The organism is Streptomyces sp. BRA346, assembly GCF_052851135.1.
In genome coordinates this window covers 1-56,502 of record NZ_JAIWIH010000003.1, presented here as the reverse complement: position 1 = coordinate 56,502, position 56,502 = coordinate 1, and the positions used below count along the sequence as shown (strand labels likewise).

49 protein-coding genes and 6 pseudogenes (1 of these 55 only partly in view) are annotated in these 56,502 nt (G+C 71.7%); 28 read left to right on the top strand and 27 right to left on the bottom strand.

Annotated features, from left to right (window positions below; translation table 11 throughout):
* From LCH29_RS04270 to LCH29_RS04260, 3 genes and pseudogenes are all read right to left on the bottom strand, one after another.
* Positions 1–472 carry the 5' portion of a DUF429 domain-containing protein gene (locus LCH29_RS04270; protein WP_446460333.1) on the bottom strand. 218 nt of this gene lie to the left of the window's left edge, so only the first 472 of its 690 coding nucleotides appear in the window; its start codon is at positions 470–472; its stop codon lies off the left edge, out of view.
* Positions 472–1,652 (bottom strand): annotated as a pseudogene (locus LCH29_RS04265) (epoxide hydrolase family protein). The gene LCH29_RS04270 and the pseudogene LCH29_RS04265 overlap by 1 nt, the downstream one beginning before the upstream one ends.
* Before the next feature lie 115 nt (positions 1,653–1,767).
* A complete protein-coding gene (locus LCH29_RS04260; RefSeq protein ID WP_446460332.1) occupies positions 1,768–2,526 on the bottom strand; it encodes an SDR family NAD(P)-dependent oxidoreductase in 759 nt (252 codons plus the stop codon).
* Between the two features lie 149 nt (positions 2,527–2,675).
* Between LCH29_RS04260 and LCH29_RS04255 the strand changes: the two genes are divergently transcribed.
* From LCH29_RS04255 to LCH29_RS04240, 4 genes and pseudogenes are all read left to right on the top strand, one after another.
* Positions 2,676–3,272 carry a DUF4291 domain-containing protein gene (locus tag LCH29_RS04255; protein WP_446460331.1) on the top strand — a complete coding sequence of 199 codons (597 nt, stop codon included), beginning with the start codon at positions 2,676–2,678 and terminating at the stop codon, positions 3,270–3,272.
* Between the two features lie 290 nt (positions 3,273–3,562).
* Positions 3,563–3,886: pseudogene (locus LCH29_RS04250) on the top strand (4Fe-4S dicluster domain-containing protein); the annotation flags it as partial.
* Positions 3,886–4,886, top strand: a pseudogene (gene nrfD, locus LCH29_RS04245) (NrfD/PsrC family molybdoenzyme membrane anchor subunit). The pseudogenes LCH29_RS04250 and nrfD, both read left to right, overlap by 1 nt.
* Positions 4,887–4,972: 86 nt before the next feature.
* On the top strand, positions 4,973–7,534 hold the full coding sequence (locus LCH29_RS04240; RefSeq protein ID WP_446460330.1) for an alpha-L-arabinofuranosidase C-terminal domain-containing protein: 2,562 nt from the start codon (positions 4,973–4,975) through the stop codon (positions 7,532–7,534).
* 51 nt (positions 7,535–7,585) lie between these two features.
* Here the strand turns inward: LCH29_RS04240 and LCH29_RS04235 are convergent, their stop codons facing one another.
* Positions 7,586–8,341 (bottom strand): GntR family transcriptional regulator, encoded by a 756-nt coding sequence (locus tag LCH29_RS04235; RefSeq protein WP_446460329.1) that lies wholly within the window; start codon positions 8,339–8,341, stop codon positions 7,586–7,588.
* A 106-nt stretch (positions 8,342–8,447) separates the two neighbouring features.
* Here LCH29_RS04235 and manD point away from each other — a divergent pair, with 106 nt between their 5' ends.
* The 6 genes from manD to LCH29_RS04205 all read left to right on the top strand — a co-directional run bounded on the left by manD (position 8,448) and on the right by LCH29_RS04205 (position 17,193).
* Positions 8,448–9,665: a D-mannonate dehydratase ManD gene (manD, locus tag LCH29_RS04230; protein ID WP_446460328.1), complete on the top strand. Its 1,218-nt coding sequence runs from the start codon at positions 8,448–8,450 to the stop codon at positions 9,663–9,665.
* Positions 9,662–11,089, top strand: coding sequence for a mannitol dehydrogenase family protein (locus LCH29_RS04225; protein WP_446460327.1), 1,428 nt, complete (start codon positions 9,662–9,664; stop codon positions 11,087–11,089). The genes manD and LCH29_RS04225 overlap by 4 nt, the downstream gene beginning before the upstream one ends.
* A gap of 45 nt (positions 11,090–11,134) precedes the next feature.
* A complete protein-coding gene (locus LCH29_RS04220) occupies positions 11,135–12,520 on the top strand; it encodes an MFS transporter (RefSeq protein WP_446460326.1) in 1,386 nt (461 codons plus the stop codon).
* Between the two features lie 38 nt (positions 12,521–12,558).
* Entirely contained in the window at positions 12,559–12,846 is a 288-nt protein-coding gene (locus LCH29_RS04215) for an alcohol dehydrogenase catalytic domain-containing protein (RefSeq protein WP_446460325.1), read from the top strand.
* 276 nt (positions 12,847–13,122) lie between these two features.
* Positions 13,123–13,530: a YchJ family protein gene (locus LCH29_RS04210; RefSeq protein ID WP_446460324.1), complete on the top strand. Its 408-nt coding sequence runs from the start codon at positions 13,123–13,125 to the stop codon at positions 13,528–13,530.
* A gap of 150 nt (positions 13,531–13,680) precedes the next feature.
* Complete coding sequence (locus tag LCH29_RS04205) at positions 13,681–17,193, top strand: phosphodiester glycosidase family protein (protein WP_446460323.1); 3,513 nt, start codon at positions 13,681–13,683, stop codon at positions 17,191–17,193.
* An 87-nt stretch (positions 17,194–17,280) separates the two neighbouring features.
* On the opposite strand, the gene LCH29_RS04200 is transcribed toward LCH29_RS04205, so the two are convergent.
* Complete coding sequence (locus LCH29_RS04200) at positions 17,281–17,823, bottom strand: tyrosine-type recombinase/integrase (protein ID WP_446460322.1); 543 nt, start codon at positions 17,821–17,823, stop codon at positions 17,281–17,283.
* A 43-nt stretch (positions 17,824–17,866) separates the two neighbouring features.
* On the bottom strand, positions 17,867–18,334 hold the full coding sequence (locus LCH29_RS04195; RefSeq protein WP_446460321.1) for a nuclear transport factor 2 family protein: 468 nt from the start codon (positions 18,332–18,334) through the stop codon (positions 17,867–17,869).
* Between the two features lie 65 nt (positions 18,335–18,399).
* Here LCH29_RS04195 and LCH29_RS04190 point away from each other — a divergent pair, with 65 nt between their 5' ends.
* The 5 genes and pseudogenes from LCH29_RS04190 (at position 18,400) to LCH29_RS04170 (ending at position 21,678) form a co-directional block, all read left to right on the top strand.
* On the top strand, positions 18,400–18,906 hold the full coding sequence (locus LCH29_RS04190; RefSeq protein WP_446460320.1) for a metallophosphoesterase family protein: 507 nt from the start codon (positions 18,400–18,402) through the stop codon (positions 18,904–18,906).
* A 133-nt stretch (positions 18,907–19,039) separates the two neighbouring features.
* Positions 19,040–19,342, top strand: a pseudogene (locus tag LCH29_RS04185) (MFS transporter); the annotation flags it as partial.
* Positions 19,251–20,357, top strand: a complete 1,107-nt coding sequence (locus LCH29_RS04180) for an MFS transporter (protein ID WP_446460319.1) — start codon at positions 19,251–19,253, stop codon at positions 20,355–20,357. The pseudogene LCH29_RS04185 and the gene LCH29_RS04180, both read left to right, overlap by 92 nt.
* A 90-nt stretch (positions 20,358–20,447) precedes the next feature.
* A complete protein-coding gene (locus LCH29_RS04175; protein WP_446460318.1) occupies positions 20,448–21,005 on the top strand; it encodes a DoxX family protein in 558 nt (185 codons plus the stop codon).
* Between the two features lie 118 nt (positions 21,006–21,123).
* Positions 21,124–21,678 carry a hypothetical protein gene (locus LCH29_RS04170; protein ID WP_446460317.1) on the top strand — a complete coding sequence of 185 codons (555 nt, stop codon included), beginning with the start codon at positions 21,124–21,126 and terminating at the stop codon, positions 21,676–21,678.
* An 84-nt stretch (positions 21,679–21,762) separates the two neighbouring features.
* Here LCH29_RS04170 and LCH29_RS04165 read toward each other — a convergent pair whose 3' ends face one another.
* The 4 genes from LCH29_RS04165 to LCH29_RS04150 all read right to left on the bottom strand — a co-directional run bounded on the left by LCH29_RS04165 (position 21,763) and on the right by LCH29_RS04150 (position 25,541).
* Complete coding sequence (locus tag LCH29_RS04165) at positions 21,763–23,073, bottom strand: dihydrolipoamide acetyltransferase family protein (protein WP_446460316.1); 1,311 nt, start codon at positions 23,071–23,073, stop codon at positions 21,763–21,765.
* Between the two features lie 31 nt (positions 23,074–23,104).
* Positions 23,105–24,055 carry an alpha-ketoacid dehydrogenase subunit beta gene (locus tag LCH29_RS04160; protein WP_446460566.1) on the bottom strand — a complete coding sequence of 317 codons (951 nt, stop codon included), beginning with the start codon at positions 24,053–24,055 and terminating at the stop codon, positions 23,105–23,107.
* Between the two features lie 86 nt (positions 24,056–24,141).
* Complete coding sequence (locus LCH29_RS04155) at positions 24,142–25,239, bottom strand: thiamine pyrophosphate-dependent enzyme (RefSeq protein ID WP_446460315.1); 1,098 nt, start codon at positions 25,237–25,239, stop codon at positions 24,142–24,144.
* Entirely contained in the window at positions 25,236–25,541 is a 306-nt protein-coding gene (locus tag LCH29_RS04150; protein WP_446460314.1) for an ACT domain-containing protein, read from the bottom strand. The genes LCH29_RS04155 and LCH29_RS04150 overlap by 4 nt, the downstream gene beginning before the upstream one ends.
* 129 nt (positions 25,542–25,670) lie before the next feature.
* Here LCH29_RS04150 and LCH29_RS04145 point away from each other — a divergent pair, with 129 nt between their 5' ends.
* Complete coding sequence (locus LCH29_RS04145; RefSeq protein ID WP_123100770.1) at positions 25,671–26,132, top strand: Lrp/AsnC family transcriptional regulator; 462 nt, start codon at positions 25,671–25,673, stop codon at positions 26,130–26,132.
* Between the two features lie 42 nt (positions 26,133–26,174).
* Here the strand turns inward: LCH29_RS04145 and LCH29_RS04140 are convergent, their stop codons facing one another.
* Together LCH29_RS04140 and LCH29_RS04135 are read right to left on the bottom strand one after the other, a co-directional pair.
* Positions 26,175–26,942: a FadR/GntR family transcriptional regulator gene (locus tag LCH29_RS04140; RefSeq protein ID WP_446460313.1), complete on the bottom strand. Its 768-nt coding sequence runs from the start codon at positions 26,940–26,942 to the stop codon at positions 26,175–26,177.
* A complete protein-coding gene (locus LCH29_RS04135; RefSeq protein WP_446460312.1) occupies positions 26,939–28,402 on the bottom strand; it encodes an amidase in 1,464 nt (487 codons plus the stop codon). Before LCH29_RS04135 ends, LCH29_RS04140 begins: the two co-directional genes overlap by 4 nt.
* Before the next feature lie 147 nt (positions 28,403–28,549).
* Between LCH29_RS04135 and LCH29_RS04130 the strand changes: the two genes are divergently transcribed.
* Genes LCH29_RS04130 through LCH29_RS04095 form a run of 8 tightly spaced genes read left to right on the top strand, consistent with a single transcriptional unit; the run spans position 28,550 to position 37,223 of the window.
* Entirely contained in the window at positions 28,550–29,623 is a 1,074-nt protein-coding gene (locus LCH29_RS04130) for an isocitrate/isopropylmalate dehydrogenase family protein (protein WP_446460311.1), read from the top strand.
* 5 nt (positions 29,624–29,628) lie between these two features.
* Positions 29,629–31,149 (top strand): ABC transporter substrate-binding protein, encoded by a 1,521-nt coding sequence (locus tag LCH29_RS04125; RefSeq protein ID WP_446460310.1) that lies wholly within the window; start codon positions 29,629–29,631, stop codon positions 31,147–31,149.
* Between the two features lie 16 nt (positions 31,150–31,165).
* Entirely contained in the window at positions 31,166–32,116 is a 951-nt protein-coding gene (locus tag LCH29_RS04120; protein ID WP_446460309.1) for an ABC transporter permease, read from the top strand.
* On the top strand, positions 32,113–32,991 hold the full coding sequence (locus LCH29_RS04115) for an ABC transporter permease (RefSeq protein ID WP_446460308.1): 879 nt from the start codon (positions 32,113–32,115) through the stop codon (positions 32,989–32,991). The genes LCH29_RS04120 and LCH29_RS04115 overlap by 4 nt, the downstream gene beginning before the upstream one ends.
* The gene (locus tag LCH29_RS04110) at positions 32,988–34,055 is read left to right on the top strand and encodes an ABC transporter ATP-binding protein (protein WP_446460307.1); all 1,068 of its coding nucleotides are present in this window, start codon (positions 32,988–32,990) and stop codon (positions 34,053–34,055) included. The genes LCH29_RS04115 and LCH29_RS04110 overlap by 4 nt, the downstream gene beginning before the upstream one ends.
* On the top strand, positions 34,048–34,929 hold the full coding sequence (locus LCH29_RS04105) for an ATP-binding cassette domain-containing protein (protein WP_446460306.1): 882 nt from the start codon (positions 34,048–34,050) through the stop codon (positions 34,927–34,929). Before LCH29_RS04110 ends, LCH29_RS04105 begins: the two co-directional genes overlap by 8 nt.
* The gene (locus tag LCH29_RS04100; RefSeq protein ID WP_446460305.1) at positions 34,926–36,419 is read left to right on the top strand and encodes an aldehyde dehydrogenase family protein; all 1,494 of its coding nucleotides are present in this window, start codon (positions 34,926–34,928) and stop codon (positions 36,417–36,419) included. Before LCH29_RS04105 ends, LCH29_RS04100 begins: the two co-directional genes overlap by 4 nt.
* Positions 36,420–36,425: 6 nt before the next feature.
* Positions 36,426–37,223 (top strand): SDR family NAD(P)-dependent oxidoreductase, encoded by a 798-nt coding sequence (locus LCH29_RS04095; protein WP_446460304.1) that lies wholly within the window; start codon positions 36,426–36,428, stop codon positions 37,221–37,223.
* Between the two features lie 472 nt (positions 37,224–37,695).
* On the opposite strand, the gene LCH29_RS04090 is transcribed toward LCH29_RS04095, so the two are convergent.
* The 4 genes from LCH29_RS04090 to LCH29_RS04075 form a co-directional block, all read right to left on the bottom strand.
* Positions 37,696–39,273 carry an amidase gene (locus LCH29_RS04090; protein ID WP_446460303.1) on the bottom strand — a complete coding sequence of 526 codons (1,578 nt, stop codon included), beginning with the start codon at positions 39,271–39,273 and terminating at the stop codon, positions 37,696–37,698.
* Between the two features lie 48 nt (positions 39,274–39,321).
* Complete coding sequence (locus LCH29_RS04085; RefSeq protein WP_446460302.1) at positions 39,322–41,589, bottom strand: arylsulfatase; 2,268 nt, start codon at positions 41,587–41,589, stop codon at positions 39,322–39,324.
* 161 nt (positions 41,590–41,750) lie between these two features.
* Positions 41,751–42,737 carry a formylglycine-generating enzyme family protein gene (locus tag LCH29_RS04080; protein ID WP_446460301.1) on the bottom strand — a complete coding sequence of 329 codons (987 nt, stop codon included), beginning with the start codon at positions 42,735–42,737 and terminating at the stop codon, positions 41,751–41,753.
* Positions 42,738–42,818: 81 nt separating this feature from the next.
* Positions 42,819–43,748 (bottom strand): LysR family transcriptional regulator, encoded by a 930-nt coding sequence (locus LCH29_RS04075; RefSeq protein ID WP_446460300.1) that lies wholly within the window; start codon positions 43,746–43,748, stop codon positions 42,819–42,821.
* Positions 43,749–44,080: 332 nt separating this feature from the next.
* On the opposite strand from LCH29_RS04075, the gene LCH29_RS04070 reads away from it, so the two are divergent.
* Positions 44,081–45,334: an MFS transporter gene (locus LCH29_RS04070; RefSeq protein WP_446460299.1), complete on the top strand. Its 1,254-nt coding sequence runs from the start codon at positions 44,081–44,083 to the stop codon at positions 45,332–45,334.
* A gap of 28 nt (positions 45,335–45,362) precedes the next feature.
* On the opposite strand, the gene LCH29_RS04065 is transcribed toward LCH29_RS04070, so the two are convergent.
* Positions 45,363–46,043: a TetR/AcrR family transcriptional regulator gene (locus tag LCH29_RS04065; protein WP_446460298.1), complete on the bottom strand. Its 681-nt coding sequence runs from the start codon at positions 46,041–46,043 to the stop codon at positions 45,363–45,365.
* 95 nt (positions 46,044–46,138) lie between these two features.
* On the opposite strand from LCH29_RS04065, the gene LCH29_RS04060 reads away from it, so the two are divergent.
* Positions 46,139–46,696 (top strand): NAD(P)H-dependent oxidoreductase, encoded by a 558-nt coding sequence (locus LCH29_RS04060; protein WP_446460297.1) that lies wholly within the window; start codon positions 46,139–46,141, stop codon positions 46,694–46,696.
* Positions 46,697–46,735: 39 nt separating this feature from the next.
* Here LCH29_RS04060 and LCH29_RS04055 read toward each other — a convergent pair whose 3' ends face one another.
* From LCH29_RS04055 to LCH29_RS04035, 5 genes and pseudogenes are all read right to left on the bottom strand, one after another.
* Positions 46,736–51,085 carry an nSTAND1 domain-containing NTPase gene (locus LCH29_RS04055; RefSeq protein ID WP_446460296.1) on the bottom strand — a complete coding sequence of 1,450 codons (4,350 nt, stop codon included), beginning with the start codon at positions 51,083–51,085 and terminating at the stop codon, positions 46,736–46,738.
* Positions 51,075–51,443 carry a CU044_2847 family protein gene (locus tag LCH29_RS04050; RefSeq protein ID WP_446460295.1) on the bottom strand — a complete coding sequence of 123 codons (369 nt, stop codon included), beginning with the start codon at positions 51,441–51,443 and terminating at the stop codon, positions 51,075–51,077. The genes LCH29_RS04055 and LCH29_RS04050 overlap by 11 nt, the downstream gene beginning before the upstream one ends.
* A 104-nt stretch (positions 51,444–51,547) precedes the next feature.
* Positions 51,548–51,805: a hypothetical protein gene (locus LCH29_RS04045; RefSeq protein WP_446460582.1), complete on the bottom strand. Its 258-nt coding sequence runs from the start codon at positions 51,803–51,805 to the stop codon at positions 51,548–51,550.
* Positions 51,806–51,839: 34 nt separating this feature from the next.
* Positions 51,840–51,887, bottom strand: a pseudogene (locus LCH29_RS04040) (hypothetical protein); the annotation flags it as partial.
* A gap of 35 nt (positions 51,888–51,922) precedes the next feature.
* On the bottom strand, positions 51,923–53,077 hold the full coding sequence (locus LCH29_RS04035) for a Gfo/Idh/MocA family protein (protein WP_446460294.1): 1,155 nt from the start codon (positions 53,075–53,077) through the stop codon (positions 51,923–51,925).
* Positions 53,078–53,187: 110 nt separating this feature from the next.
* Here LCH29_RS04035 and LCH29_RS04030 point away from each other — a divergent pair, with 110 nt between their 5' ends.
* Positions 53,188–54,198, top strand: coding sequence for a LacI family DNA-binding transcriptional regulator (locus LCH29_RS04030; RefSeq protein WP_446460293.1), 1,011 nt, complete (start codon positions 53,188–53,190; stop codon positions 54,196–54,198).
* Between the two features lie 38 nt (positions 54,199–54,236).
* Here the strand turns inward: LCH29_RS04030 and LCH29_RS04025 are convergent, their stop codons facing one another.
* From LCH29_RS04025 to LCH29_RS04015, 3 genes and pseudogenes are all read right to left on the bottom strand, one after another.
* A complete protein-coding gene (locus LCH29_RS04025; protein WP_446460581.1) occupies positions 54,237–54,371 on the bottom strand; it encodes a hypothetical protein in 135 nt (44 codons plus the stop codon).
* An 80-nt stretch (positions 54,372–54,451) separates the two neighbouring features.
* Positions 54,452–54,541: pseudogene (locus tag LCH29_RS04020) on the bottom strand (3-oxoacyl-ACP reductase); the annotation flags it as partial.
* Positions 54,542–54,601: 60 nt separating this feature from the next.
* Positions 54,602–55,033, bottom strand: a complete 432-nt coding sequence (locus tag LCH29_RS04015; RefSeq protein WP_446460292.1) for a nuclear transport factor 2 family protein — start codon at positions 55,031–55,033, stop codon at positions 54,602–54,604.
* Between the two features lie 91 nt (positions 55,034–55,124).
* Here LCH29_RS04015 and LCH29_RS04010 point away from each other — a divergent pair, with 91 nt between their 5' ends.
* On the top strand, positions 55,125–55,697 hold the full coding sequence (locus LCH29_RS04010) for a PadR family transcriptional regulator (protein WP_446460291.1): 573 nt from the start codon (positions 55,125–55,127) through the stop codon (positions 55,695–55,697).
* Positions 55,698–55,717: 20 nt separating this feature from the next.
* On the opposite strand, the gene LCH29_RS04005 is transcribed toward LCH29_RS04010, so the two are convergent.
* Both LCH29_RS04005 and LCH29_RS04000 read right to left on the bottom strand, forming a co-directional pair.
* Positions 55,718–56,269, bottom strand: coding sequence for a DUF6328 family protein (locus LCH29_RS04005; RefSeq protein ID WP_446460565.1), 552 nt, complete (start codon positions 56,267–56,269; stop codon positions 55,718–55,720).
* Between the two features lie 121 nt (positions 56,270–56,390).
* Positions 56,391–56,502: sigma factor-like helix-turn-helix DNA-binding protein (locus LCH29_RS04000; RefSeq protein WP_446460564.1), on the bottom strand; the 112-nt coding region annotated here is incomplete at its 5' end.

The window sequence follows — 56,502 nt, the reverse complement described above, 5'->3', positions numbered from 1 at the left end:
CCTTCTTGCTCCAGGCGACCGGCGCGCCGTCGCCCATGGCCGCGAAGGAGACCTCGGGGTGGACCTCGTGGAACCGGTGGTCGCCGCCGTCCCGCAGAGCGTTGGCCTCGCGCAGCTTCGCGGCCAGCCCCCACGACTGGCGGGAGAGCCCGGCGCCGGTCAACCGACGGCAGCAGGCGTTCGCCGCGTCGTAGTCGGGCTGCTCCCAGACCTGCCGCGGCGGCACCGGGAAGACCCGTGACCGTTGCGCTCCCAGCAGCCCGGCGGCCAGCACCTCCGCACGGCGGCTCCCGGACTCCAGCAACCCCAGCGGCATGTCGACCGCGACCACGGCCACGTCCCCCACCCGGGCCAGCAGATCGCTCAGCCCCCCGGCCGTCTCCGCACCGGCGAACGCCCCACCGCGCAGCGTCACCGCCACCCAGCCGGAGGGGCACGCGTCCACCCCCACGACATCGCCGCGGGAAGCCATCAGCCCGTCACCGCCGCCCGGTAGGGGCGGAAGAATGCGCGCAGCTCCTCCGCGTACAGCTCGGGCTCCTCGAACGGCGCGAAGTGGCCGCCGCGCGGGGGCCCGGTCACGCGCACCAGGTTCGTCGTGCGGTCGAGCCACGCCCGCACCGGGCGGACGACGTCACCGCGGACGAGCGAGAACCCGGACGGCACGTCGACCCGGCGGGCGAGCTGCTCGCGCGGGATGGCGGCGTTCGCGTGGTACGCGCGCATCGAGGAGCCGATCGTCCCGGTGAGCCAGTAGAGCGTGACGTTCGTCAGGATCTCGTCCTTGGTGAAGCTCCGCTCGATGTCGCCGTCGCAGTCGCTCCACGACCGCAGCTTCTCGACGATCCACGCGGCGAGCCCGGCGGGCGAGTCGGTGAGCCCGAAGGCGGCGCTCTGGGGCTTCGTACGGTGCATGGCGCCGCCCTCGGCCGCGAGCCAGGCCGTCACGTCGTCGAACCAGGCGCGCTCCTCGGGCGTGAGGTCCGCCGGGTCGCCGGTGAACACGGGCACGCCCGCGTCCGTGCGGTGGACGGCCACGACCCGGTCGGGACGGTCGAGCGCGAGGTAACGGCTCACATGGCTGCCCATGTCCCCGCCCGGGGTGCCGAACCGCTCGTACCCGAGGACGCGCATCAGCTCGGCCCACAGACCGGCGACGGCGACGGTGTCGAGCGGCGGACCGCTGGGGCGGTCGGAGTATCCGTAGCCCGGCATGTCGGGTACGACGACGTCGAACGCGTCGGCGCCGTGGGCACCGGGGTCGGTGAGGAGCGGGATGACCTTCGAGTAGCGCCAGAACGAGTCCGGCCGGCCGTGGGCGGGACCAGCGGCATCGCGGACCCGGCCGGGGCGGCGGCCGCCCGCGCGTGGATGAAGGGGGCACCTCCCAGCGGTAGCTGGGGGAGGATGCCGAGCCCGACGCGGAAGCGAGGAAGCCGGGCGAGCGCCGCCTCCTGCGCGGGCCAGTCGAACTCGTCCGCCCAGTAGGCGACGAGTTCGCGGAGATAGTCCAGGTCGGTCCCGAGCGACCACCCGGCGTCCTCGGGCGCGTCCGGCCACCGCGTACCGCGCAGCCGCGCGCGGAGGTCCTCGATCGCCGCCGGGTCGGTCCGCTGGAGGAATGGCTCGGGGCGGGGCGGAACGTCAGACATGGCGATCACCGTACACGCGGCGCCGCGCGCTACGGGCGTGCCCGCAGGCGCCGGCGGAGCCGCGGGGGACGCCCGAACTGCCGCGCCCCTACTGCTGAGCGCGGCCCGGAGGGGGTCAGTGGGCGGTGAGGCCGCCGTCGACCACGAGCTCGGAGCCGGTCACGAACGAGGACTCGTCGCTGGCGAGGAACAGCACGGCCGAGGCGACCTCGTCGGCGCGGCCCGCGCGGCGCATGGGGGTGCGCACGATGTCCGGCTGCTCGTCGCCCTCCTCGTCCAGGATGTCCTGGATCATCGGGGTGGCGATGACACCGGGGTGGACGGAGTTGACCCGCACCCCCCGGCGGGCGTATTCGACGGCGGCGGTCTTGCTCAGCAGCCGTACCGCCCCCTTGGACGCGGTATAGGCGGCGGCCGCTCCGCTGCCCACGATCCCGAGAACCGACGAGGTGTTGATCACCGACGCGTTGCCGGTGGCGCGGAGCAGCGGCATGGCGGCCTTCATCCCGAGCCAGCTGCCCTTCTGGTTGACGTCGATGACGCGGTCCCACGCCTCTTCGTCGGTGTCCTCGATACCCGGCCAGTCCACGATGCCCGCCAGGTTGACGAGCACGTCCAGCCTGCCGAACCGCTCGCGCACGGTGGTGATCGCCGCGTCCCATTCCCGGGCGGAGGAGACGTCCAGCGTCGCGGTGGCCACCTCCGCCCCGGCCTCCTCGATGCGCTGGGCCAGCGCGCGGAGAGGTTCGCGGGCCACGTCGGTGAGGACCAGGCGCGCGCCTTCGCGGGCGAACAGTTGGGCGGTCGCCGCGCCGATGCCGCCCGTCGCGCCGCTGATCAGTGCGACCTTTCCGTCAAGTCGCCGTCCGCTCATGGTGGGTGCCCTTCTTTCCGTGCGTTGTTCGCCACCGAGTCTGGAGGCTCCGCCAGGGCCGTAACCAGGACGTCTTCTTCCTGGGTGGGGCACACCCAGGAAGAAATTCCGGTGGCCGGGCGCCGCCCGCCACGCCACGCTGGCTGACCATGGAAAACCAGTCCCACCAGATCCGCGCACGGCACACCGCGGCCACGGTCACCGTCTACCAGGCGTACGCCCCGCACATCGGCCTGCCCGCGGCCCGCGACGGCCGGTTCCCCTCCGCCTGGAAGCGGGACCGGATGACCTGGATCAAACCGTCGTTCCTCTGGATGATGTACCGCTGCGGTTGGGGTCTGAAGGAGGGCCAGGAAACGGTCCTGGCCGTCGAGATCACCCACGAGGGCTTCGCCTGGGCGCTGCGCAACGCCTGCCTCTCGCATTACGTACGCGGCCTCCACCCCGACCAGGCCGCCTGGAAGAGTCAGTTGCACCGCTCCCCCACCCGGGTCCAGTGGGACCCGGAGCGCGACCTCCATCTGCGGCCGCTCCCGTACCGCTCCCTCCAGCTCGGCCTGGCGGGCGAGGCGGCCCGCCGGTACGCGGACGAGTGGACGGTGTCCATCACCGATGTCACGCCGCTGGCCCGCGAGGTCCACGCCCTCGTCCGGGCGGGCGACCTCGACGGGGCGGCCGAGCGCCTCCCCGAGGAGCGCCCCTACCCGGCGGCCGACGACCTCCTCTCCCACCTACGGGTCGCGTAGCCCGAGCATCCGGCGGCAGGCGGGGTGTGAATCCCGTCGCGACGGGAACCCATGCGCCGAACCCCGCCATGCGGGTGGCCCGAGCGGCGGGAAGGACAGACGATGGGCGTGCGTACCTGGGTCCAGGATTGGCCCGTCTACCGGCAGCTGACCGGAACCGACCCGCTGGGCCGCGGAGCCGCCGCCATCCAGGCGCTGCGCGGCCACGCCTCCATCCAGGGGTCACCGACCCGATGGACCGGGCGATCCTCGATCTGGCCTGGGACTATCCCACCGAGGGGCCGCTGGAGGAGGCGTGTCCCACCGAGTCCATCCAGTTCGGCCCGCTGGACGAGCTGCGCGAGCGCGCCGCCGCGCGGGTGGAGGATCTGCATCAGGCGGGCGTGTCCGACGCCCGGCTGTACGGCCACGACCCCGAGGACGGGGTGGGCGGCGACGGCGCGTTCTTCCTGCTGCTGGACGAGCCGGAGGTGTACGGGCTGCCGCCGGACCCGGTCGTCACCACGCGCGATCTGCCGTCGATGTGGCGGCACGCCGGGGCCGCGGCGCTGACGCTGCTCGGCGGAGTGGCCGCCGTGTTCGCGGCGCACGGGCGGAACGGAGGGAAGCGCTGATGGGCGACGGCAAGGTGCGTAGGGGGCGCAAGGGGAAGAAGGGGCGGCGGGGCGAGCAACCGATGGTGCCGGAGGCCGAGTTCACCTCGTACTACGGCAAGCCGATCCTCAACCCGCCCACCTGGCAGGCCCGGGACATCGCCGGGTACTTCTTCCTCGGCGGCCTGGCGGGCGCCGGTTCGGTGCTCGCGGCGGGCGCCGGGCTGACCGGCCGCCCCGCATGGCCCGGGCGCTGAAGATCTCGTCGCTGGTGTCCGTCACGGGTTCCGCCGCCGCCCTGGTCCATGACCTCGGGCGCCCCGAGCGCTTCGCCAACATGCTGCGGGTGTTCAAGCCGACGTCGCCGATGAGCGTCGGTTCCTGGCTGCTGGCCGCGTACGGCCCGGCGGCGGGGGCCGCGGCGGTCCTGGACGTCGGCGGCAGGATGCCGCGTACCGGCCGGGCGGCCACGGCGGTGGCCGCCGCGCTGGGCCCGGCGGTCGCGTCGTACACGGCGGTGCTGGCGTCCGACACCGCGGTCCCCGGCTGGCACGAGGGCTATCGCGAACTGCCGTTCCTCTTCGTCGGTTCGGCCGCGGCGGCGGCCGGTGGCATGGCGCTGATCGCCGCGCCGGTGGCGGAGAACGCCCCGGCGCGCAGTGCCGCACTGTTCGGTACGGCGCTGGAGGTCGCGGCCGTGCGGGCGCTGGAACGGCGGCTCGGGATCGTCGCCGAGACATACCGCGAGGGGACAGCGGGGCGGCTGATGCGCGCCGCCGAGGCACTCGGCGCGGCGGGGGCGCTGGGCGGGGCGCTGCCGGCCCGCCGCAGCCGTACCGCCGCGGCACTCAGCGGCACGGCCCTGCTGGCGGCGTCGGTGTGCACCCGGTTCGGAGTGTTCCACGCCGGAATGCGGTCGGCCGAGGACCCGAAGTACACCGTGGTCCCGCAGCGCGAGCGGCTCGCGGCGCGGGAGACGCAGGAGGCGCCGCAGAACTGCAAGGGCTGTCCGTGGCGTTGACGCGCCCTGCCCTCCCCCTTATCTTTCGTTCGAAGTTCTGAGCGACGTACGGGATTTCGAACGACACGATTCGGAACGGGAGACGCATGCCCCGCACACGCTGGAGACTCGGCCTCACCATCGGCGCCCTGCTCGCCGGTACCGTCACCGCCGTCCCCACGGCCGCCACCGGCGCTCCCGCGCACGCGGCGGCCGACGCCACCGACTACACGCTCTCCGTCGATCCCTCCGCCAAGGGCCCGGCGATCGACGACACGATGTACGGGGTGTTCTACGAGGACATCAACCGCGCGGCCGACGGCGGACTGTACGCCGAGCTGGTCCAGAACCGGTCCTTCGAGTACGACCCAGCCGACCACTCCTCGTACACCCCCCTGACCGCGTGGACCGAGGCCGCGACCGGCGGCGGAACCGGCGAGGCCAAGGTCGTGGACGACGACGGGCGGCTGGGCGAGCGCAACCGGCGCTATCTGCGGCTGACGCTCGACGGCACCGGCGGATCGGCGGCCCGGTACGGGGTGACCAACTCCGGCTACACCACCGGGATGGCCATCGAAGCGGGCGAGGCTTACGACTTCTCGGTGTGGGCGCGCACCGACCAGGCGTCCGGAACACCGCTGACCATCGGTCTCGGCGACGGCTCCGGCAGCGCCACGCTCGCGCGTCCGCTGCGCGCCACCGTGCGCGGCGACCGCTGGACCAAGTACACCGGCACCCTCACCGCCACCACCTCCAGCACCGCCGGACGGCTCACGGTCGCCGCGGGCGGCAGCGGCACCCTCCGGCTCGACATGGTCTCGCTCTTCCCCCGCGACACCTACAAGCACCGCCCGAACGGCCTGCGCAAGGACCTGGCGCAGAAGATCGCCGCGCTGAAGCCGGGCTTCCTGCGCTTCCCCGGCGGCTGCCTGGTCAACACCGGCAGCCATGAGGCGTACGAGGCGCCCGACTGGCCGCGCAAGCGGTCCTACCAGTGGAAGGACACCGTCGGCCCGGTCGAGCAGCGTGCCGTCAACGCCAACGTCTGGGGCTACAACCAGTCCTACGGCATCGGCTACTACGAGTACTTCCAGTTCGCCGAGGACATCGGCGCGATGGCGCTGCCGGTGGTGCCCGCGCTCGTCACCGGCTGCGGCCAGAACAAGGCCACCGACGACCCCGCGCTGCTCAAGCGCCACATCCAGGACACCCTGGACCTCATCGAGTTCGCCAACGGACCGGTGACCTCGACGTGGGGCAAGAAGCGGGCGCGGATGGGCCATCCGAAGCCGTTCGGCCTGACCCATCTGGAGGTGGGGAACGAGGAGAACCTGCCGGACGAGTTCTTCACGCGGTTCACCGAGTTCCGCAAGGCCATCGAGGCCAAATACCCCGACATCACGGTGATCAGCAACTCCGGTCCCGACGACAGCGGGCAGACCTTCGACCGCGCCTGGGCGCTGAACCGGGCCGCGGGCGTGGGCATGGTCGACGAGCACTACTACAACAGCCCGCAGTGGTTCCTGGAGAACAACCAGCGCTACGACACCTACGACCGCTCCGGCCCGAAGGTGTTCCTGGGCGAGTACGCCTCGCAGGACAACAAGTGGCACAACGCGCTCACCGAGGCCGCGTTCATGACGGGCCTGGAGCGCAACGCGGACGTCGTCAAGCTGGCCTCGTACGCCCCGCTGCTCGCCCACGAGAAGGCGACGCAGTGGCGGCCCGACATGATCTGGTTCAACAACTCCGCCTCCTGGGGCTCGACCAGCTACGAGACGCAGAAGCTGTTCATGAACAACGTCGGGGACCGGGTGGTGCCGAGCAAGGCGTCCGCCACCCCCGCCCCCAGCGAGCCGATCAGCGGCGCCGTCGGGCTGTCGACCTGGGCCACGAGCGCGGCGTACGACGACGTCGAGGTGACCGCCGCGGACGGTTCGACGCTGCTGAGCGACGACTTCTCGGGCGATGACGCGAAGTGGACCAAGGCCGCGGACACCGGGTCGTGGTCGGTTCAGGACGGTGCGTACGTCCAGTCCGACGCCGCCGCCGAGAACACCATGGTCACGGCGGGCGACGCGGCGTGGCGCGACTACGACCTGAAGGTGAAGGCGACGAAGAAGTCCGGCAAGGAGGGCTTCCTCATCGCGTTCGGGGTCAAGGACACGGGCAACTACTACTGGTGGAACCTCGGCGGCTGGGGCAACACCCGCTCCGCCGTGGAGAAGGCGGTGGGCGGCGCCAAGCAGACGATGGCCGAGGACGCCACGAAGATCGAGACGGGGCGTACCTACGACGCCCGCGTCGAGGTGCGCGGCCGTCAGGTGACGCTGTACCTGGACGGCAAGAAGTGGGGCAGCTTCACCGACGACAAGGTGGCCGAGCCGTTCCGCCAGGTGGTGACGCGGGACAAGGCCACCGGTGAGCTGATCGTCAAGGTCGTCAACGCGCAGAGCACGGCCGCCCGCACCCGGATCGACCTGGGCGGCGGCAAGGTGGCGCGGACGGCGCGGCTGACCACGCTCCAGGGCGCGCCGGAGGCGGTCAACACCGCTTCCGAGCAGCCGATCAAGCCGGTCCGGTCGAGGCTCGACGGGGTGGCGAACACCTTCACGTACACCTTCCCGGCGGACTCGGTCACGTTCATGCGGATCAAGACCAAGGGCTGATACGGGCAAGGTCGCGGGGCGGGTCCACACCGGGCCCGCCCCGCGTCCGTGTCAGTCCTCGCGGGCGCCGACGCGCCGGGGGCTCTCGCGGCGCGGCCGGAGCGGGGCGTCCTGGTCGCTGAACAGCTCCGGGTGCTTGGCCCGGATCTTCTCCACATCGCTGAAGACCAGCCGCAGGTGCGAGCGCAGCGCCCCGTCGGCCCGGTCCAGATCGCCTTCCTCCAGCAGGTCGACCACCTCGCGGTGCTGGCCGATCAGCAGCGACATCTGCTGGGTCATGGGCAGCGAGAGCCGCCGGGCCCGGTCCAGCTGGGCCTTGGCCTGGCTGACCACGGGCCACGCCGAGCCGTGTCCGCTCACCGCCATCAGCCGCTGGTGGAACTGCTCGTCCAGTTGGAAGAAGCCCGCCATGTCGGACTGCGCTTCGGCTTCCTCCTGCGCGGTGAGCAGCACCCGCAGCTCCGCCACGTCGCGCGCGGTGGCCTTGCCGACGGCGTCGCGCAGCGCCGCGCACTCCAGCGCCTCCCGGATGAACTGGGCGGAGGCCACGTCGCGCTCGCGGATGCGCGAGATGAACGTGCCCATCTGCGGATAGATGTCCACCAGGCCCTCGTCGGCGAGGAGGATCAGGCTCTCCCGGACGGGGGTGCGGCTGACGCCCAGCTCGGCCGCCAGGTCGTTCTCCGACACGGCCGAGCCGGGGGCCAGCTCCAGGCCGACGATGCGCGAGCGCAGCACCTCGTGGACGAGCTGCCGGGTGTTGCGCCCCCGGGAGCGTGCCGCGTGCAGTCCTTCCGCCGATGCCATCCGACCCCTTCCGAACCCTTGACCCGCCTTGCTGACGTACTTGTATGGTAGCCGACCAACAGCCCGGGCTCCACCCCGGAGCCGGCGCAGTGAGGAGCAGACGCGCATGGCCACGATCACGGAGGCGACGGTCATCGTCACCTCTCCCGGTCGCAACTTCGTGACCCTTAAGGTGACCACGTCCGACGGCGTGACCGGTCTCGGCGACGCGACGCTGAACGGACGCGAGCTGGCGGTCGTCTCCTATCTGGAGGACCACCTCATACCGCTGCTGATCGGCCGCGACCCCGCCCGTATCGAGGACATGTGGCAGTACCTCTACAAGGGGGCGTACTGGCGCCGCGGCCCGGTGACCATGACCGCGATCGCGGCGGTCGACACCGCGCTGTGGGACATCAAGGGCAAGGTCGCCGGGATGCCGGTGTACGACCTGCTGGGCGGCAAGGCCCGCGACGGGGCCATGGTCTACGGCCACGCCAGCGGCGGCGACATCCCCGAGCTGCTCGACGACGTGGCCCACTTCCAGGAGATGGGCTACCGCGCGATCCGCGCCCAGGCCGCCGTCCCCGGCTCGCCCGGGACCTACGGCATCCGCCACGGCACGGTCACCACGGTCTACGAGCCCGCCACCGGCGCCCTCCCCGAGGAGCAGCCGTGGTCGACCGAGGCGTATCTCGACTTCGCCCCGCGCTATCTGGAAGCGGTCCGCGAGCGGTTCGGCTTCGACTTCCACCTGCTGCACGACGTGCACCACCGGCTCAGCCCCACCGAGGCGGGGCGGCTCGGCCGCAGCGTGGAAGACCTGCGGCTGTTCTGGATGGAGGACCCCACCCCGGCCGAACTCCAGGAGTCCTTCCGGCAGATCCGCCAGTCCACCACCACCCCGATCGCGGTCGGCGAGGTCTTCAACTCCATCTGGGACTGCCAGCAGCTCATCACCGAGCGGCTCATCGACTACATCCGCGCCTCGGTCGTGCACGCGGGCGGCATCACCCATCTGCGGCGGATCTTCCACCTCGCCGAGCTGTACCAGGTGCGCACCGGTTCGCACGGCGCCACCGATCTGTCGCCGGTGAGCATGTCCGCCGCCGTCCATCTGGACGTCACCGTGCCCAACTTCGGCGTGCAGGAGTACATGGCGCACGACCCGCTCACCCACGAGGTGTTCCGGCCGACGTACGAGCTGCGCGACGGCGCGCTGCACCCCTCCGAGGCGCCCGGCCTCGGCATCGAGCTGGACGAGGAGGCGGCCGCCCGCTTCCCGTACGACCCGAAGTACCTGCCGGTGAGCCGCCGTACCGACGGGTCGGTGCACGACTGGTGAGCACCGCACAGCGGCTGTCCCTGGCCACCCTGCCCGCCGTCCCGGCGGCCTCGCGCCCGCCGGTCGATCCGCGCGCGCTGCGCCCGCGGATCGTGCACCTGGGGATCGGCGCCTTCCACCGCGCCCACCAGGCCCTCGCCACCCAGACGGCCGAGGCGGCGCACGGCGGCGCATGGGGCATCGCCGGGGTCACCCAGCGCAGCCGGGCGGTGGTGGACGCGCTGCGCCCGCAGGACGGGCTGTACTCGTTCACCGAGCGGCGGCCCGAGGGCCCGGCCACCCAGGTGGTCGGCGCGGTGACCGAGGTGCTGCACGCCACCGACGACGGCGCCCGGCTGAGGGAACTGCTGGCCTCGGCGGACGTCACCGTGGTGACCCTCACCGTGACCGAGAAGGGCTACCGGCGCGACCCGTCCGGCGGCGGCCTGGCGCTGGAGGATCCCCTGATCCGCGCCGACCTCGCGGGCGCCGCCGCCCCCGCGACCGTCGTCGGGCAGCTCGCCGCGGGGCTGCGCGCCCGGCTGCGGGCGAGCGGTGCGCCGCTGTCGGTGGTGTCCTGCGACAACATGGCGGCCAACGGCGCGGTCCTGCGCCGTCTGGTACGGGACTTCGTGGCGGCGAGCGCGTGGGACGAGCGCGACCGCCTCCTCGACTGGCTGACCGGCTCGGTGGCCTTCCCCGCCACCGTCGTCGACCGCATCGTGCCCGCCACCACCGACGCCGACCGCGAGACCGCGGCCCGCGCGCTCGGCGTACGGGACGAGGGCGCGGTGACCGGCGAACCGTTCACCCAGTGGGTGCTCCAGGACATCTTCGCCGCCGACCGCCCGCGCTGGGAGGAGGCCGGCGCCCGGTTCGTCGCCGATGTGGCCCCGTACCAGTCCGCCAAGCTCCGGCTGCTCAACGGCGCGCACTCGCTGATCGCCTACCGCGGTCTCGCCGAGGGCTGCGAGACCGTGGCCGACGTCCTCGCCACGCCCTGGGGCGAGGCGGCCGTGCGCGCCTACTGCGCGGAGGCGGCGCAGAGCCTGCCGCCCGCCGAGGGCCTGGACCTGGCCGGGTACATCGACAGCCTCGTCGTCCGCTTCGCCAACCCCGCCATGCACCACCGGATCCGGCAGATCGCCATGGACGGATCGCTGAAGATCCCCGAACGGTGGCTGGCCCCGCTGCGCGAGCTGCGCGCCGCCGGGCGGGACACCCCGGAACTGGTGTCGGCCCTCGCCGCCTGGGCCCGCGTCACCCGCGACCACCCCCTGGACGACCCCGAGGCCGAAGCGCTGCGCCGGGCCTGGGACGCCCGGCCCGCGCGCGACGCCCTGCGCCGCCTGCTCGGCCTGCTGGGCGCCGACGACCTCGCGGACGACACCTCCCTGGTCACCGCCGTGGCAGCGGAGCTGCGCTCCGGCGCCCTGCCGCGCTGACCTCACGCACCACCCCTCAGCACCCCCCTTCAGAGGAGAGCCGCCGTGAAGACCCCCGGAGTCGTCCCCGCCACCGGCACACCACCCCAGGACGAGACCGCCTCCGCCTCCGCGCCACCGCGCCCGCGCGGCCTGCGGCACAACACCCGCTGGCTGATGGTCTTCCTCTGCTTCCTCGGCATGACCGTCAACTACGTCGACCGCGCCACCATCTCCATCTCCCTGCCCTACATGACCGATGACCTGCACATCGGTCCGGAGTGGCAAGGCGTCATCCTCAGCATGTTCTTCGTGACCTACGCGCTGGGCCAGCTGCCCGCCGGGGCGATGATCGACCGGTACGGCGAGAAGAAGATGTTCGCGATCGGCGGGCTGATCTGGTCGCTGGTCACCGTCGCCACCGGCTTCGTCCGCGGCATCGGCAGCCTGCTCGTCGCGCGGCTGGCGCTCGGCGCGGGCGAGGCACCGGCGTACCCCTCCTGTGCCAAGTCCGTCTCCCGCTGGTTCCCGGTCCGCGAACGGGCGCTGGCCAACAGCGTCTGGGACAACGGCGCGCGGGCCGGTACCGCCGTCGCAGCCCCGGTGGTGACCGCGCTGATCGCGTGGCAGGGCTGGCGGATGGCGTTCTGGGTCACCGGCGGGGTCGCCCTGCTGTGGGTCGCGCTGTGGCTGAAGGCGTACCGCGAGCCCTCGGCGGCCGGTGGGATCAGCGCCGAGGAGCGCGCCTACGTCGCGGCGGGCGGCGCCCGGCTGGAGGATACCCCCGCCGAGGACTCCCAGGACACGGCGGCGGAAGAGCCCGCGGTGCGGTGGCACGACCTGTTCCGGTACCGCACGGTCTGGGGCATGATGATCGGCTTCTTCTGCCTCAACTACGTCATCTACTTCTTCATCACCTGGTTCCCCAGCTACCTCGTCGACGCCCGCGGCTTCGACCTGCTGAAGCTCGGCTTCTACGGCGCCCTGCCCGGCCTCGTCGCCATCGGCGGCAGCCTGCTCGGCGGCTGGACCAGCGACACCCTGCTGCGCCGCGGCTGGTCGGTGACCCGGGCCCGCAAGACCTGCCTGGTGTGCGGGATGCTCTTCTCGTCGGTCATCGCCTTCGCCGTGCTCGTCCCGAGCGCCATGTGGGCCCTGACGCTGCTGTCCGTCAGCTACGCGAGCCTGGCCTTCTCCGCCGCCTCGGTGGCCAGCCTGCCCGCCGACGTGGCACCCACCCCGCGCCATGTGGCCTCGCTCGGCGGCATCCAGAACTTCGCGTCCAACCTGGCCGGTGTGCTCGGCTCGACCACCACCGGACTGCTGCTGGGTTTCTTCCACCACTCGTTCGTCGCACCGCTGATGCTGTCCGGCGCGCTGTGCGTGGTCGGCGCCCTCACCTACGGCCTGGTCATCAAGCGTGTCGAACCTCTGCGGATCTCCGCCGCCTGAGGCCCCTTCACCACCGTACGCACCAGGAGAACCACCCGATGAGCGACGCCACCGCCGCCGTCCTGCACGGCCCGAAGGACGTGCGCATCGAGCGGCGCGGCACCCACCCCGTCGGCACCCGGGTCGCGATCGAACCCGCCATCCCCTGCGGACGCTGCCGCGCCTGCCGCGGCGGGCGCTACAACCAGTGTCCCGACGGCCGCTGCTTCGGCTCCCCGCCCACCGACGGTGCGTTCACGGGACGTCTGGCAGTGCCGTCGGAGTTCGCCCATCCGCTCCCCGCCGACTTCCCGCTCGCCGCCGGAGCCCTGATCGAGCGCGGATGACGTACGGGACACCGCGCACGAACCGCTGCCGCGGGAGCAGGTCTTCGACGTCGCCCTCGACTGCTCCGGCGTCGAGACCGCCCTCGTCGGCGCCGTCCGGGCGCTAGGCCCGGGTGGTACGGCCGTCGCCGTCGGCAACCCGGTGCGGCCGGTCACCGCACCGCCGCCGGCGTGGTCCGCTGGAGCGGGCGGCCGAGGCGCTGCACACGGCGCTCACCGACGACCGGCAGCTGAAGGTCGTCATCGAGCCCTGAGCGCGGACGGCACAATGGGCGCATGTCCCGACGCACGCGCCGTACCACCCCTGTGACCTGCCCCTGCGGACTGCCCGCGCCGTACGCCGACTGCTGCGGCCGTCTCCACCGGGGGGAGGCACAGGCGGCCACGGCCGAGCAGCTGATGCGCTCCCGCTACAGCGCCTTCGCAGTGGGCGACGAGGCGTATCTGCTCCGCAGCTGGCACTCGACGACACGGCCGCCCCGGCTCGAACTCGACCCGGGGCCGCGGTGGGTGCGGCTGGAGATCCTCGGTACGACGGACGGCAGCGCGTTCCACTCGGCGGGCACGGTGGAGTTCCGCGCGCATTATGTGGATGGCGGGCGCGCGGGAGAGCAGCACGAGAACAGCCGCTTCACGCGCGAAGGGGGCGCATGGGTGTACGTGGACGGCGTGTCCCTGCCCTGACGCGCCCCCATCGGGCCCCTCGGCGGCCGCCCAGTGGCGTTTGTTCTCCAGGATGTCGTCCACGCCTTCTGGCGCACCGTCACCTCCATGGCGATGCTGGGGGCGCTGTGCGTGGGAACCACGCGCGTCCCATGGCCCCATGGAGTTGCCATGTCTCCTGTCGCGTTCACCAGACCCGTGGCGGCACTGGCCGCCGCCTGTGCCCTCGTCGTGGGTGCGGCCGGCCAGTCCGCCGCCGACAGCACCCCCGCGCCCGAACCGCTGCCCCGCTCCTCGTCGGAGATGCTGCGGCCGATCGCCCCGCCGCCCGCCGTCAACCCCCCGCCCGGCGCGCGGTCCATCGCCGACGGCGACGGCATCCGGACCGCCCGCTCGGAGCGGCCGGTCGCCCCGGGGGTGAAGCTGACCTCGTACGACTGGCTGGAGTCGGACAAGTGGCTGCGGGCCGACGCGCTTTCGGTGGACCTCACCGGCTCCGCGAAGGTCGACTATCTGCGCCCGGACAAGGTCGCCCGGCGCGAGACCGTCTCCCGGCTCGCGGGGGCGCACGACGCCGGACCGGGCCGCCGCACGGTCGCCGCGATCAACGGTGACTTCTTCGACATCAACCAGACCGGCGCGCCCGAGGGCACCGGCATCGGCGACGGCCGGATCGTCAACTCCGCCGCCTCCGGCTCGGGCAGGGCGGTCGGCATCGGTCCGGCCGCCGCGGGGCGCGTCCTCCAGCTGTACTTCGACGGGACGCTGACCCTCCCGGACGGCCCACGTCCGCTCGCGGCGCTCAACGCCGCCAATGTCCCGGCAAACGGCATCGGCGCGTACAACGCCCAGTGGGGCGAGGCGGACCGGGCGCAGACCGTGGACGGGGCGCGACGCACCGCCGAGGTCACGGTCGTCGACGGCAAGGTCACCACGACGGCCGGAGCGCCCGGCAAGGGGGCCATCCCTGAAGGCGCCACCGTGCTGGTCGGCCGCGACACCGGGGCCGATGCCCTCGCCCGGCTGACGGTCGGCGACCCGGTGTCGTGGGAGTACCGGCCCCGCACCGACAGCGGCGACACACCGCGCACCGCGGTCAGCGGCCGTGAACTCCTCGTCGTGGACGGCGAACCCGTCGGGCACGAGGGCGAGGGCAACAACACCGCGGCGCCGCGCACGGCCGTCGGCTTCTCCCGAAACGGCCGGACGATGCAGATCCTCACCGTGGACGGGCGGCAGGCGGACAGCGGCGGGGTCACCCTCACCGAACTGGGCCTGATGATGAAGGACGCGGGCTCCTACGGCGCGCTCAACCTCGACGGTGGCGGCTCGTCCACGCTCCTGGCCCGCGAACCCGGCAGCGACACGGGCCGGGTGGAGAACAGCCCCTCCGACGGCAGCGAGCGCCCCGTGCCCAACGGGCTCGCCTTCACCGCCCCCGACGGCAGCGGCCGGCTGCGGGGCTTCTGGGTGGAGACGGCGACCGACGCGGCCGGGGCGCCCACCGTCGATCCGGTCCGGGGCGGCCACCCGGAGCGGGTGTTCCCGGGGCTGACCCGCCGTCTCACCGCCGCGGGCTACGACGAGACGTACGGCCCGGCCGAGGGCTCGCCGCACTGGCAGTCGTCCGACCCCGGGGTCGGACGGGTCGGCGCCGACGGGACGTTCACCGCGCGCCGCGGCGGCGACACGACGGTCGCCGCACGGCGCGGCGCCGCCCGCGGCTCGATCCGGCTGAGCGTGCTGGACGAACTGGACCGGATCCGGCCCACCACCCGGCTGATCGGGCTCGCCGACGCCGACGCCACCGGCCGGTTCGGGGTCGTCGGTTTGGACGCGCACGGCACCAGCGCGCCCATCGAGCCGTCCGACGTCCGGCTGACCTACGACCACGCGCTGTTCGACATCGCCCCGGACCCGGCGACGGGGAACTTCACCGTCAAGGCCCGCGGCGACCGGACCGCGGGCCGGGTCACGGTCGAGGTCGGCGACGCGGTCACCGTACTCGCCGTCACCGCCGGCCTGACCGACCAGCCGGAGGCGGCCTTCGACGACGCCGGGCAGTGGACGTTCAGCCAGGCCCGCGCCTCCGGTTCGGCGAAGGCCACGCCCGACGGGCACAGCGGCACCGGGCTGGAGCTGACCTACGACTTCAGCCAGTCCACCGCCACCCGCGCCGCCTACGTCACCCCGCCGGAGCCGATCGCGGTGGACGGCCAGCCGCAGTCGTTCGGCCTGTGGATCAAGGGCGACGGCAAGGGGGCGTGGCCGACCCTCCACCTCAAGGACGCGGCGGGCTCGGACCAGTTGCTGCGCGGCCCGTACATCACCTGGACCGGCTGGCGACATGTCGACTTCGCGGTTCCGGCCGGGATCGCGTATCCGCTGAAGGTGAGCCGCTTCTACCTCGCCGAGACGGGCGCCACCCGCCAGTACACGGGCGGTGTCACCCTCGATGACCTCACCGCGCAGGTCCCGCCCGATGCCGAGCTGCCGACGGAGGACGTACGCCCCGATCCGCTCATCGCCACAGCCGCGCGCACCGGGGGCCGGGACTGGCGGTTCGCGGTGATGTCGGACGCCCAGTTCGTGGCTCGTGCACCGGACAGCCCGATCGTGGCCCAGGCCCGCCGCACCCTGCGGGAGATCAAGGCGGCGAAGCCCGACTTCCTGGTCATCAACGGCGACTTGGTGGACGAGGGGTCCCCCGCCGATCTCGCCTTCGCCCGCCGCGTCCTCACCGAGGAGCTGGGCGACGACCTGCCCTGGACGTACGTGCCGGGCAACCACGAGGTGATGGGCGGCTCGATCGACACCTTCACCGCCGAATTCGGGCCCGCGCAGCGCACGTTCGACCACCGGGGCACCCGGTTCCTCACGCTCGACACCTCGAGCCTGAGGCTCCGGGGCGGCGGCTTCCAGCAGATCAAGGCGTTGCGCGCACAGCTGGACGCCGCCGCCGGGGATCCGGCCATCGGCTCGGTGATGGTGATCGAACACGTTCCGCCGCGCGACCCCACGCCGCAGCGGGGCAGTCAGCTGAGCGACCGCAAGGAGGCCGCGCTGCTGGAGAACTGGCTGGCCGACTTCCGCCGTACGACGGGCAAGGGCGCGGCGTTCATCGGCAGCCATGTGGGCACCTTCCACGCCTCGCGGGTGGACGGCGTCCCGTATCTGATCAACGGCAACGCGGGCAAGAACCCGGCCACCCCGCCCGGCCGGGGCGGCTTCACCGGCTGGTCGATGGTGGGCGTCGACCACGTCTCGCCGCGGCAGCGGGCGGCGGCGCGCCACGCGCCGTGGAGGGGCGGGCCCGACTGGGTGTCGGTGCAGACCCGCGCCCATGTGGACGGGCTGACGGTCACCGCCCCGGCCGAGCTGCGCGCCGGGCAGGACGCGGACGTCACGGCGGCGGTGCTCCAGGGCGAGGGGGCCGGTGCCCGCACGGTGCCGGTCGGCGGACCGCTCAGCGCGGACTGGACCGGCTCGCGACACGTCTTCATCGGCACGGTGTCCCGCGCCCGGCACCCGGCCCGCTATGTCGCCGCGTTCGACCCGGCGACCGGGAAGCTCACCGCGCTGCGCCCGGGTACGGCGACCCTCGCGGTGACCGTGAACGGTGCGACGGCGCTGGCGCGCTTCTCGGTCACGGCGGCGGCCCGGGCCGGGGCTCCCGCGGCGTGAACCGGTCGGTGGGGGGCGGGGCGCCCGCCCGGGGCCCCGCCCGGGGCCCCGCCCGGGGTTTCCGCCCGGGCCCCGCCCCCACCGGCCTCAGGCGTCCCAGACGCGGCGGACCTGTTCGAAGCGGGTCGGCAGCGGAGGGCGGCGCGCGGCGTACCGGGCGTTCGTACGGTGGACGAAGCGGCGCCACGAGAGCACCAGCCCCTGCCGGGTGATGGGCAGCCCGGCGGCGACGGTCACGCCGTTGTCGTGGGTGTGGTGCACGGTGAGCAGCAGCGCGTCCGGGACGGAGCCCTCCAGTTCGGCGCACAGCTCCTTGCGCACCAGCAGCCAGCGGCGCAGGACCAGGATCGTGCCGGCGTCCAGACCGTGGCGGCGCGGGATCCGGTGCTTGCCGTGTTCGATGGTCACCCATCCCGCGTCCAGGTCGAGCGACGCCATGGTGCAGCGCAGCAGACCGCCGTAGCGGGCGCCGCTGGCCCGGGCCAGCCCCACGATCACCGCGAGCCGTACCGTCTCCGGCTTCGCGCCGTTCTCCAGGGCCTGCACGGACAGCAGCCGCCAGATCCACTCCGCCTCCGCGGCCGACACCACCGGACGCGGATACCGGTCCTCGGCAGTTTCCGTCGTCACACCGTCACCTCCCGCTTGGCACATTATTTATGCGCCGGAGGGTTCACAACCCCAGATCGCTCAGGCCCGGGTGGTCGTCCGGGCGGCGGCCGAGCGGCCAGTGGAATTTACGGTCCGCCTCCGTGATGGGCAGATCGTTGATGGACGCGTGGCGCTGCGTCATCAGGCCGTGGGCGTCGAACTGCCAGTTCTCGTTGCCGAACGAGCGGAACCAGTTTCCCGACGCGTCGTGGCATTCGTAGGCGAAGCGCACCGCGATGCGATTGCGCTCGTACGCCCACAGCTCCTTGACGAGCCGGTATTCCCGCTCCTTCGCCCACTTCCGGGTCAGAAAGTCGACGATTTCCGGGCGGCCGTGCGGGAATTCCGTGCGATTGCGCCAGCGGGAGTCGACGGAGTAGGCGAGGGCGACCTTTTCGGGGTCGCGGGAATTCCAGGCGTCCTCCGCCTGACGGACCTTCTGGAGTGCGGTCTCCCGGGTGAACGGCGGAAGCGGCGGTCGCTCGGTCACATTCTCTCCCTCGATGAGGCGTGCGGGTGATCCATGGATGACGGTTCACACGGTACGGTCGGCGCGTGCGTCTCGTGCTGATGTCGGACACCCACCTCCCGCGACGGGCCAAGGAGCTGCCGCGGGAGCTGCTGGACCATGTGGCGCGCGCCGATGTGGTCGTCCACGCGGGCGACTGGGTCGACACCGCCACCCTCGATCTGCTGGAGGCGCGCTCGCGGCGGCTGATCGGCGTGTACGGCAACAACGACGGGCCCGAGCTGCGGTCGCGGCTGCCGGAGGTGGCGTACGCGGAGCTGGGCGGGCTGCGGTTCGGAGTGGTGCACGAGACGGGCACGGCGCAGGGGCGTGAGCGGCGCTGCGCGCAGCGGTTCCCGGAGCTGGACGTGCTGGTCTTCGGCCACAGCCACATCCCGTGGGACTCCACATCGGCCGACGGACGGCTCCGGCTGCTCAACCCCGGCTCCCCCACCGACCGTCGGCGGCAGCCGTACTGTACGTTCATGACGGCCGTGATCGAGGCCGGGCGGCTGGGCGCCGTGGAGCTGCACCGGCTGCCGCCCCGCCGCTGAAGGCGTCGTTTCCTCGCGGCGTTTCCCCCGGGTGTGACCGGTCCGCCCGTTCCTCTCGCCTCGCGTCGAGTTCTGTTCTTCCCTCTTCAGCCCCTGTCCCGTCCCCCTCCGTGGTGCTGATGAGGAGTGACTGATGACGGTACGGAGCGCTGCTTCCGTACGGCGTCCGGCGCTGGCCGCCGTGTCGCGGGGAATGTTCTGCGTCCAGCTGGACGCCTTCGCGCTGAATCCGGCGCTGCCCCGGATCGGCCGCGATCTCGGGGCCGGCGGCGGGCTGCCGTGGGTGGTCGGCGGCTATCTGCTGGCGGCGGCCTCGCTGATGCTGGGCGCCGGGCGGCTGGGCGATGTGCTGGGGCGGCGCGCGCTGCTCACGACGGGCCTCGCCGTGTTCGGGGGCGCGTCGCTGGTGTGCGCGCTCAGCCCCTCGCTCCCGGTGCTGGTGGGCACCCGGGTCGTCCAGGGAGCGGGCGCCGCGCTGGCCATGCCGGTGGGGGCTGGCCCTGCTGACGCGCCTCTATCCGCCCGCGCTGCGCGGGCGGGCCCTGGGACGGGCGATCGGCGTCGCGGGCGTCGCGACGGCGTGCGGGCCGTTCGTCGGCGGGGCGCTGACCGAGACCGTGTCGTGGCGTGCGGTGTTCTGGCTCAATGTGCCGGTCACCGCGCTCGCGGCGGGGTGCGCGGCGCGGGCGGCGGAACCCGGGGACGATGGCGCGCCGCGTTCGGTCGGCGGGAAGGGCCTGATCGCGGCGACCGCGGCGGTGGCCGCGCTCGCGGTGTGCGCCGACCGCGGGCCGGTGTGGGGCTGGGCGTCGGGACGTACGGCCGTCGCCCTGGTCGCGCTCTTCGTGCGGTGCGAACGGTCGGCGCCGAACCCCCTGGTGAGCCCGGCGCTGCTGCGCAACCGGGCCTTCGTGGCACTCACCGCGGCCGGTGCGGTGGCAGCCGCGACCGTGGTCTTCCTCTTCGTGGTGCCGATGTCGCTCCAGGAGTCGTGGCGGCTGTCGGCGGCGGCCGCCGGGGCGTCCTTTCTCGCCCCCGCCGCGGCCATGTCCGTGGCCGGACCGCTGGCCGGGCGGATCGCCCCGGCGCGGGCGGCCGGGGCGATGGCGGGGTGCCTGGGCCTGGGCGGGGCGGGGCTGTGTGCGGCGCCGATGGCGACGTCGCTGCCGGGCTACGTGCTGGCGGCCACGGGCTGCGGGGCGGCGCTCGGGATGGCGGGTGCGCTGACCCTCATCGCCACCCAGGCGGCCGCGAGCCCCGAGCGGGCGGGCGAGGCGTCCGGCGTGACCAAGACCGTCATCACGACCGCCGGCGGCCTCGGCGTGGCCCTGGGCGCCCCCGCCGCCGGGACGTCCCTGACCACGGCCGGTGTGGCGTGCCTGGCCGCCGCCCTGCCGCTGGCCGCCGGGGCCCGGCGGGGTCTGCACCCCTCCGCCGAGCGCACGGATTGAACCCGCGGCCCGGTTGCGACAAAGTGAACATAAGACATATATCACCCGTCTCGGTGACCGCACACCGAACCTCGACCCGACGAGGCCGCCATGTCGTACTACGGCGATGAGAACACTCCCCCGATGGGCACGCCCGCCCATGCCTCGCCCAGGAGCGCGTCGGGCGTGCTGCGCGCCCATGACGTGGGCCTGCTGGTGGTGCGGCTCGGGGTCGGGCTGATCGTCGCCGCCCACGGGGCGCAGCACCTGTTCGGCTGGTGGGGCGGGCCCGGGATCTCCCGGACCGCCGTGGATTTCGCCCGCCTCGGCTATCCGGCGCCCCGGGCGATGGCCGTCATCGCGGGGCTCACCGAGACCCTGGGCGGGCTGGGGCTCGCCGTGGGGCTGCTCACCCCGCTCGCCGGGGCCGCCGTGGCGGGCACCATGGCCAACGCGGTCGCCGCCACCTGGAACCTCGGCCTGTTCGGCGGCTTCGAGCTTCCGCTGCTCATCGGCGTCGTCGCGGCGGGCCTCGCGCTGAGCGGGGCGGGGCGGATCTCCGTCGACGCGCTGATTCCGGGGCTGCGGTCGCAGCGGATCGGCTACGGTGTGGCAGCGCTCGTCCTCGCGGCGATCCTGGCGACGGTCACGATCCTGCTGCGCTCATGACGCGGCGCCCGAAACCGTGCCGACTCACGGTGAACGGGGCGCGGCGCTTCTCCGTATGGCTCTGTATGCGCCCTGGCATTCGGGGTGCGGACCGAAGAACCCAACGGAGGACCAGCTCATGAGTGAACGGTTCACTCCTCCCATCCAAGCCCTCCCGGACGGGGATGCCGAAGTCCGTCTGGTGCTCCATCTGCCGTGGGACGTGGTCTCCACGCTGGGTCAGGAGGCCGGGCGGCTGGCCGCCCAGATGCACCGGCCGGTGAGCCTGGACGAGGCGGTCAGCCACCGGCTGCGTACCCAGGCCATGAGCGGCGCCACCCACGCCAAGCCGCCCCAGCTGGAGCGGAACCAGCCCGCGCCGACGCCGTCCCCCTCGGCGCAGTCCACGACCCGCTCGCCCGGCGAACAGGCCCGGCAGGCGATCGACAAGATCAACGGTTCCGCCGCTTCCGCCAACGGCAGCCACAACGGGACCGCACCCAGCGGCACCGGCCAGGGCGCCTCCAACAGCACCGCCGACGCCTCCGGCCCGCCGCCCGGCGCCACCGCCGCGGACACGCCGCCCTCCGACCGCGGGATCCTGGAACGTCCCGCCCGGGCCACCGGCCCGGTGAACGGGACCGCGCACGGCCCGGGGTCGCTGAACGGCACGGCCACCGAGATGCCGAGATGAGCACCACGGCGTAGTCGCCGTACGGGTGAGGGTGCCGTCCGCGCCGGACGGCACCCTCACCCGTACGGCAACCGCCCGGCAAGGTCAGCGGTGGAGCACCATCAGGTCCGGCCGTTCGAGGAACCGGGCGATGTCGCGCAGGACGAGTGAACCCAGCTCGCCGTCGACGAGGCGGTGGTCGAACGACATGGTGAGGGTCGTGATGTCGCGCAGCCGTATCCGTCCCTCATGTTCCCACGGCATGCGCCGCACCTGGCCGAAGCAGAGGATCCCCGCTTCGCCGGGGTTGAGGATCGGCGTTCCGCCATCGATGCCGAACACGCCGATGTTGGTGATCGTGAAGGTCCCGTTCCTCATCCGCTCGGGTGGCGTCCTGCCCGCGCGGGCCTGCTCGACGAGGTCGGTGAGCGCCAGGGCGATCTCCCGCAGGGAGAGCCGCTGGGCCGCGGCGATGTTGGGGACGATGAGCCCTCTCGGTGTCGCCGCGGCGATGCCGAGATTGACGTCGGAGTACTGGACGATCTCCCCGGCAGCGGCGTCCCACTTCGCGTTGATGCCGGGATGCCGTGCGATGGCGGTCAGCACTGCCTTGATGACCAGACACAGCGGTGTCAGGCGCACATCCCCGAACGCCCTGTCGGCGCGCGCCCTCTCCAGCAGTTCGAGGGACCGCGTCACGTCGACGGTGACCCACTCCGTGACGTGCGGGGCGGTGAAGGCGCTCTCGACCATGGCCTGCGCGGTGTGCTTGCGCACTCCGCGAATCGGGGTGCGCACCACGTCGTCACGGGCAGGGCCCGGGGCGTTCGGCGTGGTTGCCCGCTGCTCGGCGAGGCGGTGCACGTCCTCGCGGGTGATCCGTCCCGTCGGGCCCGTGGCGGACACCAGGCTCAGGTCGACCCCGAGGTCGCGGGCGAGCTTGCGCACCGGCGGGGTGGCGAGGGCTTTCCGGGCGGACGGTGTGACGGCCGGTGGCCCGGGCTTCCGCTTCCGCGGGCGCCGCGCCGTCCGCGCGTGCGCCGGGCCGTAGCCGACCAGGACGGGCTCGCGGGCGGGGGCGGACGGCTGCTCGCCCGGGGCGCCGTCCTGGGCGGGAGGATCCACGAGGTCCCTGGCGTCGCGTCCGGGCCCCTCCTGCGGGGCACTGTCGTCCTCGACCTCGAACGAGATGATCGGCGTACCGACGGCCACCGACTCACCCGCGGCGCGGAGGATCTCGGTGACGGTCCCGGCGTACGGGCTGGGCAGCTCCACCACGGCCTTCGCCGTTTCGATCTCCGCGATGATGTCGTTGACGGCGACCGGGTCGCCGGGCCCCACTCGCCATGCGAGGATCTCGGCCTCGGTGAGACCCTCGCCGACGTCGGGGAGCGGGAAGTGCTTGGCTACGAGCATCGTGTCCTCCAGAAGAGGTGTGCCGGACGGTTCACGCGGCACACACCCGGTCGACGGCGTCGAGAACGCGATCGAGATCCGGCAGGTAATCGTCCTCCGCCCGCGCCGGCGGATAGGGGACGTTGTAGCCGCCGACCCGTTCCACGGGGGCCTCGAGGTCGTAGAAGCAGTGCTGCATGACCGTCGCGGCGATTTCGGCGCCCAGTCCGACGTTGACGGGCGCCTCGTGGACGACCACGACGCGTCCCGTCTTCGACGCCGAGCGGCACAGTGCGCCGGTGTCGAGCGGCGACAGCGAGCGGAGGTCGAGGACTTCCAGCGAACGGCCTTCGGAGGCGGCGACCCCGGCCGCGTTGAGCGCCACCGCGACCATGGGCCCGTACGCCACCACGGTGGCGTCGGAGCCCTCGCGCAGCACCCGGGCGCGCCCCAGCGTGCCGCCGTCGACGGGGCCGCCGAGGCCGACCTCGGCCCGGTCCCAGTAACGGCGCTTGGGCTCGTAGAAGATGACGGGGTCGTCGCACGCGATCGCGGCGCGGAGCAGGTCGTACGCGTCCTGGGGGTGGCCGCACGCCACGACGCGCAGCCCGGCCGTGTGGCAGAAGTACGCCTCGTTCGACTCGCTGTGGTGCTCGACCGCGCCGATCCCGCCCCCGACCGGGATCCGGATGGTGACGGGGAGCCGCAGCAGCCCGCGGGAGCGTGCCCGCATCTTCGCCAGCTGGCTGACGATCTGGTCGAAGGCGGGGTAGACGAAACCGTCGAACTGGATCTCGCAGACCGGTCGGTATCCGCGCAGGGCCAGCCCGATGGCCGTCCCGACGATCCCCGATTCGGCCAGCGGGGTGTCCACGACGCGGTCGCCGAACTCGTCGGCCAGGCCATCGGTCACCCGGAACACCCCGCCCAGGGAGGCGATGTCCTCACCGAGCAGAACCACCCGCTCGTCGTCGCGCATCGCCTGCCGCAGGCCCTCGTTCAGCGAGCGCCCGAGCGTGAGCGCGGTCGTGGTCGTGGCGGCCTCGTCCTGGGTGTCGTTCCCGGCCGAGGCGGCCGCGGGGGTGATGGTCACAGGAAGGACTCCAGATACGTCTCGAAGGCTTCGCGTTCGCGCCGCAGGGACTCGGGCTCCTCGCACAAGGTGGTGCGGAAGGTGTCGCTCAGGGACGGTTCCGGAAGGGCACGGCACTCCCGGCGCGTCCGCGTGGCCAGTTCCTCGGCGTCGGAGGCGACCGTGGCGAAGTAGTCCTCGTCGGCCCAGCCGCGCGCCGTGAGCAGCAGGCGCACGCGCTCCACGGGGTCGTGCGCCTGCCACCGGGCCGCCTCGGCGTCGTCTCGGTAGCGCTTGGGGTCGTCCGATGTGCTGTGTCCGGACATGCGGTAGGTGTGCGCCTCGATGAACCCCGGTGCGCCACCGGCCCGGACCCGTTCGACCATGCGCCGTGTGGCGGCGTGGACGGCCAGTACGTCGTTGCCGTCCACGGCCACCGCGTCGAGTCCGAATCCCTTCGCACGCTCCCTCAGCGGGCTCGCGTACTGCTTGCTCGCGGGTGTCGAGATCGCCCATCCGTTGTTCTGGCAGAAGAACACGACGGGTGCCGATGTCACCGCCGCCCAGTTGAGCGCCTCGCTGGCGTCCCCCTGGCTGGAGGCGCCGTCACCGAGGTAGGTGAACACCACGCTGTCGGCGGCGTCGTACCGGACGCCCATCGCATAGCCGACGGCGTGCAGTGTCTGCGTGGCCAGCACCAGGCTGTAGATGTGGAAGTGGTACCGCTCGGGGTCCCACGAGCCGTGGCTCGCGCCACGCCACTGCGACAGCAGTTCCGTCGGCGAGATACCACGGCACAGGGCCGCCACGTGTTCGCGGTAGGACGGGAAGACCCGGTCGTCCGCCCGGAGGGCGCGGATCGATCCGGCCTGTGCCGCTTCCTGCCCGAGGGACATCAGCCAGAGTCCCAGCTCGCCCTGGCGTTGCAGGGAGTACGCCTCCTGGTCGAGGCGGCGCCCGAGCACCATGTCGCGGTACAGCCCGCGGACCAGGTCGCCGGTCACCTCGAGCAGGTCCGCGGCCGCCTGTTCGTCCAGCGTCCCGGCCGGATCGACCAGCCGCAGGACGTCATCGGCGGAGGCCACCGCGGATGACGCACCGGAGTGTGTGCTCATCCGTTCCTCCAGCCGACCTTGACGACGTCGAGTGACCGGTTCAGGAACTTGACGAGGTGCCGCACCCTGGTCTCGTCCGTCGTGTCCACCTCGATGGTGATGCGCCGCAGCCCGTCGACGGGCGCGGCGACGTCCATGGTGAGCACGTCGAACTGGCGATGCGCCAAGATCAAGGCGACCCGGGCGACCGCCAGGGGCGTGGCGACGACATCGATCCGCAGTACGGCACCACGAGGGCGGGTGCGGGGCTTCAGGGCTTCTGAGGGGGCAGCGCGTGTCGCTGACTGTGTCGCGGCTGACATGCGGACACGTTGTCAAGGGCCCGATCCGTGCACAACACACGTGTGCGCAGCGGTGCGCAGGACGCTCTTCTCGGGAAGTCCATCGCGTCGAGAGTGATCGTTGAGGGAAGCGCTGCTTACACTTGCGGCATGTCGGCACCCGTACATCTCGACTCGGTCGATCTACAGATCCTGGAGTTGCTGCGAGCCGACGGGCGGCGCACCGTTCGTGACATCGCGCGCCTGGTGCAGCTTTCCCCGGCGCCGGTCCGGCGGCGCATCGCACGCCTGGAGGAGTCGGGGGTCATCACCGGCTACACGATCACGACGGATCAGGCCAAGCTCGGTCAGGGGCTTCAGGCGGTCACCGAGCTGCGTTTCACGGGTGACACGGATATCCACGACATCGTGGAGTTCGCCTCGACGCTGCCGGAGGTCGACGAGGTGCTGACGCTCACCGGCGATGTGGACGCGCTCGTCCGGTTGCACGTCGACAGCGTCGACGAGCTCCAGAAGGTGGTCAATCGGCTGCGTCGCAAGGGTGTCGGTGTGCTCCAGACGAAGACGCTGATCGTCATCGACTCCTGGCAGCGCGGAACGCCCGTACCCTGAGCTGGTCAGGGCACGGGCGTTCAGGGCGCGGCAGGGGGCTTCTCAGTCCTCCTCGTCGTCCATGAGGGCCAGCAGCGGCTCCCGCTCGTCCTCGGGGACGTAGCCCGCGTAGTACTCGTAGAGCTTGCGCCGCGAGATGCGGGCCGCCGCCGGGCCGTCCCCCTGCCGGATCGCCTCCAGCACCTCCTGGTGGTGCTGGAGCGACTCCCGCATCAGCGCCGTACTGTTGTGCGCATGGGCGACCTTGTCCGAGATCAGCGAGAGGACGGCGCCCCGGACCACCTGGTTGCACACCTCGATGAGGGAGTTGCGGCTGGCCACCGCCACCGCCTCGTGGAACGCGACGTCCGCCTTGCTGAACTCCTCGTACCCGGTCTCGATCGCGTCCGACATGACGGCGAGCGTCCGCTCCATGTCGGACAGTTCCTCCTCGGACCGCAGCCGGGCCGCCAGCAGGCTCGCCGACCCGTCGAGGATCATGCGGAACGAGATCAACTCGGCGATCGACACGTTGTCGAACTGGACGAGCCGGGCCATCTCCTTGGTCAGGCGAGCCGACGAGAACGGCAGGATCTCCGGGCCGTTCGGGTCCCCCGGGCGCGAGCGGACGAGACCGTTGCTCTCCAGCACGCGCAGGGCCTCCCGCACCGTGGGCCGGCTCGCCCCGAACTGCGTCACCAACTCCCGCTCACTCGGCAGCCGTTGCCCCGGCTTCAGGTCACCGCGCACGATCGCCTGCTCGATCTGTTCGACGATGCGCTGGTAGAGCCGTACCGGCGCGACCTGCCGGAACTGTGCCCCGTCGCTCAAGGCTTCTCCCCTTCGGGCGTGGTCGATGTCATCTTCTTCTCCCCCGTGGGCGCGCCATGGGCGTGATCCGGCCAGGCCGGGACCGCCTCGGCAGGCCGGTTCCGTTCGTACCATGCCGCCGCCCTCAGGACGCCGAGATCGTCGAAACGGCGGCCCGCGATCTGCACCCCGATGGGCCGGCCGTCCGCCGTCATTCCGCAGTTGACGGTCGCGGCGGGCTGGCCCGACATGTTGTACGGCGCGGTGAAACCGATGTGCGCCATGGTCTTCGCGTCCCCCGAGAACGGCATCGGCTGCTCGGCGGAGAACGCCGCCACCGGGGCCACCGGCGAGAGCACCAGGTCGTACGGGACGGTCGCCGCCACGGTCTGCGCCTGGATGCGCATGATCTGCTGGTAGCACTGGAGCACCCTGGTGCCGGGTATGTCCGCGCCGCCCTGACACCACCGGATGATGTGGGGGTGGACGCGCAGCCGGGCCTCGGGCGACAGGGCGCGGAAGTCGTTCCAGGACCGCACCCGCCAGAACAGGTCCAGGTCGTCCAGCAGCTCCTGGGTCATGAACGGCTCGACCGGCTCCACGACGGCTCCGGCCGCCTCGAAGACCTCGGCGGCGCGGCTCACCGCGGCGAGGATCTCGGCGTCGCTCGCCTCCCCGCAGCCCGCATTGAGGTGCACGCCCACCCGCAGCCCGCGGACCCCGCTCTCCAGCGCCGCCCAGTCGATGTCCTGCGGTGGCAGGCTCGTCCAGTCCCGGGGATCCGGTTGGCTCAGGACACGCATGAACAGGGCGGCGTCCGCCACGGTGCGCGTCATGGGACCGGCGGCGCGCCCCAGGTACGGGGCGTCCAGCGGGATCCTCCCGTAGCTGGGCTTGAGCGTGGCGAGGCCCAGCCAGGTGCCCGGCAGCCGGATCGATCCCCCGATGTCGGTGCCCACGTGCAGCGGGCCGTAGCCCCCGGCGGCCGCGGCCCCGGCACCGGAGCTGGAGCCGCCGGTGGTCCAGTCGGGGTTCCAGGGGCTGCGCGAGATGCCGTGCCTGCTGGAGACGCCCGAGGAGAGCATGCCCCAGTCCGGCATCACGGTCGATCCGAGTATCACCCCGCCGGATTCGAGGACCCGCGCGGTGATGGGGGCGTCCGACTCGGGGACGACCGGTTCGGTCCCCGCGTTGCCGGAGGGCATGGGGACGCCCCGGCGGGCGACGTTCTCCTTCAGGGTCACGGGCACGCCGTCGATGAGCCCGAGCGGCTCCCCCGCCGCCCATCGGGCCTCGCTGGCCTGGGCCGCCTTGCGGGACTCGTCCGGATCTCGCACCCAGAACGCGTTGAGCACACCTTCCCGCGCCTCGATCACCGACTGGACGGCGTCGTGGACCTGGACCGGCGACAGCGTGCGGTCGGCGAATCCGGCAACCATCTCCACGGCCGGCAGGGCGGCCAGGGTCTGTTCGGTGAGCACCCGCACTCTCCTTCTCCCCCAGCGACCGCTGGGTGGTGCCCCGGCGATCCCGGGGCGTTCGAACCCTTGACAGGAACAGCTTCAGTCGACACGGTACCTGGCAAGCGAGCTTACTGGTCAGGCCAGTAATAACGAAAGGTGGCGTCCATGACGCGGGACACCAAAGTCGTGCGGCTCGCGGTCATTCCCGGGGATGGAATCGGCCCGGAGGTCGTTGCGGCCACCGTGCCCGCGCTCCGGGCCGCGCTGGAGGCCGACGGCCACCGGCTCGATGTGACCGCATTCGACTGGGGAGGCGACCGGTACCTCCGGCAGGGCGCGGCCATGCCGGACGATGCGGCCGACCTCGTCAAGCAGACGGACGCCGTGCTGTTCGGCGCCGTCGGACGGCCCGATGTGCCGGAACACGAACTGGTCTGGGGGCTGATCATCGGCCTGCGGCAGCAACTCGACCTCGCCGTGAACATCCGCCCGGTGCGCGCCTTCCCCGGCGTTCCGACCAAGGTGCGCGACACCGACGGCGTGGACCTGGTGATCGTGCGCGAGAACACCGAGGGCGAGTACGTCGGCGCGGGCGGAGTGGCGCACGCCGGGAGCGGACACGATCTCGGGATCGAGGTCGCGGTGCACTCCCGCCGCGTCATCGAGCGGGCGGCGCACCAGGCCTTCGCCCTGGCGGGCCGCCGGTCGGGGCGGCTGTGCCTGGTGACCAAGTCCAACGCGATGCGCTACGGCTATCCGCTGTGGGACCGGGTGGTGCGCGAGGTCGGCGAGCGGTACCCGCAGGTCCAGCTGGAAACGGTGCTGGTCGACGCGATGGCCGCCCGCATGATCCAGGCTCCGCGCTCCCTCGATGTGCTGCTCACGAGCAACCTGTTCGGCGACATCCTGTCCGATCTCGCCGCGGTCCTCGCGGGCGGTATGGGCATGGCGCCCAGCGCCAATGTCCTGCCGGACGCGGAGGTACCGGGCATCTACGAACCGGTCCACGGCTCGGCGCCGGACATCGCCGGGAAGGGCGTGGCGAATCCGGTGGCCTGCATGCTCTCCGGCGCGATGCTGCTCGAGGACCTCGGACACACCGGCGCGGCCCGCCGCGTCCGCGACGCGGTGGCGGACACCTTGCGGGATACCAGGCACCACACGGCCGACCTCGGCGGCAGCGCGACCACAGCGGAGGTGGCAGCCGCCGTCCTGCACACCATGGAAAGCCAGGGGTAGAACATATGAGACATATCAGGCGGCTGACGCGGCACACCGGTATGGCCGCGGCCATGCTCGCATGCCTGCCGCTGGCAGCCTGCTCGGCCGGATCCTTGGCCACCGGTTCCACCGGGAAGAGCAGCGACAACCTGAAGATCGGCCTCGGTGCCGAGCCGGCCAACTTCGACTTCACCAAAACCGCAGGTAACGCCATTCCGCAGGCACTGCTCTACAACGTCTACCAGAACCTGGTGAGGCTGGACCAGTCCGGCAAGATACGACCCCAGCTGGCCACGTCGTGGAGCCTGTCCAAGGACCGCAAGACGTACGTGTTCCATCTGGTGAAGGACGCCAAGTTCAGCAATGGCGCACCGTTCACGGCCGAGGACGCCAAGTTCTCCATCGAACGCGTCACGTCCGACTGGACGGTGATACAGAAGTCCCAGATGGACGTCGTCGACACGGTGCGGGCGGTGTCGCCCACCGAACTGAAGGTCACCCTGAAAAGGCCGAGCAACGACTGGCTGTACCGGATGACCACCCGCGTCGGCGCGATGTTCAGCCGGACCGGCGTGAGCAAGCTGGCCACTGAGCCCGTGGGCACCGGCCCGTACGTGCTCAAGAAGTGGAACCGCGGCGACTCGATCACGCTGGCCCGCCGCGAGGGCTACTGGGGGCGCGAACCGCACTTCAAGTCGGTCACCCTCAAGTACTTCAAGGATCCGACGGCCATGAACAACGCGCTGCTCACAGGCACCATCAACGTGATCGGCGACATGCAGTCCCCGGACACTCTGTTCCGGTTCCAGAACAATCCGAAGTACAAGGTCATCGAGGGCTCGACCAACGCCGAGGTGCTCCTCTCCCTCAACAACAGCTCGGGCCCGATGCGGAACCGTAAGGCCCGTCAGGCAGTCCGCTACGCCATCGACCACAAAGCCCTGATGGACACCTGCTGGGCAGGCCGCGGCAAGCTCATCGGCAGCATGGTCCCTCCGACCGACCCGTGGTACCAGAACCTCACGAACCAGTATCCGTACGACCGGGACAAGGCAAAGAAGCTCCTCAAGGAGTCCGGCCAGGCCGGCCATACGTTGCGGCTGCGCATTCCGACGCTGCCTTATGCCATCGCGTGCGGCACCGTGGTCAAGAGTCAGCTGGAACAGGCCGGTTTCAAGGTCAAGCTCGACCAGCTGGAGTTCCCCGCCGCCTGGCTGAGCACCGTGTTCAAGAACGCCGACTACGACATGTCCATCATCGGCCACATGGAGCCCCGAGACATGCAGACCGTGTTCGGGGGCAACGGCTACTACACCGGCTACGACAGCCCTGAATTCCGCGCGTTGCTGAAGAAGGCGGACCAGGGAACCAAGAAGGAGCAGATCACCTACATGCGAGCGGCTGCCCGGCTTCTGTCCAAGGACGCCGCGGCCGACTGGCTGTTCCTGCTGCCGCAGCTGACGGTCGCGGACAAGGACATCACCGGCCTGCCTGTGAACTACGTCTCCGAGTCAATGGACCTCACCGGCCTGGGCCGGTCATGAAAGGCGGCCTCAACTCATGATTGTCCGTCTCTTCCAGCGGCTCGGGATCCTCCTGGTCAGCCTTGTCGTGAGCTCCGTGCTGGTGTTCGCGTTCATGGCGGTGCTGCCAGGGGATCCGGCCCGCGTCGCCCTCGGCACCAGCGCGTCGGACTCTGCCGTGGCGCAACTGCGCGGGGAGTTCGGGCTCGACCGGCCGCTCGTGGCCCAGTACTTCAGCTGGATCCACGGGCTGGTGACCTTCGACCCGGGCACCTCCTACATCTCCCACACGGAGATCGGCCCGCAGATCGCCGACCGCCTCCAGGTCACCCTGTGGCTCGTCGGCACCGGGATGGCGATCGCCTGCATCCTGGCGGTCCCCATGGGCATCCTCATGGCCGTCCGGCACCGCAGGCCCTCCGGGCTCATTCTCTCGGCCCTGTCCCAAGCCGGCGTGGCCGTCCCGGCCTTCCTCGCGGGCATCCTCCTGATCACCGTGTTCGCGGTGGGGCTCGGGTGGCTTCCGGCGAACGGCTGGACACCCCCGGCGCAGGATCCGGTCCTGTTCCTCAAACAACTGGTGCTGCCCGCGGTCTCCCTCGGAATGGTGCAGGGGGCAGTACTCACCCGCTACATCCGCAGCGCTGTGCTCGATGTCCTCCGGGAGGACTACCTGCGCACCGCTCGCGCCAAGGGACTCCGCCCGACGCAGGCGCTGGTGCGGCACGGCCTGCGGAACGCGTCGGTGCCCGTGGTGACCGTCCTGGCGTTGCAGCTCGCCACGCTGCTGGTGGGCGCCGTCGTCATCGAACGGGTCTTCGTCATCCCCGGGCTCGGGAGCCTGCTGCTGGACAGCGTCTCCAACCGGGACCTCATCCTGGTGCAGGACGTGGTCATGATCATTGCAACGGCGGTGCTGCTTGTGAACTTCTTGGTGGACATGGTCTATCTGATGATCGACCCGCGGCTCAGGGGAGGCGCGTCATGACTGTTCTGGACACGGAATCGGTCGTCGCGTCCGCGGCGCCCGACGACCGGCGACGGCGCCGCCCGATGACGGGCAGCCTCTTGGTGGGCGGTTTCATCGTCATGGTCGTGTTCGGCCTGGCGCTGCTGTCCTTCGTGTGGACCCCGCACGACCCGACTCTGGTGAACACCTCAGCGCGGCTGGAGAAGCCGTCGCTGGAGTACTGGTTCGGCACGGACAAATTCGGCCGCGACGTGTTCAGCCAGATCCTGATGGGCTCGCGCACCACACTGTTCGTCGGCTTCGTGGCGGTGGGGGTCGCCGCCGTGGTCGGAGTGCCGCTCGGTATCGTCGCCGGAATGGCGCCCGGCTGGCTCGGTGAGCTGCTGATGCGCGGCAACGACCTGCTTCTCGCCTTCCCGGCGCTCCTGTTGGCCATCATGTTCGCCGCGGTGTACGGCGCCAGCACACTGGTCGCGATGGTCGCCATCGGCATCGCGTCCATACCCCATTACGCCCGGTTGATCCGCGGCGGCACGCTGCAGGTCATGAAGACCGAATACGTCATCGCCGCGCGCGCGGCGGGCCGCGGGCCGTTCTCGATCGGCCTGCGGCACGTCCTGCCCAACGTCAGCAGTCTCGTCATCGTGCAGGCGTCGGTCGGTTTCGCCATCGCCGTACTCGCCGAAGCCGCGCTGTCCTTCCTGGGCTTCGGAACCCCGCCCCCCACACCGTCCTGGGGCCGGATGCTTCAGGAGAGCCAGGAGATGCTGTCGGTCGCCCCCCGGCTCGCCGTGTTTCCGGGCATCGCGATCGCGGTGGTGGTGCTGGGATTCAACCTGCTCGGTGACGGCCTGCGGGACCGTTTCGACCCCAAGCTGGAGGACCACCGATGATCCCGGCACCTGACACGGCACCGGCCTCCGGACCGGGCTCCACCGAGGGCCGCGATGATGTGCTGACCGTGCGGAACCTCAACGTCGCGGTGGGCGGTCGCAAGCTCGTCGAAGACGTCGACTTCACCATCCGGGCCGGCGAGCGGGTCGGCCTGATCGGCGAATCGGGCTCGGGCAAGTCGCTGACCGCGCTGAGCGTGATGGGCCTGCTCCCCGAGGGGCTGCGGACCACGGGCTCGGTGCGGCTCGCCGGGGTCGGCCACGACCTGGTGGGTGCCGACGAGGCGCGGATGTCCCGGGTGCGGGGCAAGGAGATCGCCATGGTCTTCCAGGAGCCCATGACCGCCCTGAACCCCACCATGAAAGTCGGGCGGCAGATCGCCGAGGTGCTGCTGATCCACCGGACCAGGCCCGACCGCGCGTCCGCCCGCGCCGCCGCCGTGGAACTGCTCGCCCAGGTGGGGCTTCCCGACCCCGCCACCGCCGCGGACGCCTACCCGCACCAGTTCTCGGGAGGTCAGCGGCAGCGGGTGGTCCTGGCCATCGCCCTCGCGAACGACCCCGCGCTCCTGGTCTGCGACGAGCCCACCACCGCGCTCGACGTCACGGTGCAGGCGCGGGTGCTCGACCTCATCGTGCGGGGTGTCCGGGACCGCGAGTCGGCCATGCTCTTCATCACCCACGACCTGGCCGTGGTGGCCACCGCCTGCGAGCGGGTCATGGTCATGTACGGCGGGCGGGTGGTCGAGTCCGGCCCGGTCCGGGAGGTGTTCACGCGCCCCCGGCACCGCTACACCCAGGGGTTGATCGGCGCGTCGGACCTGACCGCGGTCGACGACCGCGGCCGGCTGGTGACGATCGGCGGGTCGGTTCCACCGGCGGGCCAGTTCCCCGCCGGATGCGTCTTCAGAAACAGGTGCGCATCCGCGACCGAGACGTGCGCCACCCGGCCGGAATGGGTCCCGACCGGGCCGGACTCCGGCTACGCCTGCTTCCACCCGGCATCCGAGAGCGGCGCGCACAAGGCCGGCGTACCCATGAACCAGGAGGCCGGACGTGGCTGAGCAACCGACCAGCGCCACCCCCGCACCGGGGTCGCAGACCGACCCCGTGGACGCCATCAGCGTCCGCGACGTCACGCGCGACTACCGACGGCCCCGTACCTCGCTGCGCCACCCCAGCCCGCCGGTGCACGCCCTGCGCGGCGTCAGCTTCACCGTCCCCCAGGGGCAGCGGTTCGGCATCGTGGGCGAGTCGGGGTGCGGCAAGTCGACCCTGCTGCGGATTCTGGCCGGGCTGGACCGCCCCACCAGCGGCAGCGTCGCGATCGACGGCCGGGACATCACCGGGCTCCGGGAGAGGCAGCTGAAGTTCGTCCGCGAGCGGCTCCAGCTCGTGTTCCAGGACCCGATGAGTGCGCTGGACCCGCGCATGCGCGTCGGCGACATCGTGGCCGAGCCACTCGTCGCGCAGGGGCACGGGAACCACCGTGAGCGGGTGGCCGAGCTGCTCGAGGCCGTCGGCCTGCGGGCCGACGCGGCGAACCGGTATCCGCACCAGTTCTCCGGCGGCCAGCGGCAGCGCATCTCCATCGCGCGTGCTCTCGCCCCCCGTCCGAAGATCATCGTGGCCGATGAGCCGGTGAGCGCCCTGGACGTGTCCGTACGGGCCCAGGTGCTCAACCTCATCGCCGACCTCGTCGACGAGTTGTCCCTCACACTGGTCTTCGTCTCCCACGACCTGTCCGTGGTCCGGCATGTCTGCGACCGGGTCGCGGTCATGCACGGCGGGCAGATCGTGGAGACCGGGGACACGGAGCAGGTGTACGAGGACCCGCAGCATTCCTACACACGCAGGCTGATCGCCGCCGTTCCGACTCTGGGCAAGGCACTGTCCGGGGTGTCGGCGGCCGACCTCAACCGGGAGTACCAACCGTGACTACCCACGTCAAACCCCCCGGCGGCGAAAGCCCCGTGGTGAGGGAGTTTCCCGAGGGTCTTCCCATCGGCGACAGCTGGGTGGAGGCACCCGCCGCCGAGGACGTCCGCTTCCCCTACGACGGGACGCTCGTGGCGCGGGCCCCGGTCGGTGACACCGGCCTCGCGCACCAGGCGGTGGACGCGGCCCTCGCGGTCCGCGAGCGGGTCGGCCGGCTCCCCTCGCACACCCGCAGGGCCGCGCTGCTCGCGGCCCACGAGGCCATCACCTCCCGGCGCGCGGACTTCGAGCGGCTCCTGGTCCTGGAGACCGGCAAGCCGCTGGTCGACTGCCGTGTCGAAGTGGACCGCACCTTGCTGACGCTGCTCACGGCGGCCGAGGAAGTGGCCCGGCTGCACGGGGAGACGGTGCCGCTGGACCTGCTGCCGTCGGGTGAGGGGCTGCTCGGCTTCTGGACCCGCAAGCCGATCGGCGTGGTGGTGGGCATCTCGGGCTTCAACTACCCGCTGCTGCTCTCCGCGCACAAGATCGCGCCGTCGCTCGCGGCCGGCTGCCCGGTCATCGTCAAGCCCGCCCCGCAGACGCCGCTGGCCACCCTGTGGCTGGTGCACCTCCTCCGCGAGGCCCTCCGCGCCGGCGGCGCGCCGCAAGCCGCGGTGCAGCTGGTGACCGGCGGCCCCGAGGTGGGTGTCGCGCTGACCACCGACCGCCGGATCGGGGCGGTGTCCTTCACCGGCTCCGCCGGCGTGGGCCACCGGATCGCCCGGGACGCGGCACCCACCAAGGTGCTGCTCGAACTCGGCTCCAATGCCGCCCTGGTGGTGGCCGCCGACGCCGACCTCGACGCCGCCGCCGATGCGGTGGTGCGCGGCGGGTACTACGCGTCGGGCCAGGCGTGCATCAGTGTGCAGCGGGTCATCGTGGTGGAAGACGTGCGGAAGGAGTTCGTGGCCCGCCTGACGGAGCGAGTGGCCCAGGTGGTCGTGGGTGATCCCCGTGATCCGGCGACCAGGGTCTCGGCACTCATCGACAAGCGGTCCACCGAGCGGGTCTGCTCATGGCTGGAGGAGGCGGTGGAGGCAGGAGCTTCGCTGGTGGCAGGAGGCAAGGTCACCGACGGGGTGATCGAGCCCGCCGTGCTGCTCGACGTGGACCGCGCCCTCACCGTCTGGAACGAGGAAGTCTTCGGCCCGGTGGTCGCGATACGGTCCGTCCCCGATCTGGAGACGGCCTTCGACCTGGTCAACGACTCGCGCTACGGACTGCACGCGAGTGTCTACACCAGCGCCCTCGACACGGCGTTCGCCGCCCTCGACCGCCTGGAGGTGGGCGGAGTGGTGGTCAATGAGGTTCCCGGCTTCCGATCCGACGTCATGCCGTACGGCGGCGTGAAGGACTCCGGGGCCGGACGGGAGGGCCCGAGGTTCGCCATCGAAGAGCTCACCGTCACCCGTATGGCAGTGATCCGTCCGACGACAACGAAGCCGTGAGGGACCATGCAAGCGAATGACCGCACCGATGCGGTGGACACCTACTCCCGCCTCTTCAGGCTCGACGGCCGCAAGGCTGTCGTGGTGGGCGCCGGGAGCGGAATCGGCCGCGAGAGCGCCCTGGCCCTCGCCGCGCAGGGCGCCACGGTGGTGTGCGCCGACCGTGACCTGACCGCGGCCGAGGAGTCGGCGTCGATGGGGAAGAACCTCTCCGCGTACGCCCTCGACGTGCTCGATGGCGAGGCGGTCGCGCGTGCCTCCGAGGAGCTCGGAGCCGTCGACGTGCTCGTCTTCACCGCCGCGACGAACGTGCGCAAGAGCCTGCTCGACTACACCGCGGAGGAGTTCGAGCGGGTCGTGGCGCTCAATCTGCGCGCCTCCTTCGACCTGGTGCGGGCGTTCGGCCGTGGCATGGCCGAACGCGGCAGGGGCAGCATCATCGGCTTCAGCTCGATCCGCGCGGTGGCCGTCGAGCCGGGACAGGGGGTGTACGCGGCCACGAAGGCCGGCCTCGTCCAGATGCTGCGGACCGCTGCGGCCGAGCTGGGCCCGTCGGGCGTGCGGGTGAACACCGTCGCCCCGGGCATCGTGGACACACCACTGACCTCGCAGATCAGGGCCGTACCGGAGTGGTCGGAGGCCTACGCGACCAAGAGCGCCCTGGGCCGCTGGTCCCGGCCGGACGAACTGGCCGGCGCCGTCGTCTACCTCGCGTCGGACGCTTCATCCTTCGTCACCGGGAGCCAGCTTTTCGTGGACGGAGGGTGGACGGCGATCGACGGACGCTATACACCGCCCAACTGACCGGACGCCGACGGGTTCTTGCCCGCAGGTCCAAACCAATGCACCTGTTCGGCGGTGAGGCCGCCGACGCCGGCCGGAGGCCACTAACGGTGGCCATGTAGAGGGCGTGTTGTCACCGCCGCCGGCATCGCGATCACAGCGATGCCGGCGGCGGTGGCGTGTGGGTGGGCCGACGGATGGGCGCAGCGTCCCACCGACGGAGCTCAGCGCTGCTCGACCGGACGGGATCGGGTCGGCGGCATCCTTGACCGCCGATTTCGGGGGTGTCAGCGGTACGTTGTGGTGAGCGGTCGCCGGGGCCGCGTGTTGCGGGAAGGCTGTGCGGCGGCTGTCCTGCCGCGACGGATCCCCTCCCGCAACGGCTGCCCCACGGGCCGCGGCGCCAGGGGCAAGGCACCGTCGGCCGGGGGCGGGCTGTCCGCCGAGCGGCGGGAACGAACCATGACGCTGATTTCTCCCGCGGGTCGCAGCGTCAGGCCCGGGCGAACGGGGCGTCGGCGCCGTCCGCCGCTCGCCCGGGCGGAACGTCGGCCAGACCGTGGTTCTGCTCCAGTGCGTGCGCCGCGCCGATGACCACCCCGTCATTACCGTGGCTGCCCACGAGCATCATGCCGACCGGCAGACCGTCGACCAGACCGGCGGGGACGTTCAACGCGGGGTGCCCGGTGTGGTTGAACGCACAGGTGTTCGCGATGAGTCCGGGGTCGAGGGCCAGTTCGGTCAGCTCGACCACCGAGGCGTCGGCATCGGGCAGCGGCGGCGCCGTGGTGCGGACGGTGGGCAGGACGAGGACGTCGACGTCCTCGAGCAGCTGGTCGTACTGCTGACGCAGGCGTATCGCCAGGTTCTGCGCCTTGGCGTAGTAGTGGCCGCCGTAGACATCCCACAGGTAACCGCCGACGGTCGCCGCGTATTTGACGCTGGCGAACAGCAGATCGGAGTGGAGCGCCCGGCCGCGGGCCGCCGCCAACGCCACCTCGGCGTCGTAAAAACCCTTGCCGGGCAGCCCGATCCCGTTGCCCTTCAGCATGAACTGCGCCCCACCCTGTAGCAGCACCGAGGAGTGGATGTCCATGGCATAGGAGTGCAGCGGCGCCGAGACGTCGACGATCTCGGCACCGAGCGAGGCCAGCAGGGCCACGCGCGCCCGTACGGTCTCATCAACGGCGCTCGGCGCTTCATCGGCGGTGAATCCCTCCGCGAGCACGCCCACGCGCAGCCCTCGCAGCGAATCCCCCAGCATGTCGCCGTATGCCGGTACGGGGGTCTGCGCCCGCTGGCGCGGGTCGAGACCGCCGTCGAAACCCGCGATCACTTCGAGCAGCGCCGCGAGGTCCCGGGCGTTCCTCGCCATCGGCCCGACGTGGTCGACGCTGGGATCAATCGGCAAGCAGCCGGTGTACGGCACCAGGCCGTAGGTGGGCTTCAGCCCGTAGATACCGCACTGCGCAGCCGGGATCCGGATCGAACCGCCCTGGTCGGCGCCGATTCCGATGTCACAGGCACCACTGGCGACCAGTGCCGCGACGCCGCTGGAGGAGCCTCCGGCAGATCGGGAAGTGTCCCACGGGTTGCGGACGAACCCGTCGGCGGAGGAGACGCTCGCACCCGACAGGCACAGGTCTTCTGTCGTCCCGATGCCGGTGATCCGGCCGCCGGCATCGAGTACCCGGGTGACGATGGTCGCGTCGTAGGAGGGTGTATGTCCCCGCAGCAGCGGGGACCCACCGCCCATCGGAACGCCGGCCACCGGGATCATGTCCTTCAGCGCCACGGTCCGGCCCGCCAGCCGCCCGGTGGCGGCCCCTCGCACATCGCAGCGGACCGCCCACGCATTCAGCGGATTGTCCTTCGCGTCCGGTCGCTGCGAACCCGCCCTGGGGTAGCGGACCGGCGGTTGGTGGCCGCTCACCTCGTCCAGCCTCTCGCACGCCCGGAGCGCGCCCTGTCCGAGGGTGAGCATCATCCGAAGCTCGTCGTCGTCCATCGTGAGCCCGGCGTTCTCCGCGGCTCGTCTGACCGCGTCGAGGGAAAGTGGCGGAAGTGTCATCTCTGCTCCTTTGGGTGCGTGGAACTGGAGGAGGTGAGCGGGAGCGAATCAGTCGATCCGCTCGAAGGGTTCCTCGCTCTCTTCGTCCGGTGCGACCGTGAAGACGACCTTCTCGAACTTTCCGGTGAACGCGAATTCGCCGTCATAGCTCGGTGAGGAGGGCGACAGGGTGTCCCGTCCGACGTCGAGGCCCTGCCACCCGAAGAAGTGCGGGAGGACCCGCGGAATGATCTCGTCGCCGACCGGCCTTCCTGACACGTACAGGTGTCCAACGCCCTGCATGTCACCGGTCTTGACGAATTCGAAGGTCAGCTCGGCCGGGCCGGTCGGAAGTTCTTCCTCCGAGGTCACCGTGTACCGGGTGCCGAGGAAGTTGTACTCGTAGACCAGCCGGTTGTCCTTGACGTACAGGACGTATCCGCTGCTGATGTTGCCCAGGGACACCAGGACACCCTCGTCCGACGCGGTGGCCCGGTCGACGAACGCGGTGATGCGGTGTGCGCGGTTCATCACCGGTGGCACCGCGGCACCGGGCAGATGGGCCATGCCGGGGTAGTAGGTGAAGGTGGTGCGCTTGCGCGGAGAGCCGGGACGCGGAATCTTCGCCCGGAGGGCGAATCCTTGGTCGTCCAGCGGCAGCACATCGTATTTTCCTGCTTCCACCCAGAAGCGGGAGATCATCTTCTGTAGTTGCTCGGGCCGCGCCTGCGCCAGATCGTTGCATTCCGAGAAGTCGGTGTCGTGGTGGTAGAGCTCCCACTGGTCCGCGTCGAAGGACGTTCCGCGTTCGTGGTAGGCGACGGCCTTCCAGCCGTCGTGCCAGATCGCGCGGTGCCCGAACATCTCGAAGTGCTGGGCTTCCTTGCGCGTCGGCGCGGTCGGCGAGTCGAAGGTGTAACCCATGCTCACACCGTGGATCGGCATTTGCGGGATGCCGTTGTAGACCGCGGGAGCTTCCAGACCGAGCAGTTCGAACAGGGTCGGGACGATGTCGCTGACGTGGTGGAACTGCTGCCTGATCTCGCCGGTACGCGGCAGCCCCCGGGGCCACTGCACGATGAGCGGGCAGCGGACGCCGCCTTCGTGGGTGTTCTGCTTGTAGCGCTTGAACGGCGTGTTGCCCGCCTGTGCCCAACCCCAGGGGTAGTTGGCATGAGCGCGCGTGGTGCCGATCTCATCGATCCGCGCGAGCATCTCCTCGAAGTCCTCGGGCAAACCGTTCTGATACGCGGTGGGGTTGAGCGACCCCTTCTGCCCGCCTTCCTGGCTGGCCCCGTTGTCCGAGAGCAGGATGGTGATGGTGTTCTCCATCCGGCCTATCTGCTCCAGGAACTCCATGAACCGGCCGATGTGGTGGTCGGTGTGGTCGACCATCGCCGCGTAGGCTTCCTGGAGGCGTGCGGACAGCTTCTTCTCGTCGTCCGGCAGCTCGTCCCAGGGAAGGACCCCGGGGTTGTGCGGCGCCAGTTCGGTGCCCTCCGGCAGGATGCCCCGTTCGATCTGGCGGGCGTGCCGGGTGGCGCGCTCGACGTCCCAGCCGTGGTCGAACCGGCCCCGGTACTTCTCCAGGTATTCCTGGGGGGCCTGGTGCGGGGCGTGCGCCGCGCCGAAGGCCATGTACATGAAGAAAGGTTTCTCCGGAGTGACCGACGTCTGGTCCCTGACGAATTCGATCGCCCGGTCGACGATGTCCTCACTGAGGTGATAGCCCTCTTCCGGGCTCTTCGGCGGATCCACCGCGTGGTTGTCGTAGAACAGCTCCGGATAGAAGCTGTCCGTCTCGGCTTCCAGGAATCCGTAGTAGCGCTCGAATCCGCGGGAGAGCGGCCACTGGGTGTACGGCCCGGACGCGGTGGTCTGCTCCATCGGCGCCAGGTGCCACTTGCCCACGGCCATGGTGTTGAAGCCGTTGTCGCGCAGCACCTCGGGCAGTATCGCGGCGGCCTTGGTGATCTGTCCGCGCCCGCTGGGGAAGCCGGTGTCGAAGTTGGACAGCATGCGCATACCGACGGAGTGGTGGTTCCGGCCGGTCAGCAGGGAGGCGCGGGTCGGCGAGCACAGCGTGGTGGTGTGGAAGTTGGCGTAGCGCAGGCCGCCGGTGGCGAGGGCGTCCATGGCCGGGGTGTCGATGTCCGAGCCGAAGCAGCCGAGGTCCGAGAAACCGACGTCGTCGAGCACGATGACCACGACATTGGGCGTGCCCTCGGGAGGCGTCGGTTGCTCGGGCCACCACGGAGTCGACTCCTCGTAGGTGGTGCCGATCTTGCCTTGAAAGGTCCCGCTCGCGGACGGCGGGGGCGGAGAGGCGTTGGTCATCCAGGACGCTCCTTTGCGCGGCCGGCAGGCCCCTGGAGACTCCGGGACGCTGCCCAGGTTAACTGGCCTTACCAGTAATATGGGCGTCAGTCTCACCGCTCCCGTTGCCTGTGTCAACCACCGTGACCCCCCTTGCTGGGGGCCGGAGGAGCGTGTGTTTGTCAGCCGGTGCCGGGCAGGTCCGCGGCGCAGCGGAACCCCATGTGGCCGGTGCTGCTGTCGGGGGTGTTGGAGGTGCGCGCGGCGACGCGATAGCGGTTGCAGTACGACGCGTGGCACAGATAGGAGCCGCCGCGGATCACCTTCGCCTCCCCGGTGGGAGGTCCGGCCGGATCGTGGCGGGTCTCCGGGCGGTCGGCCGCGTGCCATGTGGTGCTCCACCAGTCGGAACACCATTCCCACACGTTGCCCGAGGTGTTGTACAGGCCGTAGTTGTTGGCGCGGTAGGACTTGACCGGTGCGGTCCCCAGATAGCCGTCCTCGCCCGTGTTGACCTGCGGGAACTTCCCCTGCCAGATGTTGCAGCGATGCTGTCCGCGGGGCAGCAGCTCATTCCCCCAGGGGAAGCGGGAGCGCTCCAGACCGCCGCGCGCCGCCCTCTCCCACTCCGCCTCCGTGGGCAGGCGCTTGCCCGCCCAGGCCGCGTAGGCGGCGGCGTCGCGCCAGGAGACGTGGACGACGGGGTGGTTCGACAGCTCGGTCCATGACGACCCCGGCCCGTAGGGCGCCCGCCAGCACGCCCCCTCGACCGCCAGCCACCAGGGCGCCTGCGCCACCGTGCCGTCGCGCACCATGTTCCGGGCGGCGGGGTGGACGAGCGCGTAGAACACGAAGGACCAGCCGTAGCGCTCGGCATCGGTCCGGTAGCCGCTGCCGCGCACGAACGCCGCGAACTGGCGGTTGGTGACGGCGGTGGCATCGATTCGGAACGGCGACATCCGCACCTCCCGGACCGGGCCCTCACCGTCCTCGGGGAACGCGTCGGCGTCGTCGCCTCCCATCAGATACGTCCCCCCGGGGATGCGCAGCATGGCGCGCATCCCCTGCGCCCGGTCCCGCTCCGGGGCCCGGACCGTCGGCACGGTGTATGGCTCGGGGTTCTCCTGGTCGCCGCCCCCTGAGCTGGGGGCGCAACATGCGCCTGACATCGTTCCTCCGACCGCGGCTGCTGTTCGTGGGCTCGAGAGTACGTCCCGCCACGATCGGAGGCGCCGGGGGACTGCGGCGGTTCAGTGGGCCCAGGCGGGTGTCCACGTCCCGGCGGCGGAGTGGTCGAACCGGCCAGAGGCGAAGTGGCGGCGGAGGGCGTCGAGCGCCGGGTGGGGGTTGTCGCGGTGCCACAGCAGGGAGTGCGGGTAGACCGGTATCGGGTCGCGCAGGGGAATGCGGCGCAGGTCGTGCTCGGCGGGCCAGACGAGGCGGGTCTGTTCGCCGACGAACGTGGCCAGGGACCGGGAGTCGGCGACGGTGTCGAGCAGGGGCTCGGTCCCGAAGTCGGGGCCGGTGATCTCGATGGTCAGCCCGAACGCGGTGGCGAGGTCGTCGTAGTAGGCCGTCGACTCGGTGCCGGGGACGAGACCGGGCATCCAGATCCGGTGTCCGGCGAGTTCGGCGGGCATGACCGCGCGGGCGGTGGCAAGTTCGTGGGCCGGCCCGGTGAGGACTTGGACGGGCTCGTCGAAGGCCCGGGTGGCGCCGATGTCGTCGGGGAGCTTCCGGCCGGGCATGGTGACGGCGCGGAAGGACGCGTCGATGGTGCCGGAGCGGAGGGCGTCGATGGCCGTGTCGACGTCCACGAGGGTCACGAGGTCCAGCCCGGCCTCGGGGTGCGCGCGATGGAAGTCGCGCAGCGCGGCGGCCGGGGCGAGCCGTCGGCCGATCACGTCGACGCGCAGCGCGCGGCGGCCGGGGGACACGGAGGCGACCGCCCGCGCTTCGGCCTGGAGGAGTTCGCGGGCGTGGGGCAGGAACGCCTGTCCGTCGATGGTGAGCTTCGCTCCCCGAGCGGTGCGGGTGAACAGCCGCACCCCGAGGGTCTTCTCCAGCGTGGCGATGCGCTTGGAGACGGCCTGCTGGGTGACCGCCAGGTCGGTGGCGGCGTCCTGGAACCGCCCCGCCTCCGCGGCGGCCACGAAGGTGCGCACGGCGTCGAGATCCACGCCGGGCAGCATATCGACACAACCGCTGGTTGTGTCGTGCGGCGGATCGGTTGTTTGCTCCGGGCCCTCGCTCCTCGCTTGGATACCGACGGTCAGCGTGTGGTGGGTGCGGGTCGGCGGCTCGGGTCCTTCTGACGGATCTCCGTGGGAGAAGGAGCGGCGTCCGGTGCGTGCTCTCGGTGTGCCGCGTGGAAGCCCTCGTAGCGGAGCTATTGGGGTTTCGCGCGGTGCGGCGAGCCGGGGGCACCTCCCAGCGGTAGCTGGGAGACCGTGCAGGGCGTCGCGACGCCGCGGAGATCCGTCAGAAAGACCCTAGTTAGGGGGCATGGGACATGGCGGGCAGACGGACGCTGGGGCGTCGTTTCGGGTGGCTGTGGGCGGCGTACGCGGTCAGCGCGTACGGAACGGGGTTCGGCTTCGGCGCGTTTCCCCTGATCGCGGTCCTCGTGCTGCACTCCGGACCGGCCGAGGTGGCGGCGCTGGCCGCTGCGGGGCGCGCCGTGGGGGCGCTGGTCGCGGTGCCGCTCGGGCCGTGGGTGGAGTTCCGCCGCAAGCGACGGGTCATGGTGGCGATGGACCTGATCCGGTGCGCGGCGATGATGAGCGTCCCCGCCGCGTTCGCGCTCGGCCGGCTCACCTTCGTACAACTCCTGGTCGTGTCCGTCGCCGTCGCCGCGGCCAACATCGCCTTCAACGCCGCCAGTGGCGCGTACCTGAAAGCGCTCCTGCCGCCGGAGGACCTGCTCGTCGCGAACAGCCGGTTCGAGTCCACGACATGGACCGCGACGGTGGTCGGACCGCCCCTCGGCGGGGCCGCGATCGGGATGTTCGGCCCGGTGACCACGATCGTGGCCGACGCGGTCAGCTATCTGCTCTCGGGCTTGAGCATCCGCGCCATCGGCGGGACGGAGCCGCGCCCCGCACGCACCGGCACCCGGCGGCTGCGCGCGGGCGATCTGCTCGAAGGGTGGCGCCACATCCTCACCCACGCCGGGCTGCGGCCGCTGTTCTTCAACGCGATCGTGGTCAACGGTCTGATCATGGCCTCCGAGCCGTTGCTGGCCGTACTCCTGCTGGGCGCCCTCGGATTCGCCCCCTGGCAGTACGGTCTGGCGTTCGCGGCCCCGTGCGTGGGCGGCCTGATCGGCGCCCGCCTGGCGCGCCCGCTCGCCGCGCGGTTCGGGCAGCACCGGATGCTCCTCGTCGCCGGGGCGCTGCGTGCGGTCTGGCCGGTGGGGCTGGCGTTCGTCGGTCCCGGTGTCCCCGGGATCGTCCTCGTCATCGCCGTCCAGCTCGGCCTGGTGACGTGCTGCGGCCTGTTCGCTCCCCTGCTGGCGACCTACCGGCTCGACCACACCGGCCCCGACCGGGTCGCCCGTACCCTGACCGCGTGGTCGGTCAGCAGCAGCACCGCCATCGCGGCGATGACCGCCCTGTGGGGTCTGCTGGCCGCCGCCACCAGTCCCCGTACCGCGGTCGCGGCCGCCGGAATCGTCCTCCTGGCCACCCCGCTGATGCTCCCGCGCCGGGAGACCGCGCCCCGGCCCGAGCTCACGGGTGCCGCGGAAGCCGTCGATCGCGTCTGAGACCGGAAGCCTCAGCCGGTTCGCGGGCTCAGCGGGGCGGCTCCATGCCCGTCACCCGGGCGACCAGATCGGCCCAGCCCGCCTCCAGCCGGTCCAGGGGCATCCCGCGCTGCCGGGTCAGGTGGTGGATCAGGGCAGGGTCGAGATATCCCATCAGCACCTGGGCCAGGAGATCACAGTCGGCGTGCGGTGTGATCTGCCGCAGCAGGACGGTGACGTGCGTGGTGAGGGCCTGAGCCGATGGGTGGGCGAACCGGCGAGCGGGCTCCGGCTGGGCCGCCAGTTGGAGGTCCAACTGCTCCGCCGAGCGGTGCAGCAGCGCCACGCCGAACGCCCGCAGCCGCTCCTCGGGCGGTGCTCCGGGGCCCAGCGGCGGCGGTCCGCCGAGGAAGTCGGCCTGGAGCGTCTTCGCGGAATGGTCCAGCAGCGCCATCAGGAGTCCGGTGCGGTCGCCGAAGCGCCGGAAGACGGTGCCCTTCCCCACCTGGGCGGCGGCGGCCACCGCCTCCATCGTCACCCCGGCAACGCCGTGCTCGGCGATCAGCCGGGCGGCGGCCTCCAGCAGCCGGGCCCGGTTGCGCGCCGCGTCGGCCCGCAGGCACGGCTCGTCCCCGGCGGGGCCGAGCTGGAGCAACTCGGGCTCGCCGAGCGGCTGTTGCGGCGTCGGCAAAGGGGGCAGGGCGCTGGACATGAAAACAGCGTAAAGCATGGGAAAAGAAAACTGGACCGTGGTCCGGTTAGCCGCTACAACATTAAACGGACCTCGGTCCGGATGATGACAACGTTGAGCACCGTGGAGTTCGCATGTCTGTTCGTATTCTTGCGCTCGTCGGCAGCCTTCGCGCCGGTTCGCACAACCGCCAGCTCGCCGAGGCGGCCGTCAAGTTCGCCCCCGAGGGCGCGGACGTGGAGATCTTCGAGGGCCTGGCCGAGATCCCGTTCTACAACGAGGACATCGACGTCAAGGACGTCGTCCCGGCCGCCGCCGCCAAGCTGCGCGAGGCCGCGGCGTCCGCCGACGCCTTCCTGCTCGTCTCGCCCGAGTACAACGGCACCATCCCGGCCGTCCTGAAGAACGCCATCGACTGGCTGTCCCGCCCGTTCGGCGCCGGCGCCTTCGGCGGCAAGCCGGTCGCCGTCGTCGGCACCGCCTTCGGCCAGTACGGCGGTGTGTGGGCGCAGGACGAGACCCGCAAGTCCGCGGGCATCGCCGGTGGCAAGGTGCTGGAGGACGTCAAGCTCTCCATCCCCGGTTCGCTGACCCGTTTCGCGGAGACCCACCCGGCCGATGACGCCGAGGTCGCCGCGCAGCTGACCGAGGTGGTCGCACGCCTGCACGGCCACGTGGAGGCCGCCGCCTGACCGATACGGCCGCGACGGCAGTGCCCGCGCGGGCATGGGTCACTGGTCGTCCGGGCACGGCTCGGTGTCCCGTGACACGCCCAGACGCGGGGCGGCGCGCTGAGCGGGGGTGTAGGGGCCGTGCAGGGCCGAGCACAGGGTCCGGTGCCATTGGCCGGGGGAAAGGCGCAGGGTCAGGTCGTCGCGGGGGCTGAGCAGGCGCAGCGTATCGCCGGCGAGGCGCCAGGCGGCCGGGCTTCCCGCCGTAGGCTCTTCGAGGCGGCCGAGCAGCTCACCGTCGGGAGAAACCACTCCGACGTGCCCCAGGAAATTCACGACGAGGGTTCCGTCGCTCGCCACGCCCATGAGTCCCTCGGCCCCCTCCAGGCGACGGGTCCGGCCGTCCTTGCGCTCCTCGTCCACCTGCCACCATGCCACCCTGCGGTCGTCTTCGAGCGCGGCAAGCCGGTCACCGTCGGGGGTGAAGGCCAGCCAGGCCGCTCCGTTGTAGCGGAGCGGAGCGCCCTCGAGCCGTGCGACGCGGGTGCCGTGCCGCGCGTCCCACACCTCGGCCCGGCCGCGCTCCCGCCAGGGGTCCATGACCACCGCCACTTGGTCGCGGCGGCCCGGCCTCGGGGTGAGCTGACCCGTTTCGGGAAAGGTGCCCGATTCCGGCGGGGTCCGCTCCAGGTGGACGGGGCCGCCGCTCTGGACCCCGGTGCGCGGGTCGAGCCGGACCAGGCTGCCGCCCCGGCAGAGGACCACCAGTTCACCGCCGGCCGTCTGCACGATGTCCTGCGGCGCGTTCCAGGCCGGACTGCCCGCCCGGCCGCAGTCCCACGCGACCCGCACCCGCGGGCGCAGCGTGTCGACGTCGTACAGGAGCGCGGTGGTTGACTTCTCGGACCAGACCAGCAGCGCGTCCGCGCCCTTCCAGGTGACCCAGCGCAGGCGGAGGTCGAGGTCCTTCTGCTTGCGGACGCGCTCGGGCAGGAGCGTGTCGCGCCGCCGGACGCCGGGGCCCAGCACCTCCAGCCGCCCCCGGTGCAGGCGTGCGGCGCGCGGGCCGTCGGGTTCTCCGGCCAGGGCGGCATCGGTCGCCGACGCGTCGTCGTCACGGGCCTGAAGCGGCGGGGGCGCCGGTACGGCCCGTACCCGAAGCAGGGAGTTGCCCTCGGCGGTGAGCAGCGTGCGCGGGCCCGGGCCGCTTCCGGCGACCGCGACACCCATGGAATGCGCCTTGCCCGGCACCGTGGCGGTCCAGTAGCGGTGGTCGCCGCGTGCGTCGAGGATCGTGACGCGCCGGAAGTCGCCCCGCTGGGCCGACGTCGTGCCGTTCTCGTCGATGAGGTGGGTTCCCGTCCCGTCCACGCGCCTGATGCTCCCCGGGAGCGTGCCGCTCGGCTGGTTCGCTCCGGGCACCAGGGAGTACCAGCGGGCGGCGCCGTCCTCCGGCGTCACCCAGACACCGCGGCCCCGGTCGGCCTGCTGCGCTCCCAGGACGTCCATCTGCCGGTAGACCCGGCGGACGCGCTCGCCGGATTCGGTGGCATGGATGTCGAGAGAGCTCTCGAAGCGTGGCTGCCGCCCGCCGTTCACCCGTCGGCTGACGGTCACGGCGATCCGGTCCCCGTTCCCGAGCAGCCAGGCGGAGCTGGGATTCTCGGGCTCCCGCCGCCCCGCGGACCGTTGGGACATGGGCAGTTTCCGACCGGTTGCCGCGTCCCACAGACGCACCAGCGCCCGTCGTCCGTCGTCCTCGGGGCGCGGCTCCTTGAAGCGGAAGAAGTGCAGCAGGCGTTTGCCGTCCTCGGAGAAGTCCACGGATGATTCGTAGACGTCCCCACGGTCGGCCAACGGACCGGACAGGGTGTGCGGCCGGGGGACGGAGTCGGTCAGGTTCCAGAGCAGGACCCTCCCGCCCGCCGTCGCCATCGAGTAGCGCCGGCCGTCGTCACTGACCGCGTCCTGAAAGCTGTTCAGTCCGAGGTCGGCGGGTACGCCGCGCAGCCGTGTCGCACGCGGTCTGCCCTCACGGGCACCGGTGACGGCCGTGACCTCCAAGGCGGCCTTGCCGTCCGGCTGGGAGATCACCACGAGAGTCCGGCCGTCCGGTGTCACCCTCATCCTCTGTGCCGAGCCCCGCCACAGCCCGCTGTGCGAGGACACCACGTCGTGCGCACGGACGTACTGAGCGAACAGGGCCTGCTGCGCCTCCGGCGTGTGCCGCGCCTGCCAGGCGCCCGCGGCGTAGCGGAACGCGCTGTCCGGGGAGCGCTCCGCCGTGTCGCCGGACAGTTCGCTCAGCTCCGCGGCAGCGGCCGTGCGCAACTCGCGCAGGTCCCGTTGCCGGGCCCGGTAGGTGTCCACCGCGAGTGCCGTCGCCACCAGCGCCAGTGCGGTGACGAGTCCGGTGAGGCCCCAGAGGCGTCGCAGCCCACGCCGCTGCCGCCGTCGCCCCGCCTCCAGGTAGGCCCGTTCGAGGCCGGTGAGGTCTTCGGGGCGGACGCCCAGCCACTCCAGGCCCTGGGCCAGGCGCACCCCGTGCGGCAGCAGTCCCGCGGGCCGGCCGCGCTCCTCCCATTCGGCGGCGTCCCCCGCGGTGCGGTCCTGCCACTCGCGGAACTCGGCGCCGTCGCGCAGCCAGCCCGCCACGCGCGGCCATTCCCGGAGCAGCGCCTCGTGGACCACGTGCACGGTGCCGCCGGAGCCCTCGTCGGCGGGACCGTGCGCGACGTCCCATACGAGGAGGCGGCGCGCGGCCAGCGTACGCGCCAACTCCGCTTGCTCCGAGGTCAGTTGGTGGGTGGGCAGGGCGCGGCGGGTGAACCCTCCCCGGCCGTCGGGCCGGGCGAGCTGCTGGAAGAGGCGACGGGCGGCGTCCTCGGCCGTGCCGCTGCGCGCGAGGCACTGGTCGAGGGTGGTGTCGGCGTACGCGGCCAGGGCGCCCCCGACGCCGCCGATCTCCTCGTATGCGGCGTGCGTCAGGGTGTTGGCCTCGCGGCGGCGCCACAGCTGGGTGAGCGTGAACTGGAGCAGCGGCAGGCAGCCCGGCTCGCCGACGGCGTCGTTCACCAGACGCCGGATCAGGCCGTCCTCGAGGCGGAGCCCGGGTACGGTTCTGACCGGTTCCTCGACGGCGCGGGTGAGCGCCTCCTCGGTCATCGGGGCGAGGAACGTCACCGCGCGGCCCAGCGATGCCGAGGTGTCGGCCGCGGTGAGCGCCTCCAGCGTGGCCGGCCGCGCGGTCAGTACGACGCGCAGTCCGCCGCCCTGTGCCGGGTCGGGGGCCTGGGTCAGCGCCGACAGCAGGTGGAAGGCCCGCAGCGCTCCGTGCGGCGCGTCGGCGGCGTACTCCTCGAACTGGTCCAGGAGGAGCACGGCACCCCTCGGCCCGAGTTCGTCGCACAGGCGGCCCCGCAAGGCGATCCGCTCCGCCTCGGACCCGGCACACGCCTCGCGTACCGCGGCGAGGCGCTCCTGGCGGGCGCTTGTGTCGGGGACCGCCCCGTGCCAGACCGCGGTGACCGCCTCGGCGACCCAGGCGTCGGCGTGCTCGGGCGGGGCGCCGGATGCGTCGGCGGGCCGGGGCACCCGCAGGGCAGAGGGCGTGCGACGACGCCGTAGGTCCGCCAATAATCCGGCTCTGAGCAGGGACGACTTACCGCTGCCCGAGGGGCCGACCAGGACGGTGAGGGGTCGGGAGCCCAGCGCCGCCACCAGCTCGCCCACCTCGTTCTCCCGGCCGTGGAAGTACCGGGCGTCTCCCTCCTCGAACCGGTCCAGACCGCGGAACGGGCAGGGCAGGGACACATCCGATCCGAGGAGCCGGTCCACCGGGATGAGATACGCGGTGCCGCTGATGCCGTACCGCCCGCGGGTGACCAGCATCCCGACCACGGCGCTGTGCGCCACGTCCCAGACAGCGGCCCCGCTGAACCCCCGCCCGATGGGCACTCCGTGCGCCGCCAAGTCGAGCTGGAGCCGGTCGGCACGCTGCCGGCCGCGCAGCACGCCAGTGGCGTTCACCCCGCGTGGCGCGTCCTCGGGGAAGCCGAAGGCGCGGATCTCCCCGCCCCACTCATCGCCGGTGCCGTCCACGAACGGCAGCGGTTCCGTACCGTCCACCGCCTCGGCCAGGCGCAGGACCGCGATGTCGTCCTCCGGCCTCCAGGATTCCACCTCGGCGGAGACCGGGGCTCCCGCGTCGGCCCCGGTGAGCAGCGGAAAGTCCACGGAAACCGGTCCCTCGGGACGGCCCCCTCCCGGCTCCTGCACCACATGGGCGCAGGTGCACACCAACCGGTCGGCCACGAGGAAGCCCGCACCGGCGACCACCCCGTCGGCGCCGAACACCCGGGCGGCGCCCCGCTCGTACCGGGCCCCGCGCGGCAGAGAACTAGGGGGCATCGGTTCGGTCACGCTCGCCGGGCCCCCATTCAACCCCCACGGTGAAGTGCGCCTCACCGGCGGTCTTGGCGAGGACCACACCGGCCTCGGCCGTCACCTTCATACCGAACTCCAGCGTGATCCGGTCCGGGCGGGACGACATGGTGCGCAGCGAGTCGACGACGTCCTGGACGGCCGGGCGCACCCGGTCCACCGCGTTGCGCAGGGTGTCGGCGGCGTCCCCGACGGCGTCCGCCATCCGTTGCCTGCCGATGGGCTCGTACGGGTCGCCGGATGCCGGGCGGGAGGGGGTGGGCGTGGTGGTCTCCACCCGCAGGAGTGAGCCGTCGTCGAGTTCGATCGTGGTGATGGCTGTCATGGCGCTGGGACCCGTCCTGTGGTGCTGAAAAAGCGGTCCTACCAGACCGTATCCGCCGACGGGCCGGACGTCACCGAAATGAACGAGCCAAAGGGGGCGCAGAGTTACTGGTCGAAGGTGATGCCGCACAGTCTGCGGATCTCATCCATCGACCGGAGCGTGACGAGCGATTCCTCCAGGGGCCGCAACGGGGTCTCCCGCAGGCCCGCGGCGACGCACCGGGCCACCTCGGCGGCCTCGAAGTACAGGGCGTCGTGGGCGGTTCGCGGTTCGGTGTACGTCAGCTGCGTGCCGCTGCCCGACGGAGTGAGGATCGTCGGTGGTCCGGGCGCCGGGCACGGTACCGGCGACGGAGGCCGCACGCTCCTTGTCGATGTCCGCGACCAGCGTGACCTCGGCGCCGGAGACGTGGCGGTGGAGCGTGGCGACGTGGTCTGCGCCCATGTTGCCCGCGCCGATCACGCCGATGCGTACGCCGCTCATGTCAGCGTCACCCACGCTCCGCTGTCGACGGACTGCGTCATGGCGTCCAGTACGGCCGCGCTGTGCACGGCGTCGTCCAGAGTGGCCCCGTACGGTGTGCCCTCGGTGATCGAGCGCAGGAAGCGGTACGCCTCGATCACCTTGAGGTCGTCGTAGCCCATGCTGGTCGCCGCGCCCGGCTGGAAGGCGCCGTACTCACCGGCGCCCGGGCCGACGTGCACCGTGCTGACCGGCTGGTCCTGGTAGGTCGTGCCGCGGCTCACGCCCAGCTCGTTCATCCGGCGGAAGTCCCAGAACACCGCGCCCTTGGTGCCGTGCACCTCGAAGCCGTAGTTGTTCTGCTCGCCGACCGAGACCCGGCTGGCCTCCAGCACACCGCGTGCGCCGGAGGCGAAGCGCAGCAGGCAGTTGACGTAGTCCTCGTTCTCGACCGGGCCGAGTTCGCCACCGGTGGCCAGGGTGTGACCGGCGGTGGCGCCGGTCGGACGGGCCCGCTCGGGGACGAAGACCGCGGTGTCGGCGGTCAGGGCGGCGATGTCGCCCAGCAGGAAGCGGGCCAGGTCCGCGCCGTGCGAAGCCAGGTCGCCCAGCACCCCGCTGCCCCCGCGCGCCCGCTCGTACCGCCAGGTCAGCGCGCCGTCCGGGTGCGCCGCGTAGTCGCTGAAGAGGCGGACGCGGGCGTGGGTGACCGTGCCCAGCTCACCGGAAGCGATGAGCTCGCGGGCCGCCTCGACGGCGGGCGCGTTGCGGTAGTTGAAGCCCACCGCTCCCTGCACACCGGCCGCGGCGACGGCATCGGCCACCGCGCGGGCGTCGTCGGTGGTCAGGCCGACCGGCTTCTCGATCCAGATGTGCTTGCCCGCCTCGGCCATCGCGACGCCGATCTCGCGGTGCAGGAAGTTCGGCGCGGTGATGCTGACGGCCTGCACCCGCGGATCCTGCGCGACCTCACGCCAGTCGCGGGTGGCCGAGGCGAACCCGAACTGCGCCGCGGCCTCCTCGGCCCGGCCGGGCACCGCCTCCGCCACCGAGTTCAGCTGCGGGCGTGCGCCCACGTGCGGGAAGTGGTGCGGGACACGGGCGTACGCCTGGGTGTGCACCCGGCCCATCCACCCGAATCCCACGACGGCGACGCCGAGCGTGCTTGCCATGACTGCCCTTCATTGGACCGTTCCATTCGTGCTCCACCACACCCTGAATCCCGTCCTCCCTCGTGTCAATGCCTTTGACACCCCCCACCGGCTTGTGGAACGGTCCATCCATGAGACCCCCGACGATCCGTGACGTGGCCGAGCGGGTCGGCGTGTCGAAATCACTGGTCTCCCTGGTGCTGCGCGGGTCCGAGCAGGTGAGCCCCGAGAAGCGGCAGGCCGTGCTGGCCGCCGTCGAGGATCTCGGCTACCGGCCCAACGCCGCCGCGCGCAGTCTGAGCGAGCGCCGCACCCGCTCGGTCGGCGTGCTGCTGAACGACATGCGCAACCCCTGGTTCGTGGAGCTGCTGGACGGCATGAACTCCCGTCTCCACGACAGCGGCCTGCACATGCTGCTCGCCGACGGCCACCTCAACCGGCGGCTCGGCGAGGACCTCACCCGCACCTTCACCGAACTGCGCGTCGACGGGCTGATAGCCGTGGGCACCCTGCCCCCCTCGAACGTGCTGCGCGCCGCGGCCACCCACATCCCCACCGTGGTGGCCGGCGCCCGCGAACCGGTGCTCCCCCGCGTCGACGTCGTCGCCAACGACGACGAGCACGGTGCGCGCCTGGCCACCGAGCACCTCATCGGACTCGGCCACCGCCGCATCGCCCACATCGCCGGCCAGGGCGTCGTCGGCGAGCTGCGCCGCCGCAGCTTCGAGACGGTCATGCACGAGCACGGCCTGGACGGCACGGCGCTCGTCGAGCAGGGCGACCTGACCGAAGAGGGCGGCTACCGGGCCATGGTCCGGCTGCTCAGTTCAACGCCGCGGCCGAGTGCGGTTTTCGCCTTCAACGACATCGCCTGCGTCGGCGCCCTGTCGGCAGCCGAGGAGTCGGGCCTCCAGGTCCCGCGGGACCTCTCCCTCGTCGGGTACGACAACACCTATCTCTCACGCCTGCGCCACCTGTGGCTGACCACGGTGGACAACGCCGGCCACGATGTCGGCCGCCGCGCCGCGCAGCACCTCCTGGACCGGATCGCGGATCCGGCACGCCCGGCAGAGACCGTCCTCTCGCCGCCGGCCCTCGAGGTACGGGGCACCACGGCGCCACCCGCGGCCGAGGTGGACTGAACCTTTCGGCCGCGGGCGGGACGGCACGCGGGCGTCCCTCACCCTCCCGATCGCGGCTCCGTCGTGAACCAGCCGGTCAGGGCGCCGCGCAGTGCGGCCACGAGGCGGGTGGCGGCCTCCTCCTCGGTGCGTCCGCTCTTGATGAGGTCGAGGATGTCGCGGGGGCCGAACAACGCGTTCCACAGGTAGAGGGCTTCGTCCCCGCGGTCTCCGAGGCCGAGAACGTCATGAAGTTGCGCACCCCGGCCTTGGCCGCACCGTAGCCGGCGCCGCCGAGCAGGTTGGGGTTGACGGCGGCGAGCGAGGACACGGTGACGATGGTCCCGGTGCCGCGGCCGAGCATGTCGGGCAGGGACCGCCTGATCCCGGCGCGCGAGGCCGTGACGCGTAACGCCCGCCCCCCTTACCGGTCGGCGGGGGCCGGAAGGAGTCCGTCGGCGACCAGCCCGTCGAGGACGGCCTCGCCCAGGGCGTGGACGGCGGACTGCGGCCGGACCATGACCGTGAACTCCTTGATCCGGCCGTCGTCGTCGAAGTGGAGCAGATCGATGCCGTGGATCTCCTTACCGCCCGCGACGGCCCGGAAGAGCAGGACCGCCGAGGAGGAGACACTGCCGTCGGCGCTCGTCTCCGCGGTGCCCTCGTGGTCGCCGACGTAGCGGAAGTTCCCGAAGGTACGCAGCAGGACCCCGAAGAGGCCCAGCACCATGGGCTTGCCTTCGAAGGGCGTGAACTTCACGGGGCTGTAGAAGCGGATGTCGTCCGTGAACAGATCCTCCAGGGCTGCCAGGTCGCGGTTGTCGACGGCGGCGCGGAACCGTGCGGCTGCGGTCATGACTCTCACCTCATACTCATAAATATGACTAGTCAGATTCATGAGTATGATGAGGCCGTTCCCAGGGCCGACGCAAGGAGGAGGAGAGCCGATGGCGTTGCGGCACGCGGTTCTCGCGGCGCTTCTCGACGAGGAGTTGAGCGGGTACCAGCTGGTCAAGGCGTTCGACCTCGGGGTGGCGAACTTCTGGCACGCCCAGCCGCAGCAGGTGTACGCGGAGCTGACGCGGCTGGAGAAGGACGGGCTGATCACGGGCCGGGAAGTGGTCCAGGACACCCGGCCCAACAAGCGCCTGTTCCAGGTCACCGACGCCGGACTGGCCGAACTGGACCACTTCACGACCACCGCCGCCAAACCGTCCTTCGTGCGGGACGACTTGGTCGTCAAGGTCCAGGCCGCCGATCACGTCGACACCCGGACGCTGATCGCTCGGCTGACCGAGCGCGCGGCGCTCGCCCAGGCCAAGATCGACCTGTTCGGCAAGCTCCTGCGCGGCATGCGGGGCGACCGCACCGAAGAGGAGTTCCTGCGCCACGGCGAGCGCATCGGCCCCTACCTCACCTGCCTGCGCGGCCTGGCCTTCGAACACGGCAACCTCGACTGGTGCGAGCGCACGGTCACCGTCCTCCGGGAAAGAGAAGGTGCCGATACCCCACGCCGATGACCCGCACTGCCCGCGCCACGTCAGCCGACGCGCCGCCGGGATTTGCGCCGCAGCCGCAAGGGGATGACGTACCAGCAGATGGCGAACCAGAGCATGACCAGGCCGACGATCACCTCGCCGACCACGCTGTCGGTGACGACCTTGAGGATGAGCAGCAGGGTGCACGCGATGGTGAGCGCCAGCAGCACCATTCCGCACACCATGAGCCGACCGGCGGCTTCCACAACCTCATCCTTCATGCGCAGCCCGGAGAGAAAGCGGTGGATCGACACCGGAGCGATCAAAGCGGCCACCGAGGAGGCTCCCAACGCCACCGTCACCACATAGAGCGTGCGGTCGAAGACTCCCAGGTCCCCGAACGCCGGTGTGAAGGCGAGGGAGAGCAGGAATCCGAAGAGGATCTGCACACCGGTCTGCGCGACCCGCGTCTCTTGGAGAATCTCGTTCCATTTCCGGTTGACGCGCTCGCGGGCGGACTCGGGCCGTTCGCGCTCTTCGGATGACGGCGTGTTCGTGCACGATGGGCATGATGAGTCACGCACTGCCGCGAGATGCGGTTCTGCAATCGTCATGTCTCCTCCGCTTCCCGAGGCCACGTGGCCCCCATGAACGCCTGCTTCACCTCGTCGAGGTCGCCTGCCGAGTGTTCCGTCCTCGGCCCGGGTGAGGGTCGGGTATGCGGAGCAGCGCGCGTCATGCCGCCGGAGCCTCGATCTGGTCGTGCAGCCGGGCGCAGGTGCGGTTGATCAGGCGGGACACGTGCATCTGGGAGATGCCGAGCTGTTCGGCGATCCGGCCCTGGGTC

Bases quoted from the DNA above. Each gene is read 5' to 3' on its own strand.
- LCH29_RS04260 (WP_446460332.1), bottom strand. From the start codon at position 2,526: ATGAGCGGACGGCGACTTGACGGAAAGGTCGCACTGATCAGCGGCGCG.
- LCH29_RS04255 (WP_446460331.1), top strand. From the start codon at position 2,676: ATGGAAAACCAGTCCCACCAGATCCGCGCACGGCACACCGCGGCCACG.
- LCH29_RS04240 (WP_446460330.1), top strand. From the start codon at position 4,973: ATGCCCCGCACACGCTGGAGACTCGGCCTCACCATCGGCGCCCTGCTC.
- LCH29_RS04235 (WP_446460329.1), bottom strand. From the start codon at position 8,341: ATGGCATCGGCGGAAGGACTGCACGCGGCACGCTCCCGGGGGCGCAAC.
- manD (WP_446460328.1), top strand. From the start codon at position 8,448: ATGGCCACGATCACGGAGGCGACGGTCATCGTCACCTCTCCCGGTCGC.
- LCH29_RS04215 (WP_446460325.1), top strand. From the start codon at position 12,559: ATGAGCGACGCCACCGCCGCCGTCCTGCACGGCCCGAAGGACGTGCGC.
- LCH29_RS04210 (WP_446460324.1), top strand. From the start codon at position 13,123: ATGTCCCGACGCACGCGCCGTACCACCCCTGTGACCTGCCCCTGCGGA.
- LCH29_RS04205 (WP_446460323.1), top strand. From the start codon at position 13,681: ATGTCTCCTGTCGCGTTCACCAGACCCGTGGCGGCACTGGCCGCCGCC.
- LCH29_RS04180 (WP_446460319.1), top strand. From the start codon at position 19,251: ATGTGCTGGGGCGGCGCGCGCTGCTCACGACGGGCCTCGCCGTGTTCG.
- LCH29_RS04175 (WP_446460318.1), top strand. From the start codon at position 20,448: ATGTCGTACTACGGCGATGAGAACACTCCCCCGATGGGCACGCCCGCC.
- LCH29_RS04170 (WP_446460317.1), top strand. From the start codon at position 21,124: ATGAGTGAACGGTTCACTCCTCCCATCCAAGCCCTCCCGGACGGGGAT.
- LCH29_RS04165 (WP_446460316.1), bottom strand. From the start codon at position 23,073: ATGCTCGTAGCCAAGCACTTCCCGCTCCCCGACGTCGGCGAGGGTCTC.
- LCH29_RS04155 (WP_446460315.1), bottom strand. From the start codon at position 25,239: ATGAGCACACACTCCGGTGCGTCATCCGCGGTGGCCTCCGCCGATGAC.
- LCH29_RS04150 (WP_446460314.1), bottom strand. From the start codon at position 25,541: ATGTCAGCCGCGACACAGTCAGCGACACGCGCTGCCCCCTCAGAAGCC.
- LCH29_RS04145 (WP_123100770.1), top strand. From the start codon at position 25,671: ATGTCGGCACCCGTACATCTCGACTCGGTCGATCTACAGATCCTGGAG.
- LCH29_RS04130 (WP_446460311.1), top strand. From the start codon at position 28,550: ATGACGCGGGACACCAAAGTCGTGCGGCTCGCGGTCATTCCCGGGGAT.
- LCH29_RS04125 (WP_446460310.1), top strand. From the start codon at position 29,629: ATGAGACATATCAGGCGGCTGACGCGGCACACCGGTATGGCCGCGGCC.
- LCH29_RS04120 (WP_446460309.1), top strand. From the start codon at position 31,166: ATGATTGTCCGTCTCTTCCAGCGGCTCGGGATCCTCCTGGTCAGCCTT.
- LCH29_RS04115 (WP_446460308.1), top strand. From the start codon at position 32,113: ATGACTGTTCTGGACACGGAATCGGTCGTCGCGTCCGCGGCGCCCGAC.
- LCH29_RS04110 (WP_446460307.1), top strand. From the start codon at position 32,988: ATGATCCCGGCACCTGACACGGCACCGGCCTCCGGACCGGGCTCCACC.
- LCH29_RS04095 (WP_446460304.1), top strand. From the start codon at position 36,426: ATGCAAGCGAATGACCGCACCGATGCGGTGGACACCTACTCCCGCCTC.
- LCH29_RS04090 (WP_446460303.1), bottom strand. From the start codon at position 39,273: ATGACACTTCCGCCACTTTCCCTCGACGCGGTCAGACGAGCCGCGGAG.
- LCH29_RS04085 (WP_446460302.1), bottom strand. From the start codon at position 41,589: ATGACCAACGCCTCTCCGCCCCCGCCGTCCGCGAGCGGGACCTTTCAA.
- LCH29_RS04080 (WP_446460301.1), bottom strand. From the start codon at position 42,737: ATGTCAGGCGCATGTTGCGCCCCCAGCTCAGGGGGCGGCGACCAGGAG.
- LCH29_RS04070 (WP_446460299.1), top strand. From the start codon at position 44,081: ATGGCGGGCAGACGGACGCTGGGGCGTCGTTTCGGGTGGCTGTGGGCG.
- LCH29_RS04065 (WP_446460298.1), bottom strand. From the start codon at position 46,043: ATGCTTTACGCTGTTTTCATGTCCAGCGCCCTGCCCCCTTTGCCGACG.
- LCH29_RS04060 (WP_446460297.1), top strand. From the start codon at position 46,139: ATGTCTGTTCGTATTCTTGCGCTCGTCGGCAGCCTTCGCGCCGGTTCG.
- LCH29_RS04055 (WP_446460296.1), bottom strand. From the start codon at position 51,085: ATGCCCCCTAGTTCTCTGCCGCGCGGGGCCCGGTACGAGCGGGGCGCC.
- LCH29_RS04050 (WP_446460295.1), bottom strand. From the start codon at position 51,443: ATGACAGCCATCACCACGATCGAACTCGACGACGGCTCACTCCTGCGG.
- LCH29_RS04035 (WP_446460294.1), bottom strand. From the start codon at position 53,077: ATGGCAAGCACGCTCGGCGTCGCCGTCGTGGGATTCGGGTGGATGGGC.
- LCH29_RS04030 (WP_446460293.1), top strand. From the start codon at position 53,188: ATGAGACCCCCGACGATCCGTGACGTGGCCGAGCGGGTCGGCGTGTCG.
- LCH29_RS04015 (WP_446460292.1), bottom strand. From the start codon at position 55,033: ATGACCGCAGCCGCACGGTTCCGCGCCGCCGTCGACAACCGCGACCTG.
- LCH29_RS04010 (WP_446460291.1), top strand. From the start codon at position 55,125: ATGGCGTTGCGGCACGCGGTTCTCGCGGCGCTTCTCGACGAGGAGTTG.
- LCH29_RS04005 (WP_446460565.1), bottom strand. From the start codon at position 56,269: ATGACGATTGCAGAACCGCATCTCGCGGCAGTGCGTGACTCATCATGC.